At 56.8% G+C, this 57,671-nt stretch carries 28 protein-coding genes (1 of these 28 running past the window's edge); 12 read left to right on the top strand and 16 right to left on the bottom strand.

From position 1 onward, the window contains the following. Positions 1 to 649 precede the first annotated feature (649 nt). From AAF358_12100 to AAF358_12110, 3 genes are all read right to left on the bottom strand, one after another. Complete coding sequence (locus tag AAF358_12100) at positions 650 to 1,216, bottom strand: ECF-type sigma factor (protein ID MEM7706291.1); 567 nt, start codon at positions 1,214 to 1,216, stop codon at positions 650 to 652. A 113-nt stretch (positions 1,217 to 1,329) separates the two neighbouring features. Continuing rightward, positions 1,330 to 3,411, bottom strand: a complete 2,082-nt coding sequence (locus AAF358_12105; protein MEM7706292.1) for a serine/threonine-protein kinase — start codon at positions 3,409 to 3,411, stop codon at positions 1,330 to 1,332. Positions 3,412 to 4,506: 1,095 nt separating this feature from the next. Next, positions 4,507 to 11,274 (bottom strand): hypothetical protein, encoded by a 6,768-nt coding sequence (locus AAF358_12110; GenBank protein MEM7706293.1) that lies wholly within the window; start codon positions 11,272 to 11,274, stop codon positions 4,507 to 4,509. Positions 11,275 to 12,668: 1,394 nt separating this feature from the next. Here AAF358_12110 and AAF358_12115 point away from each other — a divergent pair. The 4 genes from AAF358_12115 to AAF358_12130 all read left to right on the top strand — a co-directional run bounded on the left by AAF358_12115 (position 12,669) and on the right by AAF358_12130 (position 20,624). Then, the gene (locus AAF358_12115) at positions 12,669 to 15,365 is read left to right on the top strand and encodes an Ig-like domain-containing protein (protein ID MEM7706294.1); all 2,697 of its coding nucleotides are present in this window, start codon (positions 12,669 to 12,671) and stop codon (positions 15,363 to 15,365) included. A 262-nt stretch (positions 15,366 to 15,627) separates the two neighbouring features. Continuing rightward, the gene (locus tag AAF358_12120; protein ID MEM7706295.1) at positions 15,628 to 17,688 is read left to right on the top strand and encodes a choice-of-anchor tandem repeat NxxGxxAF-containing protein; all 2,061 of its coding nucleotides are present in this window, start codon (positions 15,628 to 15,630) and stop codon (positions 17,686 to 17,688) included. A 106-nt stretch (positions 17,689 to 17,794) separates the two neighbouring features. Beyond that, positions 17,795 to 19,858 (top strand): right-handed parallel beta-helix repeat-containing protein, encoded by a 2,064-nt coding sequence (locus tag AAF358_12125; GenBank protein MEM7706296.1) that lies wholly within the window; start codon positions 17,795 to 17,797, stop codon positions 19,856 to 19,858. A 391-nt stretch (positions 19,859 to 20,249) separates the two neighbouring features. Beyond that, the gene (locus AAF358_12130; GenBank protein MEM7706297.1) at positions 20,250 to 20,624 is read left to right on the top strand and encodes a hypothetical protein; all 375 of its coding nucleotides are present in this window, start codon (positions 20,250 to 20,252) and stop codon (positions 20,622 to 20,624) included. Between the two features lie 9 nt (positions 20,625 to 20,633). On the opposite strand, the gene AAF358_12135 is transcribed toward AAF358_12130, so the two are convergent. From AAF358_12135 to AAF358_12160, 6 genes are all read right to left on the bottom strand, one after another. Continuing rightward, positions 20,634 to 21,230, bottom strand: a complete 597-nt coding sequence (locus AAF358_12135; GenBank protein MEM7706298.1) for a choice-of-anchor Q domain-containing protein — start codon at positions 21,228 to 21,230, stop codon at positions 20,634 to 20,636. A gap of 104 nt (positions 21,231 to 21,334) precedes the next feature. Beyond that, positions 21,335 to 22,165, bottom strand: a complete 831-nt coding sequence (locus tag AAF358_12140; protein MEM7706299.1) for a right-handed parallel beta-helix repeat-containing protein — start codon at positions 22,163 to 22,165, stop codon at positions 21,335 to 21,337. Beyond that, on the bottom strand, positions 22,117 to 22,659 hold the full coding sequence (locus tag AAF358_12145) for a hypothetical protein (GenBank protein ID MEM7706300.1): 543 nt from the start codon (positions 22,657 to 22,659) through the stop codon (positions 22,117 to 22,119). Before AAF358_12145 ends, AAF358_12140 begins: the two co-directional genes overlap by 49 nt. A gap of 542 nt (positions 22,660 to 23,201) precedes the next feature. After that, complete coding sequence (locus AAF358_12150) at positions 23,202 to 25,229, bottom strand: choice-of-anchor Q domain-containing protein (GenBank protein MEM7706301.1); 2,028 nt, start codon at positions 25,227 to 25,229, stop codon at positions 23,202 to 23,204. A gap of 1,034 nt (positions 25,230 to 26,263) precedes the next feature. Further along, positions 26,264 to 29,164: a TonB-dependent receptor gene (locus tag AAF358_12155; GenBank protein ID MEM7706302.1), complete on the bottom strand. Its 2,901-nt coding sequence runs from the start codon at positions 29,162 to 29,164 to the stop codon at positions 26,264 to 26,266. A 4-nt stretch (positions 29,165 to 29,168) separates the two neighbouring features. Next, positions 29,169 to 31,028, bottom strand: coding sequence for a FlgO family outer membrane protein (locus AAF358_12160; GenBank protein MEM7706303.1), 1,860 nt, complete (start codon positions 31,026 to 31,028; stop codon positions 29,169 to 29,171). Positions 31,029 to 31,751: 723 nt separating this feature from the next. On the opposite strand from AAF358_12160, the gene AAF358_12165 reads away from it, so the two are divergent. Further along, complete coding sequence (locus tag AAF358_12165) at positions 31,752 to 33,158, top strand: right-handed parallel beta-helix repeat-containing protein (protein ID MEM7706304.1); 1,407 nt, start codon at positions 31,752 to 31,754, stop codon at positions 33,156 to 33,158. A gap of 138 nt (positions 33,159 to 33,296) precedes the next feature. Next, complete coding sequence (locus AAF358_12170) at positions 33,297 to 34,604, top strand: PQQ-binding-like beta-propeller repeat protein (GenBank protein ID MEM7706305.1); 1,308 nt, start codon at positions 33,297 to 33,299, stop codon at positions 34,602 to 34,604. 138 nt (positions 34,605 to 34,742) lie between these two features. On the opposite strand, the gene AAF358_12175 is transcribed toward AAF358_12170, so the two are convergent. From AAF358_12175 to AAF358_12200, 6 genes are all read right to left on the bottom strand, one after another. Continuing rightward, entirely contained in the window at positions 34,743 to 36,515 is a 1,773-nt protein-coding gene (locus tag AAF358_12175) for a hypothetical protein (protein MEM7706306.1), read from the bottom strand. A gap of 1,271 nt (positions 36,516 to 37,786) precedes the next feature. Beyond that, the gene (locus AAF358_12180; protein MEM7706307.1) at positions 37,787 to 39,421 is read right to left on the bottom strand and encodes an LpqB family beta-propeller domain-containing protein; all 1,635 of its coding nucleotides are present in this window, start codon (positions 39,419 to 39,421) and stop codon (positions 37,787 to 37,789) included. Between the two features lie 779 nt (positions 39,422 to 40,200). Continuing rightward, a complete protein-coding gene (locus tag AAF358_12185) occupies positions 40,201 to 42,888 on the bottom strand; it encodes an Ig-like domain-containing protein (GenBank protein ID MEM7706308.1) in 2,688 nt (895 codons plus the stop codon). 1,001 nt (positions 42,889 to 43,889) lie between these two features. After that, positions 43,890 to 45,374: a choice-of-anchor tandem repeat NxxGxxAF-containing protein gene (locus AAF358_12190; protein MEM7706309.1), complete on the bottom strand. Its 1,485-nt coding sequence runs from the start codon at positions 45,372 to 45,374 to the stop codon at positions 43,890 to 43,892. 419 nt (positions 45,375 to 45,793) lie between these two features. Further along, the gene (locus AAF358_12195) at positions 45,794 to 46,951 is read right to left on the bottom strand and encodes a serine hydrolase domain-containing protein (protein MEM7706310.1); all 1,158 of its coding nucleotides are present in this window, start codon (positions 46,949 to 46,951) and stop codon (positions 45,794 to 45,796) included. Then, positions 46,939 to 47,919, bottom strand: coding sequence for a GlxA family transcriptional regulator (locus tag AAF358_12200; GenBank protein ID MEM7706311.1), 981 nt, complete (start codon positions 47,917 to 47,919; stop codon positions 46,939 to 46,941). The genes AAF358_12195 and AAF358_12200 overlap by 13 nt, the downstream gene beginning before the upstream one ends. 177 nt (positions 47,920 to 48,096) lie before the next feature. Between AAF358_12200 and AAF358_12205 the strand changes: the two genes are divergently transcribed. The 5 genes from AAF358_12205 to AAF358_12225 all read left to right on the top strand — a co-directional run bounded on the left by AAF358_12205 (position 48,097) and on the right by AAF358_12225 (position 56,044). Continuing rightward, on the top strand, positions 48,097 to 49,200 hold the full coding sequence (locus AAF358_12205) for a LuxR C-terminal-related transcriptional regulator (GenBank protein MEM7706312.1): 1,104 nt from the start codon (positions 48,097 to 48,099) through the stop codon (positions 49,198 to 49,200). Positions 49,201 to 49,295: 95 nt separating this feature from the next. Continuing rightward, positions 49,296 to 51,647 carry a TonB-dependent receptor gene (locus AAF358_12210; GenBank protein MEM7706313.1) on the top strand — a complete coding sequence of 784 codons (2,352 nt, stop codon included), beginning with the start codon at positions 49,296 to 49,298 and terminating at the stop codon, positions 51,645 to 51,647. Continuing rightward, positions 51,634 to 52,464 carry an alpha/beta hydrolase gene (locus AAF358_12215; protein MEM7706314.1) on the top strand — a complete coding sequence of 277 codons (831 nt, stop codon included), beginning with the start codon at positions 51,634 to 51,636 and terminating at the stop codon, positions 52,462 to 52,464. Before AAF358_12210 ends, AAF358_12215 begins: the two co-directional genes overlap by 14 nt. 110 nt (positions 52,465 to 52,574) lie before the next feature. After that, complete coding sequence (locus AAF358_12220) at positions 52,575 to 53,996, top strand: amidase family protein (GenBank protein MEM7706315.1); 1,422 nt, start codon at positions 52,575 to 52,577, stop codon at positions 53,994 to 53,996. A 293-nt stretch (positions 53,997 to 54,289) separates the two neighbouring features. Then, positions 54,290 to 56,044, top strand: a complete 1,755-nt coding sequence (locus AAF358_12225) for a hypothetical protein (GenBank protein ID MEM7706316.1) — start codon at positions 54,290 to 54,292, stop codon at positions 56,042 to 56,044. A gap of 216 nt (positions 56,045 to 56,260) precedes the next feature. On the opposite strand, the gene AAF358_12230 is transcribed toward AAF358_12225, so the two are convergent. Continuing rightward, complete coding sequence (locus AAF358_12230; GenBank protein ID MEM7706317.1) at positions 56,261 to 57,412, bottom strand: haloalkane dehalogenase; 1,152 nt, start codon at positions 57,410 to 57,412, stop codon at positions 56,261 to 56,263. Positions 57,413 to 57,493: 81 nt separating this feature from the next. Between AAF358_12230 and AAF358_12235 the strand changes: the two genes are divergently transcribed. Then, positions 57,494 to 57,671, top strand: partial view of a c-type cytochrome gene (locus AAF358_12235; GenBank protein MEM7706318.1) — the beginning only. It continues 902 nt past the right edge of the window; only the first 178 of its 1,080 coding nucleotides appear in the window; the start codon lies at positions 57,494 to 57,496; its stop codon lies beyond the right edge, outside the window.

The following is a 57,671-nucleotide window of genomic DNA, read 5'->3' on the forward strand; positions in this document are numbered from 1 at the left end:
CTGGCACGCCGGCTTCGTGTTGCTTGAGAATGGCCAGAATCTGGCGGTCGGAAAATCGAGACTTCTTCATGCTTCGCTCCTTCTGCGATCATCATAAAAGTCTCTACTCAAAACCTCGACTAAAATCTGGGGGGATTGCAAGAGGACCTGGCCGACGGCCGGCGCGATTGCAAGCGTTGACAGGGTGACGACCAACACGACGAGTCTGTTCATGGTGAGCATTTGTCCACGTTTAAAGGGGTTTCTACGTCAATCAGAACCGGAAATCCGCGTAAAACTCTACGCCCGAAACGGGCTCCACGCTCATCGCGTTCAGATCCGGTACGTCTTTGATGCCCGGAACACCGTTTAAAGCAGGTCGATCAACCGAATTCTTGTTCGTTGATATTAACGGCGCAAAAAGACGGCAAATCGGATCAGACTCGCCCGAAGAATCTGTAAGCCTCCACCAAAACGACGCCTTCAAGCCTCATTCGCTCAGGGTAAGGCACAGCAGTGGCGGGACAACGAGTGTGCGAATTGCTGTGCCCAACGATCGGCTCAGCTATGATCTAGCGCTAAAACCTGGGCTTCTACATAAAACCTCTTGTTGCCAGATGAGGGTAGGGGTTCTATCTACAACGCGCGGGCCGGATACACGACAATCCAGTCATTGATCGTTGGAGATCCAATCTAGCAGCCAAGCCCTTGCACTTCGCCAGCGGCGTTTGACTGTGGGCGTTGAAGTCCCCATGGCAACCGCAGTTTCCTCGATAGTCAGCCCGCCGAAAACGCGAAGCTCAACGACCTGCGCCAGATCTCCGTGTTCTGACGCCAGCTCAGTGAGCGCTTGGTCGAGTATCAATACCTCAGCGCTATCCATCACTTCAGCCAGCGACCCGGTAAACGTGACGCGTCGGCCCCAGCTACGTTTTGCTGCTCCGCGATGCCTCGCCTGGTCAACCAAAATTTGCCGCATTACCTGGCCAGCCAAAGCCAAGAAATGGCTGCGGCCACGCCAATCGACGCGATTTAGGTCCACAAGTTTCAGGTAAGCCTCGTTGACGAGCGCGGTGGGCTGCAGCGATAGACCGGCGGGTTCGGCCGCCAGCGCACGTGCGGCAATGGCCTTAAGCGCCGGATACACACGTGCCAGCAGAGCCTCATGCGCTTGTCGATCGCCGAGATTCCACCGTTCAAGAAGCTGATTGACTGTTGAGCCGGAGTCCTCAACCAAGTGCTATTCCTGAAGTAATCGAATTAAATGATGTTTCAGTTCGAGGCAGCGTTCCCGTTTGCCCGCACAGCAAAGCAATTCTCTGGGCCGCCGCTAAAGCTACCGTGCCAGAGCTAAAGGCTCGCCAGCGCTTCAAGTTTCCGCCGCCATGGGTTTTCTGGCTCCGCTGTCCGTCGCAGGCCCCTCAGGCCCTCCTCAATGTGTCGTTGTGCTGCCCCGTTGCCGCCGTTGGTTTCACGCAGCGCAATGCCGAGCGCCACGCGCGCCGAATGAGTTCGCCAGTCATCGGGCAGTTCCGCCGTATATTTGTTCAGGGCGGACCTCAACCACTTGACGGCCACGTCGGCCCGGCCAGCCAAAAGGTGGTTGAAGCCGAGACTGCCTTCCGCGTTCGCCACGTTGATGCTGTCTTCCGCTTCGTACTCAGCCAACCGGCCTAGCAGAGCAGTCAGACTCTCGTGCGCAACCTCATGTCGGCCCAATAGACTCTCCACGACGGAAAGGTTGTAGGTGATTACGTCCCGTTGAAGTCGGCCTGGATCACCGGTATCGACAAAAGCCAACGTGTCCCGAAGTATCATTTCGGCCTCCTCGAGATTGCCAACACCCATCTCTAAGACGGCAATCATGTTGTAGAGTTGGAGCCGGCTGAAAAACTCTTCAACCTCCACAATGTGACGGCGAAGCGTTGCAATCGCTCCTTCATAGTCGCCCAGCTCCGCCTTAGCGGACGCTATGGCGCCAACAACGTTGAAATGAACTTGGCTGTGACCCTCCAGGAACCAGCCACTCTCTACGACCGGAGTCCCCACCGCCACCACTTCCGAAAACTTGCCTGTCAGGTAGTAGTTCCAGGTCAAAAGCCAGTCGATGTCATAGCTCAAGGCCTCGACTTCAGGCGTATCGGGAGTCAGGAGTCCCTTGGCGATCTCCAATTGCTGGACGGCGCTTCCAGGTTTTCCAAGCCCATCATAGATTCGACCAATCGCCACTCGGGTTGCCATCTCAGTAAAGGGATCTGCGATTTTTTCCTCAACCTGTCCGGCCACGCGATCGATGGCTTCCAGCACCGTCGTTGCCTCGCCGGTACCCGATTTAACTTGCCCAAGCGTGTCGCTGATGAATCTGAAAGCGGCCTGGGAACGCTGGTAAGCAATCCGCGCCTGCTCTTTTTCCCGCTTGGCCAGGTTTCCCTGTGAGACGCTGACGCCCAACGAACCAAGCAGACCAACAAAAAGCAAAGAGACGAGCGCAGACGCAATGCGATGCCTCCAAATAAATTTGCCCGCAACGTAGCGAAACCCATCTGGTCTAGCTTCAACTGGCATTCCCGAGAGGAGACGCTGTAGATCATCTCCGAGCGCCTGGGCTGATGCGTAACGTCGGGCCGGCTCCTGATGCAGCGCCTTCATAACAATCCGATCGATATCACCGCGCAACATCCCAGGTGTCCAGTTACTGACACGATCTTTTTCCAGGGCGCTGCTGGGGAATTCAGCGGAATCTTCGAGGACCACCTGGGCCGCTGCTGCGGGCGTGAGCCCGTCAACACCGTGGGGCAACCGGCCGGTCACAAGTCGATAAAGCAGGCAACCTAGCGAGTACACATCCGTAGCCGTGGTCAACGGTTTGCCCAGCAGCTGCTCAGGGCTGGCGTACCCCGGCGTCATTGCATGCATGCCGGTCCTTGTTTGAACCATCGCCTCGTCCAGAGAAAGGTTTTTGGCGATGCCAAAGTCCAGGAGCTTGACCACCCCCTTATGTGTCACAAACACGTTGCTCGGCTTAATGTCCCGGTGCACGATCAGCGACCGATGTGCAGCCTCCACCGCCGCGCAGACAGTCTGCATCAATGACAATAGCTCCTTGAGACTCAGCTGGTTTTTTCGGACAAACTCATCAATCGGTAGTCCGTCCACGTGCTCCAAAACAACATAGGGAATTCCATCTGGCGTCTCTCCGCCGTCGATCAGCATCGCGATGTTAGGATGATCCAACGCAGCCAGAATTCGGCGCTCGGACTCAAACCGGGCCACCAGATCCGTTTCCTGGAGGTGCGGACTAAGCAGTTTGATCGCAACCAACTGGCGAAAAGGCGCGCCTTTTCGTTCGCCGAGAAATACCCGACCCATACCACCCTGCCCTAACTCACGCAGCACCTTGAAGGCACCAACAGACTCAGGCGGAGCAAACAATGATGTCTTCGGCCCGCTCCGGCCTAGCAGGTGATCGCTTATATCATCTGCGCTGAGGAGTTGGCGAACCCGCTCCTCTAGCGCCCAATCTTCCTCACAGGCGCTACTGACCGCTGCGTCCCGCTTCGCGTCAGGCAGATTGACTACCTGCTCAAAAATGGTGATTGCTTCCCTTTTTTTGCTGTCCAGAGCTGTACACCGACCTTCCGGGTGGGTTAAGTAAAACGTATTGACGAGAGTTTAGCAGCTAGCACCTGAGACATGGTGTTGAAAGTTGCAGCGGCTCCGCAGGCCAGAGCTAGATTCGTAGCAACGGCGAAACGAACACTTCCAACCAGCACCGGGGGGCGCCTCACTAAGACTCTTGGGCTGAGATAGAACACCCGTTCGCGCTGAATCAAACAGCAATGGACGCCGCCTATGGCGGCTGCCTCTCTTAGCTGCGCAGCCAGACTTTACTCGACGGCGATCCAGCGAATGGTTGTGCTCGACCAGATATCTAAGTCGAAATACGACCTCGTCACCTGCCTCTCCAGCCTTTCCGTTTGCCGACGTTTGCAGAGTTCGGCCAATACCACGTTAACCAGGTACGCGGCCCCGTCCGAAAAGGAACGCAGCCTCGCCTAAGGGTGACTAGCCTAACCGATTCCCGGACTCTGGTTGGTTTGGCCTCGACTTCACGGCGCAGGGAACGCCGCTCCAATTCGCTTTGACCGTAGTTATTTCTCAGGTGCTATTTACATCTTGACTAGGACTGCCTCAGTCGCTTTTAGCCTGAGTCATAGATTCCCACCGATCGTCAAGGGCGCGCAAGCATCAAGTTGCACCGCCACCGTTGTGATTGAGAAAACTCTACTCTCGCGTGTGACCATCAGGGAATCACCGAACCTGGAACCTGTTCAATTGCATCGACAAGGTATGGGCCGCCATTCGCTTGGCCCGTTTTTCCGCGGATGAGTCATGGTAAGTCTTGACAGATTCTCGGACCTTGCGCATGAAGCATGACTACCGTTCGACAATCCCTCCGGTTCACCCGCCCGCCGACATTCACCAACAACGTTAGTTCCGGACGGCTTCGGATTCTAATAAGGCTCTTTACTCAAATCCGTCGGCAAAAACCCTCGCTGATAGCAGCTCCGTTAGCGCCTGAGCCTGGGGCGGGCGCTGCTGCCGGTGACCCACCCGGTCTGTCGCCACCGAGTAGAGGCCGATCAGGGTGCCGTCAAACTGCGGCAACGCGGCCTCGGTCCGCGTTGTGCTCAGCAACCACGGTACAAAAGGCTCGCCGTCGATGGATACATAGACATCGTAGTGGGCGACTCCTGAGCCGGCGCCGTCCGAGCCGGCCCAAGAGATCTGCATGCCGACCAGGCTCCGGGCCGGTAGCGGCGCCACGGTGCTGGTCGGTGGATCTACGTCTAGCCGGTGCTGCGTCTCGTTGGTAATGATCGGCGGATTGTCGTCGAACACGATGTTTGCGCTGTTTACAATCTCAACTCCCGTCGCAAGACCGGCGAGCGAAAGTACCTGATAGCTGACAAACCCCTCACCCCGCCGCAGCACATCGTTCACCGGCAAAAAACCTGCCAGATCGTCTTCGGTAGGCTGTCCGGTGGCGGGATCGATGCTGCTGAATGACCAGGTGACAGTCCGAGACTGAAAATCCAGCTCCACTGCGACGCGCGCATCAACTTCGTTGTCCTGGGCTCTCAAGGAAATCGTCGTCTCATAGGCATACAGTCCGGGCGGAACCGGCACCACCTCACTGCCCACCGCAATCTCGGTAAGCTCAAATGTGGCCAGGTCCAGATCCTCATCCAACACGTCGGTAATAGTCACAAACTGCGCGGGAAGCGTAGCGAGGTTTGGGTCGTTCTCGAAAAAAATAGTGTACGGCAGTACAACATCGCCGTGGACAAATCCGTCGGCACCCAAAATACCCACCTTTTCGTTGGGGTCGTACGAAGCTCGCACATCCACACCACGCTCCGTGTCAGGCTCTTCGCTATCGGTTTGCTGCTTTTCCCCAACCTGCGAGGATGCCCCGGCCTTCGCCTCGTTGACCTCGATGGGAATACTGTCTCTACCACGGGAGTCAATCATGCCCAGTTGCAAATGCTGACGCTGCTTCAAACGGGATGCGCGTGCAAAATCTGAATCACCCGAAAGCGTAGTAAATTTTGATGAGGGAACACGTTCCAGGGGGGGCGCAGTGGTTGACCCGGGATCACCGGGGTTTTCTTTTCGATAGTAGTCGAGGTAGTAGCGCAGTTCCTGTCGGCCCGATTGAAATTCGCCTTCGCTGAAGGGAATGTCGGCGGCCCTCTCGAGCCATTTTTTTGTTAAAGCGCCTCGGGCGGCCATTATTAAGTCGGGCTCGCTGCCCATAGCCTGTAGTTCGCTCAAAAAGATCTGGGAAGTTGAATTTGCGTCTACCGCGGATTCAAAGTAGTCAGTGCTCGTAATGTTAACCACGTTAGACGCGGTGATCTGCTCGGTATAGCTCGCCGAGCGGCACGTATCTGCCAGGAACACAACCGTTGCGTCGGTGCCTCCAAATCGTCGATTGAGTTCGTCCCCATGAACTTTCTCCCCGCTACTGAGCACGATAGCGCCTTTGGGGTCGTCGCGATCGCAGATGCCGTGAGACGCAAGATGAACAAATACCGTATCGTTTCCGTCCGCTTCAGCAATGGCCGCGTCGATCGCATCGAAAAACCGTTTGCGGGAAACCTGGGTACCATCGGTGTCACCGACGAGCTGCGTCGTCCAGCCTTCGGGTTTGTTCAGGCCCGTATCGAAGTAGTTGAACAGGTCCGCTGCGTCCTTCTGCGCGCCTGGCAAACTCCCAAAACCGCCGCTTCCCGAATAGTCCCCGGAACCGACAAAAACGCCATGTAGATCCTGGGGATTGCCGGAATTGCCAGCAGGCTGGTGAAGCTGCGGACCCTTTTTGGTCTCTTCCTCGGTTTCTGATTTGCCTACAGGGCCTGAGTCCTCTCCAAGCACTCCTCGAAACTCTGGCCCCCCGGGCGCCAGCGGCGGCGGCTGAAACAGCACCTGTCCCTCAGCAAAAACAAGATTGTCATAACCTTCACCGTCGAGCGTTATGTATTCAGCCGCAACAAGGTCAAACAGCTCGGCAAAGGTCTCGCCCACGCGAGCCCGCTCGCCCGCAATGCGCGCTGCCCAAAGGCCAGCGTCCACACCCGCCGGCAGCGTTTCCTGCTCGATTACATCCCAGTCGAATGAAGAACCGCCGAAGACAGGGCTACTCGGACTGTCGGCCCAGGCAGACAGGGTAACGCCCATTGTTTCCAGCGGCGCATTGAAATACAGAGGCATTTCGCCGCGAGACCCTGGCGGCATCACGGCAGACCCGGCCAGCACCGGAGGCGGCACCAGGTCCCAGTCGCGGCGGGTATCCGTCGATTCGCGCCGCAGCTGCAGGCTGCCCGCGCTTGTCCCTACCGCAACGTAGGGTAACCGGGCGTCCACGTTGCTGAGGTTTTGGTAGCTCAGAGTAAGCCGGGCCTGTCGGCCGGATCGCATCACCGATGGCGCCAGTAATGACACGGCAATATCCGGCGACCGCGCGGCCTCCATTGTCACCGCGTCAGGCAGTGACGCCGCTTCGGTGCTGTTTTCAACAACCACGAGATCGTAGGCACCCAAGGGCGTACCATTCAGTTCAAAGGTCGCGTAGACATCTCCGGAATTCGTGCGACGCAGGGCCTGCGCGCTGATTTGCGTGCCACCGCGCCGGAGACGAAAAGCCAAGGCCTCGCTGAGTTGATCTCCTCTGATCAGCAGCGTGGCGCTGCCCACGTTGCCGACGACCTCAGGGAATACGGTATCGATGCGAATGGGTGCAAGCGCTGCGCTGATGGTGAAGTCGCCGGGCTCAGCAGCCAGCACAGCCGGAAAGGCGTAAACGTAATAGATGTCCGGATCGGTCCGTTGGGAGGACGCTACGGAAACGTCGGCGGCGCCCAGGGGTTCATGACGATGATCAAAGTCGAAGCGGCCGGGCATACGATCCGCTCCGAGGTACAGCTCCGTGACGCCGTCGTTTTCCAACTCCAGCGTTATCTGCACATCGCGCCCCACCGGGGAGCTGACGCGAAACCATCGCGGAGAGGACCGCGCAGGAAATTGGTCCGATTGGGGCGCTGCACCCACAAGAAGTTCGGGCACGTCCAGTGTAAAAACCTCTGCCGCTTCGAACTCGTTGTTGGCACGACCTTCGGTTTCAAACACATCGGCTCGGCGGTTTGAAAATACGGCCCAGCGATAGTCACCAAGCTCCGCCCCGGGTACCGTGAGGTCTGCGCTCAACTGAGTGGATTGGCCGGGTGCCAGCATCAGGTCACTAGGCACGCTCACTTCGGCCACGGGCATTGGCTCGCCGGAACTGATCCACTCGATCGGGTCGGTTCCATCAATAGGAATCATCCGTTGGACGCTAAGCGCCTCAAACCAAGGTCCGCGAGCGACGTCAGATCCCTGGTTGGTTACGGTCCACTGCACCTGCACTTCGCTCCCCGCCAGGGCCACTGGTGGCGCGGTGATACCTGAGGGAACAAGATCGACCAGGGGTACATCACCGGCAAACAGGAACAGGTTGGCGTCGTCATAAGCGCTGGAAAACACGGGCTCTGCGCCAAGAACCTCGTCAAATCGAGAGCCGTTGAGCATGCTGGCGCCAACCACCTGATAGCTGTCGTCAAGCACCGGCGTAAAGCCATCCTCCAGGGATACAAATAGAGATCCATCGAGCTGTGCGTCGCCGGTCACGACCAGCCTTCCAAACTGGCCTGTTTGCGGCCGTCCACCAACGGTAACGGCAATGGAGCCGCCTTCCGAGGCGTATGCGCCCGCTACGCCAAACTGGCTGCCCGCACCGAGCACGATAGCCCCGCTGTTGGCGAAGTCGGAGGCGGTCGTAAACGAGGCGCCATCGCGGAGCAGGAGGAGTCCGCTGCTGGAACGAAGGTTGGAAATCCCCGTGAGCATAGCGCTGCTGCCCGCCAGGGTAATAGTCGCTTCGCTGCCGGTAATGTTGACGTCCGCCGGGAGGTTTAAGGTAGCTTCCGTGGCGGACCAGGCGCCGTCCGAAAGCACCTCGGCGTCCAGCGGGCCAATCGATTCCATGAGCGTGAGGCTGCCGCTCCTGACGTCCAACAGACCACGGTTTGTGAAGACAAAGTTCGCTAGATCTTGAGGGTCATGTAAGAGCGTTTCGCCGCCCCCCGCGGTTTTGGAGAATGTGCCTAAATTGAGAAATTCCAGCGGTCCGAATGCGCGCGCCCCAACAACAGTGAGATCCGCATCCGACTGAAACTCGAAAGAACCGGCGTTCTCAACCTCAGCGATGGTCTGAACTTCGACGTCGCCCTCTCCAGCGACGATCAGTGACCCGGTATTGGTAAAACGGGCGGCGATTCGCTTGGGTTCGGCGCCCGTCAGGGTAAGAGTGCCGCGATTGGCTACCGTGCCGCGAATTTCGCCGCTATCCCATTCCAGCAGGCCATCGGGAAAGTCCATAGAAACAGGATCTGTATCGCTACCGCGGAAGGGCCCGGCGATGCGAATAAGGCCCTCTCCCTCGCCGGAAAAAACGCCTGAGAAAATCAAGCTCGTACTTGAGCTACCGCTAAGATCCAGCCTTGCGCCGCTGTTTACCAGGAGGAATCCACCATCGCTGCTCCCCCGCTCCCAGAGAAACTGTCCGGACAAGATCTCCACGCGGCCGTCGATGTTGTTTAGCCTGACGAAACCCAGGGAAAACGGCCCGCTGCCCGACGACTTGCGCCAGATGCCCTCGTTGTTGACGTCGCCACTGCCGCTGAAGCCTGCTTCGCTGCCGAAGTCGTAGAGGGCGTCAGCGCGATTATCGATGCCGCGAAATCCGCCGCCGGCGAGCACTAAATCCCCTTCGGCATGATGAACCGTCCCTCGGTTTTCGATCACCGTATTGATCAGCGTTTTGGCATCCGGACCATCGAGCGTGATAAAGGACTGGTTTGTGAGAACCGAGTTTGCGAACGTTCCGCCCTGCCAGAAGAATTGCCCGTCAGGGAAGTCAAAGATCAGCCCTGGATCGTCAATGTTGATTCGTCCGCCCGACAGGCGAATCTGTCCTTGACCCGAGCCCGTAAAGGTCCCGCTCAACACCATCGGCGGCCCGGTGTCCCCGGTTAGGAAAAGCGTTGCGCCATCGCCAACGTCAAAGTGGCCGCCCGTTCCCTCTCCGCCCCGAAGCTGGAGCCGTCCGGAATCTACCTCGATACGGCCACCCAGGTTATTGAAATCGACCGTGTCCAGGTCCGCGGTTCCGCTACCCACCGACTTTTCCAACCGACCCTCGTTATTGAAAGCGCCCCCTCCGCCGAAGCTCAAGTCGCCTTGCAGCTCATACAGGGCGCCGGCGCGATTGTTTACGCCCCGAAACCCACCACCGGCCAGGGTCAGCTCGCCTCCGGTGTGGCGTACCGTGCCCTGATTTTCGATGACTGTGTTGCTTAGCGTCTTCGAGTCCGGCCCAGACAGGGTTAAAAAGGCCCGATTGATCAACTGCGAACCCGCCATCGTGCCGCCCTGCCAATGGAACAACCCATCGGGGAAGTTGAACGTCAGACCAGCGCTGGCAATCTGCAGTCGCCCTCCTGGCATACGGACTTGTCCAAGCCCGGAGCCGGTGTAGATTCCACTCATTGTCATCGGCGCGCCTGTGGCGCCAGTCAGGTCAAGGGTTGCGCCGCTGGACACTTCAAAATGACCGCCGCTTCCCACCCCGCCCCGGAGCTGCAGACGCCCGGAAACGACCTCGATACGACCGCCGGCGTTATTCAGGGCAATCGACTCCATGTCGACCGTGCCGCTGCCACCGGACTTCAATAGCACCCCTTCATTGTTGAAATCACCGCCGCCACCGAAGCTCACGTCGCCGCCCAGTTCGTAAAGCGCCGCATCTCGATTATTCACGCCACGAATCCCGCCGCCGCTGATGACTAGTTCGCCTTCCAGATGCCTCACGGTTCCGGTGTTTTCGATTAACGTGTTGGACAATATCTTGGCGTCCGGCCCGGATAGGGTAATCAACGATGGGTTGTTTAACCGAGATCCGGCCAGCGTTCCGCCTTGCCACAGGAACATCCCATCGGGAAGGTCCAAAGTCAGGCCTGGATCGTTGATCTGCATCCGCCCAGCTGGCATCAGAACCTGCCCCTGACCCGAACCTGTGAAGTTCCCACTCAATGTCATTGGCGACCCGGTGGCCCCGGTTAGACTCAGCGTCGTTCCAGCCTGGACCTCTAAGTGACCGTCCTCACCTTCGCCACCACGCAGCTGCAGATGGCCGGCGCGAACCTCAATGCGACCATCCTGGTTGTTCAGATTGATGGGTCCCAGGTCGACCGTGCCGGTTCCAGCCGATTTGAGTAAAGTCCCCTCATTCGTGAAATCTAGACTGCTGCCTCCGAAGCTCACATCCCCAGCGAGCTCGTACAAAGCACCCGCCCGATTGTTAATGCCGCGGACCCCGCCGCCACCAATAACGACTTCGCCCGCCAGGTGTTGAATCGTGCCTTGGTTGTTGACCACCGTATTGATGAGCGTCTTCGTCTCGGTGCCAGCCAACACCAGTGTGTCAAGCACCGTCATTTCCACAGCCGAAACGGAGCCGGAACTGAACGTGCTGGTGCCACCAATCGTCGCCTGGGCCGTTCGAAGCACACCGTTGGCTAGGTTTAACCCGGCATCAAACGTGGCTATACCGCTGGACCGCAGATCACCATCGTCTTCGATACTGACGCGCTCGTGCGCGTGGATCTCCAACACCTCTGCCGTCGAGGAGCTCACCCGAACGATGAACGTTCCCCCCGGCCGGTCAATGCAAACCACTTGACCAGCCGCAGGCTCCAAGCCTGTGTCCCAGTTTGAGTCCGTACTCCAGAAACCGTCAGAGTCGACGTTCCAAGATACGTCGCAGTTCTGAGTCCAGGCGGGAGAGGCAGTTAGCAACAACGGCCACAGCCACCTTGAGTTGCGCCGAATTAGGTTTGTCATAAAGCTGATACCGATTGGATAAAGACCGCAAAACCCGAATGCACCCTTCACTACTGGCTCCGAGGAGCACGGCGGCGTTTACCGAAAAATCAAACCGCGATTAAACGTAGGCTCGCAAGCCCCGCAGTTGCCAGCGAGTTGATCGTTGCGGCCAGTAACAGGGCAATCCGGCCAAGCCATACCGACCATTGTTCGTCCGACATATCTATAAACGGCGAATTTTCTACTCACATTGGATCATACGATGCTTTTGACCGTCCCGGGTTTTCCCGAAACCATTCAGCGTGAGGTCGCTGCGACCCTGCCCGCCCCACGTTATTCGAGCTATGCAACTCTGGACCGCGCTTGTGAAATGACATCGGTTACTTGCGGAAGTCAAGATTACGCCTGCGTATGTCTACGTTCCAGCTAACGGACGTGGTCGGGCGAAATACATCAGAGGCCGCCAAATCACTGACGGGATTTTGCCGAAACCTGTGGTGCTTGGTTATGAACTGTGATGCAAAACGCAACGGGACGTCTCGCCAGAATTGATTTAAAAACAAGTACGTAAGAGCCGAAAAACTGGCTGTTAACCAGCGGGTCGGCGGTTCGAGCCCGTCCCGGGGAGCCAATCCTTACTTGGCTTAATTTCAACCACTTGTGGCATTACGGCACCGCGGTCTTCTGCTTCAGTAAAACCACTGCCGGACTTTGCCCTACACAGGCGATTGGCCGCCTCAATCAACGCTTCGATTTCGGGTCCGGAACAGTGAATTGCAATGACACGATTGGGATGTCCCCATAGCACTTTGCTCGTTTCAAGAGGTCTTCCCGCAGCTCTCTAACGGCGGCTGAGCTTGTGTTAAAGGTCGTGTACGCCAGCCTTACTTGAGATTGACCTCTCGACGGATTTGCTTCCAGGAACTGTTCTTGCTTCGCGCCAACGGACTGCCTTGGTACGTAAACTCAAACTCGACGTGCTGGCCTCGGGGCACTGTTTCGAGAGCGTTTTACGGAAAATTCAGGATATTTCAGCCTTAGTTCAGGCGTTTCTTTTCACCGGATCACAAACTTGAAACCGTGAATTATGACGGGCCGGAAAGTCGACTCCGAGGCCGATCGTCAAAGTTGCTGACGGGCAGGAGCTTCACCGGCGATTTATCTGACAACCGTTAACCGATTGTCGCTTAGCTCTGAGGAGTTTCATGAGTTTACGAAGAATTCCGCTAGCTCTAGCCGTTTCCTCAGCGCTCACCGGATCTGCGACCTGGGCTCAAGAGTCGATTGAACTGCGAGATCTCGATGGCAGCAACGGGTTCATGGCGAAAGGCGGCGACTCATTCATCCTCTCGGGCCTTTCAGTGAGCGGCGCCGGCGACGTGAATGGTGATGGTATTGACGACATCATCATCGGCGCGTCTTTCGCCAACCCCGACAACAAATTCTATGCCGGCCAAAGCTACGTGCTCTTTGGTCGAAACGCGCCTTTGAGCGGGAGTGTCGAACTCAGCAATCTGGATGGGACCAACGGATTTGTCTTAAACGGAATTGATCCATATGACTATTCCGGAAGGTCAGTCAGCGGCGCCGGCGACGTTAACGGCGATGGCTTGGATGACGTGATTGTCGGGGCTTACCGCGCTGATCTGGGCGGCAAGTCCTTTGCGGGCGAAAGCTATGTCGTGTTTGGCTCCGACACGGGCTTTCCCGCCGGCATCGACCTTGACAGCCTGGATGGCAGCAACGGTTTTGTCTTGAACGGCATCGAAGCCTTCGATACCTCGGGACGGTCAGTCAGCGATAGCGGCGATGTGAACGGCGACGGTATTGATGACTTGATCATCGGAGCTGAAAATGCTGACCCGGGTGAAAACAGCTCCGCCGGCGAAAGTTATGTGGTTTTTGGCCGCAGCATTGGCTTTTCCTCTACCATCGATCTCGAAAATCTGGACGGGCTTAACGGGTTTGTCCTAAACGGAATCGGAATCGGCGATCGATCGGGTCGCGCCGTGAGCGACGCCGGCGATGTGAACGGTGACGGGATCGCGGACCTCCTTATCGGCGCGTATGCAGCCGACCCCGGCGACAATTCGTCCGCCGGTGAAAGCTACGTAGTATTCGGTCGGGACACCGGCTTTTCCGCAAGTGTTGACCTTGCTGATCTCAACGGCACCAACGGTTTCGTCATGACCGGCATCGACGCAGGCGACCGCTCCGGACTCGCCGTGAGTAGCGCTGGTGATTTGAATGACGATGGCTTCGATGACCTGATCATCGGTGCAGATTTAGCCGGCCCCGATAGCCGGCCCTTAGCCGGTGAAGGCTATGTCGTGTTTGGTCGCGCCACTGGCTTTTCTGCGAGCATTGACCTTGGCAGTCTGAATGGCAGCAACGGTTTCACGCTCATCGGCGCGGACAGTAACGACCGTGCCGGCCACAGCGTGAGTGGCGCTGGCGATGTGAACGGCGACGGCATAGCAGACCTCATCATCGGCGCAAGCCGCGGCGCCCCCGACGGCAACGGTTTCGCTGGCGAAAGCTACGTTGTATTTGGTCGGCGTACAGCTTTTCCCCCGAGCATAAGCCTAGGCGATTTGAATGGAGCCGATGGTTTTGTCATCAACGGCGTCGACCCGGGTGATGCATCGGGAGTTTCGGTAGGCGGTGCCGGCGATGTCAACGGCGACGGTATCGACGACCTCATCATTGGCGCCAGCGGCGCCGACCCGAATGGAATCTCGGGGGCCGGCGAGACCTATGTTGTTTTTGGCAACGCAGCGCCGGCAAGTCTTGGTGATACGGCCTTCCTGTTCGACGAGCTTGAGGACGACACCAGCGCCAGCGGCAGTCGCCTCGACTTTAGCGTGGCGGCCAGCTACCTGGACGTTGATCCATTTGGCGGTCTAGCGATCGTGGATGTTCATTCCGTGGCCAGCGAAGGGCAGTGGCAATATTCCCTGGACGGAGTCAGTTGGCTCAACCTATCCAGCAACACCAGCGATACATCTGCCCAGGTCCTGTCGAGCGAGTCGTTTCTTCGCTTTGTGCCCGCCGCGAACTTCACAGGCCAACCTGGCCCACTCAGCGTGCGGCTCTGGGATGGCCGCTGGCGGCAGCCGGGCAGCAACGTGAACATCATCAACGCGGTCGGCGCCCTCGGGGGCTTTTCTACCGACGACCACCTGCTGGACGTTACCGTCAACATCACGCCGGTGAATGACGCCCCCAGCTTTGCCGCGAGCAATCCACCAACGGTAAACGAAGATCCAGACGGCGTCACCGTAGGGAGTTGGTCGGCCTTCAATCCAGGCCCTGGCGAGGGTCAACAGTTTGCGCTGGCCTACCAGGTGGCCAGTGTTTCCAACCCGGGCCTGTTCTCGATACTCCCTACCATCGACACCCTCGGCAACCTGGTCTATGACACGCGTCAGGATGTAAGCGGCACCAGCACCTTTGACGTTCGGGTGGTGGATTCCGGCGGCATGGCCAACGGCGGTGTTAACTTCTCCGGGTTTCAGACCTTTACGATCACGGTAAATCCCGTGAACGATCCGCCGAATCTGATTGCCGAAAACCCGCCGGCGAGCAGCGAGAACGACGGGCCACAAACGGTCTCGAACTGGGCCCGCGTCGACGTCGGCGCACTGGACGAGGCCGGCCAGGAGGTCAGCGTGAGCGTGAGCGAAGTTTCCAACCCGGCGCTGTTTACGGTGCCACCGGCGGTGGATGCCAACGGCACCCTTACGTACACCGCGGCTCCTCAGAATACTGGCACATCCCGCTTTACCGTCATCGCCAGCGACAACGGCGGTACGGCAAACGGCGGCGAGAATGCTTCACAACCGCAGCAATTCGAAATCACGGTGCTGGGTGAAGTCGTGTTTACGGACGGCTTTGAGTAGCACCCAAGACCGAGAACGAAGGCGGGCCGCTACTCCTGGGAGCTACTCTCGCTAGGGCCAAACCATGAATAGACTGACCCAAGAAGTAAGCCACCAAAGCTTGTTTACTCTGTCCCTTTCACTTGTTGATTGCTCAGATTGAGGAGCGTAGAAGAGGTGCAACGTCTGTGGTGCGACTTTTCCGAAACTTTTCAGGATATTTCAGACGGGTTTACGCAGCGGCGCGTGGTAGCGTCGAGCTGTCTCATCTTTGGGAACCGACATGATTGGGATGGTCTGCGTTTTAGCGATTGGGATTGCGGTTGTACCTGACCCGCTTAGATCGGTGTCAGCCCCGCCAGCGCCATCTGGGCCGATAATCAACCTGGACGATCTGACGGACCCAGTCGAAATCGTCCGGGTCGGAGATGTTGTCTCGTCTAACTTCCAGCCCGTGGGTGGCCGCTACGACAGGTTTTATCAAATCCAGCTCAACAACAACGGCCAGTTGGCGTTCCATGCCCGACTGACTGATACGGACGAGGGCGAGCTTGATGACACCGGTCTCTACGAGGTTTCGGTCAATATTGGGACGGGTTTTGTCCCCCTGCTCGCCCCGGTCGTCCAGATCTTTCGCGAAGGGGATTCAATCTCCATCGGCGATGAAGATTACACCGTCGCCAATCTCCCCATTACCTGGCAATGGCGGCTGCAGGATCGTCCGCTACTACCACCGGACCTGATTGGTCCAGCCGCCCTGCCCCGCCTGGGAATCGCCGCGCTATTAAATATCAGCGACCCCCCCGGACCTAATCTGGTCTTGCGGGATGATCAGGACCGCTGGCAGCTTGTGGCCCGAAATTTCGAACCTGCGCCAACCGAGGACGGAGATCTCATTCTCAGCACAGGGAAAATCAGCGCGCCTTACGATCGGTTTCAGCAAAGGGGTTTTACTTTCCAGACGGACCTTTTCAATACCCCCGGTGGCAACACCGACGACCGCGCAATTTACCGATTTGAGCCTCCCACGGGTGGTCAGGTAGATAGTCTCAGGCAAGTGGCAAGAACTGGCTCGCTGTCAGGGGGTAATTCCGGTGAGCTCATTGCCGGCATTAGCGGACTCCAGGGCAACGCGAGTGGGTCGCTTGTTTTTTACGGTGAGAACGATTCCGACGATCCGGACACCAGCTGGAGCATCTACTTCCAAGACAGCGCCTCAGAGACGTTTCGACGCGTGTTCGGCGCCGAGGACTTTGCGCCTTCGGAAGGACTTGAGGCGTTCCGGTTTCAGCGCGCCTTTGAGCTTACGCTAAACAACAACGATCACATGGGCTTTCGCGGCCTGCTCATTCGAGATGACCCGGCCACAGGCTTTCCGGAACTCTCGAGTGGCCTCTATGTGGCCACACCCTTTGGCGCGATTACAGAGGTGGTTGCCGAGGGTCAGCCCAGGCCGAACGACGGCGGCCCATTCCCCTCCTTTCGGGGCGGAGGGGCCGGCCCGGCAGCGTTTAACCAACTCAATCAGTTTGCTTTTCGAGCCAGCGACGGCGTGTTTCTGGCATCAGCTGACGGGACCGTCGAGCTTGCCCGCGAAGGCAACCTGTACGAAGGCAACGTCATCGACCGCTTTTTCAATCCGATGATTAACGATCAGGGGTTGGTCTTGATTCGAGCGATACTAAACGTAGGGACCATCCCGGACCCGGATCCGGACGGCGGCATCATTACGCTGCAGGAGGAAGTATTAATCCTGACCGACGGCGTGGACTACGCGACGGTCGCTCGTCAGGGCCAGGAAATCGGGTCGCAGGTTGTGGACGACATTCTCGGCTACGAGATGAACGATCACGGTGCTGTGGTCCTCGTCGTCCGGTTTGAAAACGTTGTCGACGCAATTTTACGGTGGCGCCCACGATGGGGCTGGCGGTCGGCCGCCGGGGATGGCGTCTGGGACAATCCCGCAAACTGGACCTTCAGCTTGCCCCCCAATCTTGATAGCAACGTTGTGATTGAGGCACCCACCGACATCCGCGTCGCGGGCCCCGAGGCCAACACCCAAGTGAACTCTCTGTGGCTTGGTCAGAGCCTAAGCGCAGTCACCGCGGTCGTCGGCGAAGGTGCCATCACAACCACCGAGGGATTGATGATTGGGCCCAACGGGGTTTTGGAGGTCGCCGAGAACAAGAGGGCGACACTTGGCGGCCCGGTATTTAATGATGGCGTCATTCAGGTTGACGACGGCGGACAGTTGGTCATTGCCGGCCTGCTCGCCGGCAACGGCAGGGTTTCCGGGGTAAACGGCACCGTGGTCATTGAGGGAGGCATCGCTCCCGGGCGATGAACCCATCGCTGCCAACCATTTCGGGGGTTCCACTACACCGGTTTCGACTTAGCTCCGAAGTGGCTAGGGTGCCGGTTCTCTGTCTCATCAACGGACGGAAAAAGCTATGGAGATAGCGATTCGTAAAGCCGTGCTGGCAACCATCGGAGCCATTTTACTAGCGCCTTTACTGGACAAGTCTGCTGTCGCCGTAACGTTTACCGTCGACCGGACCGATCACGCCCCCGGTGCTGCCGGTTGCACTGCTGCCCCCGTTGACTGTTCCCTGGCCGGCGCCATCGCAGCTGCTGGAGCGATGCCGGGTGATGATCTGATCGTCTTGCCGGCTGATGTTCTCGAACTCACACAGAATGGTTCTGGCCCGGTCATCGACAGCGCAGTCACCATCCGCGGCACGGGAATGGCGGACACCACAATTGTGGGTGGCAGCATCTATCGGGAGCCCGCGTTCAAGGTTGCAGCCGGTGGCACTCTGGTTCTAGAAGACCTGACCGTAAGAGGATTTTTCAGCACGTCAGACGGCGGTGCCATTACCGTGACCGCAGAGGCCCTGGCAAGCGCGGAGCTGCGGCGGGTAACGGTGACGGAGTCTCAAAGCGACATCGCTGGCGGCGGCATCAGCGTACTGCCGCCGATTGGAGCAGCGGAGCCAGCGTTCAGGCTTCGCCTTTTCGATTCGGTTGTTAGCCTCAATAGAACCGGAGGCAAAAATTCTGAATTGCCTTGCGCAGGCGCTGGCCTTGGTATCCACAACGGTCACGTCTTGATCGACAACACACTCATCGTTGGCAATGAGACTATCGGCGTGGCTGATGGTGGCGGCCTTTGCATCGGGGCCGCCGCAGAGGTCTCGCTGATCGATACAACCGTTCGCAGCAATGAAACCCAGCTGCTGGGTGCCGGCATCTATCAACGAGGGGGCCATTTGCAAATCGAAGCGGGCGAAATCGAAGACAACGGCCAGAGAATCTCATTCGTGGATGCCGGCGCCGGTGTTCACAGCGCCGCGGGCTCCCTTTCGATCCGGGGCACCGCTTTTCGTTTCAACGACTCTTCGGTTGCCGACGGTCCCTCGGCCCTGGCGGCTCGAGATCTCGACTCGCTTATCTTGTCTGACGTTAGCGTAACTAACGGCGTCAATGCCGGCGTCGCGATCACGGTGAGAGACGTGATGGTCGCCGAGTTGAAGAACCTTCAACTGCTGGGACCCCGCTCCCGCCTCCGGCTGTTCAACGTAGGCGAGGTGCAAATCGAACAGCTGCTGATTGAGCGCAGGGCTAGCGAACGCCGAGGGATGGAGATACGTGAGTGCCCATCCGTGGATATCAGCGGCCTTGAGGTTGACGGCAGGGACTCCGGCCCCGTGGACGGAGGCGTCATCATTACGCAGTCTTCCGTTCGAATCACTGACTGCCTCTTGCACCATAACCGCTCTGTTCGAGGCGCCGGCATTGGCATTGGTGAAGGCGGAGCAATCAAAGTCAACGGAAGTGAACTGTTTCTGACGGGCTGCGCACTCTATGAAAACCAGGCAGAGGGCGGCGATGGCGGGGCAATCTGGAGCGCCGATTCCGATCTCATCGTCAATCAAAGCAGCCTCTACCGCAATCGGTCGGACTTGGCGGGCGGGGGTATCAGCATCCGCGATGGCAGCACGCTCTCCCTGCTCAACACAACCTTGAGCAGAAACCACTCGCCCGGAGCTACCGCAATGAGAGTTGCCAACTTCAGTGAGGCGGAGCTGGAACACGTGACGATCACTGGCCCCGTGACAGACACCAGCGCGGAGTCGGAGCCGCTGATAAGCCTGACCGTCTCATCCATGGCCTTCAAAAACTCGGCACTGGACGGGACCTGTGAGCTGCTCATGTCCGGCGGAGACCCGAGTTCCCAGGGTGGCAACGTGCTCACGGACGAAACCTGTCGCCTGTTTAACTCCGGGGATCAGCTGGTAGACGAGCTGGGGATCGCCCCCCTGGCCGACAACGGCCCGACCCCCGCCCTCTTGAGCCACCTTCCGAGACTGGACAGCCCGCTCACTGATACCGCCATGAACTGTCCGCCGGTGGATCAAAGAGACCGACCACGCGGCGAACCCTGCGCTTCGGGGGCTGTTGAGCGACTGCCAGAAGATGACTCGCTGTTTGCGAACGGCTTCGAGCCTCAATGAGGTTTCAGGACCTAGTGCCAGGGCCTGTTCACCCCAGCTAACAGTTTCTAGTCATGATCACGACGAGTGAAAAAACTTCGACGTACGCCTCGGTCCCTAGCCGGCAAGATCTACAGCGCGGTCAGGCGAGCCGGGCTATAGACGACCGGCGGCCCGCACAGCGAGCTAAGGTTATCGAGACTCCTTACGGCTCTCTAACCGTGGACCCTAAATCAGGAAATCTCAGCTTCAGGGACTTTTCAGGATATTTCAGGATGGGTCGAACCGTGCATCGTGCTAGCTTGCCCGCATGAAGCGATCTCGAAACGCCATCCCGTTTTTTTTGAGAGGAAACTACTGCACTGGAGCTTTGGGCTTATTTGCTGCCGGAACGCTATCGGCTGTCGGAGCAGTGTTCGCGCAGCAGGGCCAGGCGGAAACGCTGACGATCGAATCGGACGTCACCCTGAGCCAGTCAGCGTTTCTTGAGATCAAACTGAACGGAAGCGCACCTGCGCAGTTTGACCAGCTAGTCGTTCAGGGACCGCTCTCCCTCGGTGGTGAACTTCGGGTTCAGCTTTTGGCGGATTTTGTTCCCAATCCGAGCGACACTTTTGAAATCGTAGAGGCCGAATCTCTGTCGGGCACCTTCAGCAATGACGTTAATGGCAGGATCGTGCTCGCGGACGGAGGCCGAAGCATGCAAATCAGCTACTCCGCCACGGGCGTTACGCTGAGCGACTTTCTCGATCCCAATTTCCTATTCGGCAACGGCTTCGAAGATTAGCGCGTCGGGCTAACTTTCGAAACCATTCAGAAACACGAAGTTGTCGTCTTCAACCCGTTCGGCGGATCCAGCATCGCAAGGCTCGCCGCGCGGCACATCCCGTTGATCGACAGCCAGGCAACCGGTTGCAGCGTCAACCAGAGGACTGCTTATCCTTGGGAGATGGATCACGCGGTCTGAACCAATACTGGCAAGCGGGAGTATTTCAAGATCCTCCGCCACGCGGTCGTCAGAGTTCGAGACCAGGCAAGAGGTGTCCTCAACCACGTTCCCTCCCAACGATTCCGGTACGCTGCCGGAAAAGAACAGCGAACACGGGCCGGCGACGGCGCTGTTAGTAAAGGTTGCCGTAGTCCCGATCAGCTCGATCGTGGGGCCCGGGGTAGTGCCGAGAAATACCTCCGGTCCTGCAATTGTCACGTGTTCAAGCTGAGCATTCCCGAAACCTCCCACAAACAGCGCCGTTGCGCCGTCGGACCGGTTTCCGCTCATGGTGCTGTTGACCGCCGTGAGGGACCCACCAAACTGGGTAACGCCACCGCCGTTGTTCCCCGCGCCGTTACGGTAAATGCTGCTTTGAGAAATGAACAGGCTTGAATCTCTCAAGTAGATTGCGCCGCCCGAGTTCTCAGCCTCCTTGCCGACAAGGGTACAGCCGGTGAGTTGCAGGTTACTATCCCGGGCCCATATTGCTCCACCCTGTCCCGCGTTTAGGGTGCCGTCGTCCTCGACCCAATTGTCGGCAAAAAAAAGTTTTCGAGCTGAATTTCAGCAAGTTCAGCGACGAGAGCAGCTCCCCGGGCGACAGAGCCGCCACCAGTGCCCAAAACGGTCAGCGATCGAATAACCATATCCTGACTGTCGATGACAGCGAGCCCCGAGTGGTCGCTCTGAGTGCGATCGATGGTGAGGTTCTCAATAGTACTTTCGCTGATGTCGCTAAGGGTCACGCCTGTACGCAGTCCTGAGATCTCAAGGTTGGAAATCTCGACAACGGAAGCGTCAAAAACCTCGATCCCTACGCCTGTGGAAAGGCTGCGAACCGAGGAGTCGCTGAGGCTAAAGCGTCGCAGATCCTCGGCGTGGATGGTGGACGCAGTCAGGGGATTGACGTGTCCATTGAACCGGAATGTGGCGCCGACCACATTCACTTCGCCTCCCATGGCGTAAATTCCGCCCCCCTGGCGCGGAGCGCTATTGAGGGTATTGAGACTAACCGTAGAATCTTCCAGCCACAAAATCCCGCCCTCGCTGAACAAACCGCCCCCCGACTCCAGGGATCGGTTCCGGCTTACCAGTGAATCGACCAACCTGACCTCAACATCAGCGCCGATACACAATCCACCACCGCGGCCGAGTACGCTCGCCGTGTTATCGGTTATCTCAGAGTCTTCAATGTGAACAGGGCCGTTGTGGAGCGCCATGCCGGCACCAGCACACGGGAGGCCCGAGCCCTGGCCTTCTGCTAGATTGTCGCGAACCACCGAGTCGATCACCCGGAGTCGGAAGGCTGGCTCGGTGGCGCTGGTCGCCGGTTGCACCGTGATTCCCGCTCCCATGACATTACCCGTGAGCTGGTCACCATCACGCGCTGGAGTTCAGCTCGCGCGTTAGCCTCCCCGGACACCACAACTGCGCCGCCGGTGATATTGGTGAAACCAGTGACCGTCATATCCTGGAGCTTAAGACTGCCTCCTGCCCGAATATCAAATGCTGCGCTCCGGTAGGTTATCGCTGCAGCCACGAGGGTTTGATCCCTGCCGACCCCATTCACGGTAATGTCGCTTCGAATGACGGGCACGGCGCCGGTGTTCTCCAAACGAAACGTATCCGCCGTCAACACCACGATGTCGGGGCCGGTGCTGGTGTTCGCCAGGTCGATAGCGCCGGTCAGCGAGCAGTCCAACGGAGCGTCGGTACAGGCCGAGGCCTGCGGTGCGTGATCTGTCCGGTCCACGATCAGGGTCGCTGCCCCTGCCGGCGCCACGGTTATCAGGCCGACAACCGTCAGCAGGCTACGTGCTGATGTGCCCATCTAGTCGATTACCTCTTGGCGACTGTTGGGTTTTTGGCAGCGACCGCCTCCGACGTCCTGAACAACTTGTGAATTAGTCTGAGTTTTTCCGGAACTCGGCAAAGAAGCCGTAAGGAAACGCTCCCCGGTCTTCTGGTGACTTAATGTCCCCAAAGTGATAGCCGGGCAAGCGAATGCCCAAAACGACAGACAAAACAAAATTCGCCACCGATGACTGCAGTTTTTGTTAGCCGATGATGTGGGCATCGAATCTCACCTCCGAAACGAGCGGTTTCACGAAAACGTAGCAGCGGCCGGATCAGATCTCTTATGAAATATCAGGAAACATTGTGAATTGGCAGAGTTCGTATCACTGGCGACCGAGTCAGGCCACGGTTTTGCAGAATCGAATCGGAAGGTTGGCTACCGGGAGCGTACTTATCAATCTGACCCTTAAAGCACTTGGATCTACATGCAGAGGCGCGGCCGCCAACGGTTGAATTTAGCCAAAGTCGGTAGAGTCACTCTCTATAACCAGCGGTACCCGGAACTCAAATTTTGAGTCACCATTCGAATCCGTCGAGAAACAGATTGTTGTCACTTTGCACTCGCTCCACGGCACCAGCGTCGCAGGGTTCACCTCGCGGCTGCCCCCGTTGATCTTCGGCTGGGCAGGAAAACCCGGTTTCCAACAGTGGACTGGCAATACGAGGAAGATGGGTCGGCGTAGCTCCACCGTTTAGCGCTAGCGGATGAAGAAGCAGATCGCTCGTCAGCGAATCCCCGGCACCGAATACTCGGCAGCTCTCGGTGGTCACAACGTTCCCACCGAGAGAGTCCGTGTCGCCGCCAGAGGCAAAAAGGGAGCAGGTACCTTCAACTGCACTGCCCGCGAGTGTCAGCGTGGAAATGGTCACCTCAACCTGCGTTGAGCCGTTTGGGTCAGCAATGGTTACGTTCCGCAGTGCAGCGTCACTAAACTGAGTGATGTTAAGGGCCTCGGCACGCCCAGCGACGTTATTGCTGAAGGTACTATTGATAACCGAAAGCGATGATTGATCACGGAGCGAGATTGCGCCGCCGCTGACGTCAGCGGTATTGGCGTCAAAGGTGCACCCGGAAAGTTCCACGTCGCTTCCCTCGGCGTACAACGCGCCACCCGTTCCACTGGTGCTGTCACCCGCCACGGAAACTGCCCGATGACCATCGAAGTGGCAACCGAAAACTCTCAGAACGCTATCTGCCGCATCGATAGCGCTGCCTTGTCGCGTTTCTCCCCCGAGTTTGCTGATGAATAGGTCAATAGCAACGAGAGAGGCTCCCCGCAATAAAATCGCAGGCAAATCGGCTTCCCACGGCATCATCGATACTCGCTCCATCGAAAGCGGCGTGTCGCGAACGACCACTATTGCACCACGGCCGCTAAACTCGGTGTCTGAAATTCGGGTGCTCTTCGCGTCCCGAAAAGAAACCGCGTACTGGTTGCCAAGATCGCTTACAACTGCAGCCCCCTGCAGGACCAACGTGCCGTTTCCAACGTGAGACAGAGTGGACGCGGTAAAGCTGGTTCTGTTGACGTTTGATTCGAATCGGCTGTTCGTGATCAATACATCAGATTCCATAGAGGTCAATCCACCACCGTCACCCGCAAGCGAGTTTAGGACCTCGTTTTCCTGGATGGTCGTGTTGTGAATTTCAAGTGAAGTGGATTCCACATAAATCCCACCGCCTGAGGATTCGGCGGCATTGGCAGCAATTAAGCTGTCGACCACAGTTAGAGCCGCGGCACCTTGGGCGCAAATGCCGCCGCCGCGACGCGCATCGGAGACGGTGCGGTTTCCCCGGATCACCGTATTCTGGATCAGAGCGTGACCACCAAATATTGCGATTCCTCCCCCGCTACAGTCCTGGATGTTCGAAGTTGCTCGATTGTTCGAAACAATAGAATCGATAAGCTGCAGCCGAAATTCTGGCTCAAAGCCGCCCTCCGATCGGCTGACGATAATGGCACCGCCACCCCGACCCTCAGAGTCTTCAATTCTGACGCGGTTTAACTGCGACCGAGCACCCAGTTCACCGGTAATCCAAAGTGCGCCGCCGGGGCCAGTGGATCCACTCGTTCCGCCATCGCCTGAACTCATTGGCGCGAAACCCGAGAGCGTGACATCTTCCAATGTCAAATCCCCGCCAGCCTCTACGGCAATGGCCATGCTGGCAAAACCGCTGCTAGGCGAGATGAACGTCTCATCCATGCCGGCGCCTCGTACCGTCACTTCGCTCGTTATCCGCAAGAAGTCGAAGTCGGGCGAAACCTGAGATAGCAAATAGGTACCGGCTGGTATGACAACTTGGTCAGGCCCAGCGCTGAGGTTCGCGGCCTGCAGAGCCCCCCGTAACGAGCAGTCAAGGGGAGAGTCTGTGCAGGCCGACAAAGCACCGTCGTCGTCAGTGCGGTCTACGACAAAGGTGTCGCCGACTGCTGGTACGGACACCATCAAGAAACATAGAACGCCAACGCGCGACACACTTTTGAATTCCAAATTGCTCTCCCAATCACTGGCGCTACCGCCAGTGATCAGGCTGGAACACAATCCGGCAGGAATCCTGATCTAACTCGGAAATTCCCTGAAGTCTTCCGGTAAACTGGTTCTGCCGGTAGCCAAGATCGGGTTGTGACGCAATGGTGCTAGTGAATAACTATGCAGCCGTAAAACCACTGAGGGGTCTTTGCCGAACTTCGTGCTGATTGGTTATGAACTGTGATGCAAAACGCAACGGACGGCTCGCCAAAACCATTTTAAAAACAATCGGTTAAAGTCAAATAGATTGGCTGTTAACCAGCGGGTCGGCGGTTCGAGCCCGTCCCGGGGAGCCAATCCTCATTTTTCAAGCACCTACCGCAACTTTCGCGACGAAGCCAATGTACGTTTCCTCCGAAACATTTCGCGTCACCCTACACCTAACTTGTAGCCCTGGGTCGGCTTTAACACCATGATTAATTGGGCAAGTAGCGCCCAAAACGCAGCCTCGCATCTTCGCCAGCCGAGCAGCTGGCCATGAACAAGCGGGTCGGGGACCTTCATTGCTGCAAGGACTATCGTTTTCTTATTTTCTTCAATAGCTTGCTGTGCGACCTAATCCTGCGTGTGAAATGCTGGCAGAGTTTTGCCGACCTTCTGCTTTTGCATGCGTCATTCCCTATGCTCGTGGCCAGCGTAGGTCTCTCAGCCTGTTGGCTAACGTTCGCGACACAAAGGTCTGGCAATGAGCCACCCTTGCTCTGGAGCATCGAACGCAGACGGCATCATTGCAGGTTTCTCCAGGCGGCGGGCTCGGAACAAGTCAACGAACTCTCATGAAACTCCTCTGATCCACGTTCGCACAACCAAAGCGATTGCCCCTCTCCCCACGTCATTGAGCATTCGACTATGTGACTGATTCTCATCATTGAGCTCCCGGCCATTTGCGGCAATGGACTATCCTGATTACTGTCCGGACCAATGCGCTATATCCTTTAGCAATCCTGATGGGATATGGCTGGATCTCCAGAACCAGATGGAGGAACAGCACCGAATCCGTGTCGACTGACTCTCGCTAACCGACAGATTGACGCACAGCCCTAGTGTCAGCCGCCTAGCTTCATTTCGAAGCCAATGAAAAATCTTCGGCCGTAGATATCGTAGCGACCGGGGTCTGTATTGATCTGAGTGGACTCGGCGCCGAGCAGCGGGGGTGCGTTTTCCAATACGTTCGCTACGCCCACGGATAGCCTTGATCGCTTCGAGGTTTCGAATTGGATCGAAACATCAACGTAGTGCTGATCGTCCACCGCAGGTATCGCAAGTACGGGTTCAGGAGCGCCGGCCGCCTCGGCGAATACGGGAGCGAGGTTAGTCACGCTCGACAACCAACGCCAGCGTATCGCGCCGGCAAACCGACCGTTGTCGTAACGCATCGTCGCGGTTGCTAGCTGTTCCGGAAATACGGCGCTCACCGAACCCGAGCATGCGGTCTCGAACCCGCCGGCGCAATCGATGAGCGGGCTCAGCGCACTGGCAGCATTACTGAACTCGATGTAGTGGGTGCCGCGTAGGTCGATCGACAATTCTGTCCCAGGAGGCCCCATCCAAGCGGGCGCTGCCCTCGCATAACCCAGATAGGCGTCAATCCCGCGAACTCTGGCAACCGAATTGTTGAGCGGCTGGATTGTGACCTCAGAGAGAAAACCATCCGGCCGGCGGCTTATCAAACCGCAAACGCTGCTTTGTGGGTTCTGTTCTAAAGCACACAGCGTAAACGGATCACCAGCAACATCGATGGCGTTGTCTATGTCGACCGAAAAATAGTCCACACCCAGTCGCAGCCCATTGGACACATTGAGAGCGACGTCCGCGCCAAGCGTTATGGTCCGAGCGCGTTCCGGATCGAGACTGGGATTACCCCGAGCCACGCTTGTGAAGGGTAGCAGCGCGCTGTCGGTCCCGCTGCCGGGGGCGCCGTAGACGCCTAACTGGGACGGGTCCATTCCCTGAGCAATGCAGACATCGGCTAATCCCCGACCGACCGGGTCGTTCGCGGCCAAGCAGAAATCGATGCCTCCCGATAGGACCATTTCGTTGACCGATGCAGGGGTCGAGAGGTCTTCGATCGCTGGCGCTCTGACGGCTCGTTGAACCATGCCTCGAAAACGAATCCGTTCATTCGGAAGCCATTGGATACCGCCTTTCCAACTCCACACTCCGCCGATAGACCCGTAGCGGGAGTAGCGCACCCCGAGTTCCAACTCGATGCGTTCCGCCAGCGGTTTGGCCGCCACAAGGGGTACTAGCAACTCCGCAAAGGTTTCATATACCTCTGCGTCAGCTGTGAGCGGTGCGCCTGAAACGGTGAAACCGCCAAGATCCCCGGCTTCTAGTATGGGGCTGGGGCGATAGGTGCTGGAGTTATGTCGAAACTCCAGACCCGCGGACAAGCCGATATCCCCAACCGGCCCGCGCTGCAGCAAACCGGTTGCGACAAAGGCGGCGGCGTGCTGACGGGTTTCCAATCGGTTCCTAATGCCATCAACGCGAATGAAGTCGGCAGCCGCCTGGGAGAGATTGCCTTCGCCAAATACGTTGACAGGCACGCAGCCCCCGGTCGGATCCAAGCAGCCGCCGGAGAGTGGGTCGATTAACAGACCCTGGCGAAACCGCGATAGGGAGATACCGTTGCTGAGTTCAAAGAACGCGTCGCTACGATCATAGGAATAGTATGCGTCGAGCGCCCAGTCTGAGGCTATGTCTTCTTGAAAACCCAAGACCGTCCGATAGTTTTGAGACTGTCGTGGGACGGTTCTGGGACCCAGCTCCGTGAGGCGTTTGGCGAAAAACACTTCGGCGATACCGTCGTTGTCCCCGTCGAAAGTGGTGCGCAGCTGTTGCCTCGTTGGGGCATCGAAGAACGGTGAATCTATGGAGAAGGAGATAGGTTCCCGGATATTGGTGATCGGGAACTGCAGTTGGGTCGACACGTCTGAATACATGAATTCAAAGTAGAGCTCGGTCCCCGAGTCCAGCTCGAAGTCGAGGATTGTGCCCGTAGAAAAGCGGGTCTGCTCCGTTTGTATCGTGACGTTCTGTGCCGTGTTGTAAAAATCATCCAGCGAGAACATCCGCACCGAACCGTTTTGGTTAAAGACAGCGTTGCCCAAGGTGCCATCAGTCTCTAGCAGCGGAAAAAAGACGATGCCTTCGGGAATGACGGGGGACCCCGCTACAAAAAGTTCCCCGGTCGTGCGGCTTTCCGCAAACAACTGGCTGGTGAAGTCTCGGTCGCTGCCTCGCAGAGGCGCCCGATTGAGATAGTCAAAGTAGGCCATTACTCTGCCGCGGCCCTTCGCAAAGCTTGTGCCGGCCGTCAGGTTTCCATTCACAGACTCACCGTCGCCTTCCCCAAAGATATCGAATCGGCTGCCAACCTCCACGCCGTCAAAGTCGTCCCGGAGTATAAAGTTCACCACGCCTGCGATGGCGTCGGACCCATATACCGTCGATGCACCCCCGGTTACCACTTCGATACGTTCCAGTAGCGCGCTGGGAATGACGCTGACATCAACAGCGCTGCGTGAGCCAACCCCGGTGCTGGAGCCTGCCGGCCCCAGCCGCCGACCGTTCAGCAGCGTCAGCGTTCGGGCGGGCCCCAGGCCCCGCAGATCTACGGTCGCGGTAGCGTCGCCCCCAAACGTGGTCGAGCGACCTTGACCCGGGACAAACTGGGGCAGCTGATTGAGAAAGTCCTCGACGCTGAGGTCAGCAAATTCCGCCAGCTCCGCCCGCGGGTAAACAACCACCGGACTCGCCGCGCGGGCATCCGGGCGCGCTATCCGCGTCCCGGTAACGACAACTTCCTCAATCGAGTCAACGGAGTTTTCCGAGGACGAGTCATCCGCCTGGATCGGAGATGCTGCCAGGAGGATGCACCCCGCGACCACCAGCAGTGCGGCTAACTGTTGGGACGGCGTCCTGTCCTGCTCGCTGCGTCTCAAACTGCTACCGGGGCAGGTTGGTCGGAAATTCAAGCGCAGCAAACTGTTCGTCGGTCAGGCTGAACTCGGAGCGGAGTTCGTGCCAGCGAGGATCAGCAAGGAGCGGCTTGAGCACCGGGTCACGTCCAATCAGGGCGTGGACCTTCGTCGTCTCATAGTAGACACGCAGCCATCGAAAAGCCGCATCAATGTTCCCCGTGGCGGCGTAAACGAACACGAGACTTAAGGGTTGCTCTTCCCTCCGTCTGTTGAGTAATTCGAGCGAGTGTTCGTATTCATCCGTCAGCCCCAGACGGTGATAGGCAACAGCAGCGGTGCTCAGCCAGGCCTCAGCATTGGGGCGATGGTCCTCGATAAGGCGAAGTGCTTCCTCTACCTCCCCCTGAAGCAACTTAATCTTTGTCAGCTCATGCTTCATGTCCCCGCGGCCCGGATAAAGCCGCAGCATTGTCTCGACATGCGCCTCTGCGGCTTCAAATCGCTCTGCGATGACGTAAGCGAGCACCATAAATCGCTGGCAAATGATGCAGAGCGGATCGTGGGCAACCAGGTATTCCCCTAGCTGTACCGCCTCATCAACCCGACCGACGGTGAGCCAAACTGGAATCGCGCTGCGAATGATATCGACATTGGTCGGATCTGCCGCGAACGCGACGCGGTAATGGGCCGCAGCGCTTTCGTAGTTCTTGTGGTGAAATAGCTCACGCCACCCCTTCCACGCGTTAGCGATAGGATCGTCCGGTACGAGCTCAAGGACTCTGTTGGTTACGGTATAGGCGTTCTCGACTGCCTCGTCCAAGGTAGCCTGGTCAGTCAGCCGTTGCTGATAGTACGCGCGACTCAGCTCCGTCATCGCGCGAATGAAAGTGGGATCTCTCTCCAGAGCTTCCTTCAACAACTCGATGGCGACCGGAAGCTGATCGAGCTCGCGGGAGTTGATTATTTGCCGCGCATGTCCGAAGAGATTAAAAGTCACAGGATCGGTCACGCTAGTCCCGGATAGAACTCGAACCAAGTCCGCTTGAAGCGAACCTGCTACGGCGAGCGCGATTTCGGATTGAATATCCGTTGCAGCCTCCAACCCGATATCGAAGGCTTCTGACCAGACATGTTTGTCGTTGCTGGCATCAATGAGCTGCGCTACAACGCGAACCTCGCCGCCAGATTCACGGACGCTGCCTTCGAGCAAATAACGCGCGTTGAGCCTTTCAGAAATGGTGCGGATATCTGCGTCGCTGTCCTGAAACGAAAACGATGAGGTCCTGCCGAGCACATGCAGACCCGGTGACTGGGCAAGTCGATGGATGACCTCCTCAGAAAGCGACGCACCGAAGTACTTCAGATTTTGCTCGTTGCTAAGGTCAAGAAAAGGCAGTACGGCAATTGAGCTTTTGGGGGGGTTGAAGGGCTCAATCGTTTCGCCGCCGGGCTGCAATAGCAGCCAACTCGCCAGGGCGGCAAACGCAACGCCGACCGCTAACACCCAGGTCCGGCGCGGTTGTTCTACAAAAGGCGCTGTAGCGTTGGCGGCGGCCGGGATAGACGCAACGCTCTGTTCAAAAATATATCCCTGCCGGGGAATTGTGCGGATGATACGTTTGTCTGTGTCACCGATTGCTTTTCGGATTTCAACCAAACATTGGGTAAGCGAGTCACGGGTGACCACGGCATCCTTCCAAACCTCGTCGTGAAGCCGATCAATCGTCACGAGGCTGCGGTGGTTACTCAGCAGAACCTTCAGGACTTCAAAGGACTGGCGCCGTAGCTTGATTTCGCGCTCCTCACTACGCAAAGAATTGCGGCGTAGATCTAATTTGAAGTTGCCGAAACTGTATGCCTCCGGATTGTCGCGCGCGTCTCCCATGTTTAAAGCAAAGCTCTATTGATGCTCCTGTAGACGGCTCACCTGTAGCGTCTTTTTCGGTGATTTTTCGCTACCGCAGAGTCCGGCCGGCCTAGATTGGACTCGGCCGCAATATGTCGCGAGGTCTACTGACATGAATAAACGCCCAAACGACTCGTCGCCTGCGACTGGGCGCTCAATAGGTTCGCGTCCACCGGGTTGGCTGCTTCCATGCGCAGGGCTCACCGATTCCGAGGACGCGTACATTCGCCGAGTAGGTATTTCACGCAGACTCCGTGAGCTTTGCCGCTCAAAGCGGCATCCACGGAGCCTTCAGTCAGTTCCTTGCTCCTCTTAAACAGCACTATTATCACCCGAAAGTTGAATCAGCCGTTTCGCCTTCAAGCTGAGCTTCGATGAAGATTGCTAGTGCCGCAGCGGCGACGCATAGTACTCGGTTCACAGACTTACCGAGCCAATCAGGACGAAGCTTGCGGAACTACGTTTAACTCCTAGACATTCGCCCGTTTTTCGTTCTCTTTTCGCGGATTTTTCGTTACTCGCGACGAAGTCCAATCCAATGATACTACTATCTCGACTGTCTTTGGCGCGAACCTGAATTCGATAGATTTGAGCATGAGCGATGGTGCTTTCTAAGAGTGACATCAGCCCAGTTCGAATGAGGCATTTGAAACGGGGCTTGCGATTCTGACGCACAAATAAGAAAGAACGAAAAGGAGTAGTATGTCCTACTGGCATAAGCAGTTGGCGAAGGCCGCGGTAGGGACCCTGCTGTGCCCGCCTTCTCTTGCTCAAAACCTAACGGTTGATCGTCTAGACGACGAGCCAGGTGCGGATATTTGCTCAGATTTCATCGCTGCCGATTGCTCCCTCAGAGGAGCGCTGGCATTCGCTGAGCAAGTGCCGGGTGATCAGTCCATAAGACTGCCCAGTGGAACATACCTTTTGAATTCGGAACTCGCATTAACTTTGCCAGACCGAGGTTCAACAACAATCGAAGGTGAAGGTGCCGAAACTACAACGGTAGTCGCAAACGTTGGTTTTCGTGTAATGCGCATCGAAACGGGGGACGTAACTCTGCGCGGTTTCACCATGACCGGTGGTGACGTAAGGAATACGGACATCGACGTTGGCGGGGGACTCTTCATCGGTTCATTACCTGGGGCCAATGTTCTCCTAGAAGACATGGTTGTTTCTGAAAACGCGAGTCTCGCCAGAACCGGGGCCGGTATTTTTGCAGGGTCTGGCCTGACTGTGCGTCGGTCTAACATTTCGAACAACAATGGTGGCGGTATTCAGTCGCTGGGCTTCGCCACAATCGAAGACTCTGTTATCACCGAGAATGATGGGTTTGGCGTTGCTTATGAGAACAACGGAGAGGTAGTTCGATCCATCATCTCAAGCAATCAAGGGCGAGGCGTGATTGCAGCTTTTCGGGTTACGGTCGAAGACTCTTTTATTGATTCAAACATATCGGCTAGTCGAGACGGTGGCGGTATCCGTGCAAGCGTGGCAACGATACGCCGAACCACAATCTCGCGGAACACGGCACCTAATGGGGCGGGTGTTTTCATCGAGTTGCCCTTGGGTTCATTCGACTCGTTGATTGAGAATTCTACGATCTCCAGCAACAGCGTGCCTTTGACGGGCAGAGGAGCCGCAGTAAGTGTGTCCTCCGGAGTCGTCTTGACGATGAACCATGTAACGATTGCCCGAAACACAGCTTTTGGGGGTGCGGCCATCGACAACGAAGGTCGTATCGTCGCGAGCAATTCGATTTTGAGTGCCACTAACAATGTTTGTCGCGGGTCTCCTCTCGTAACCGCAGGAGGAAACATCGACTCTTCGACGAGTTGCCGCCTGGACTTGGAAGTGGGAGACATTGAAAACATCTCGTTAGCTGAGTTAGCGCTGCTGCAGCTTGGCGACAACGGCGGCATTGCCCCAACTCATTTGCTTGGCGCGCAGAGCGTCGCCCTAGAGCATGGTCAAACGTTGAATTGCGCAGATAGAGACCAGCTTGGAAATCCTAGAGACGCATTGAGATGTGACGCAGGTGCTCTGCAACTGTCTATGATGCGCCCCGAATTCCTGTTCGGCGACGGCTTTGAGAGCCAAAACCATCAGTGAGAGTCATCGTTGAAGTCCAATGCACGATATGTTCAACGTTACATTGACAGTGAACAGATATGCCGCTGAAAGCCTTGACAGCAGAAACGCTGAAGCACTGCACCTGGCCCAGGAAGCCTACCCGGAGGGAGTGTAGTCATGCACTTGCCGCGCATCATTCCCTGCCTGTTGCTTTGCTCGTTTTCGTGTGCTGCCCAGGAATGCGTTACTACAAACGTAACAGCCGGGTCGAGTCGAATAAGTGATCTCACAGCGACTATTATCACCGACCCCATCCGAATCGTTGTCAGCTATTCCAACTCTACGAGAATCAGAGATGCCGCTCATTTTGATGCTGACGGAAGCGATATCGTCGTCACCGGTGAGATTGTCGATTTGGTCCCAAGCGATAGCGCCGAGACCGAGACATTCCATACGGTGACTCAGTCGGGGCGTGTATATCGTCATGATGCCAACAAGCCAAGTGCCTTGAGGGAAGTCTGGGTAAACGACCTTAGGCGAGCAAGTTGTTCGTCCGATTCGTTGGCGACAGCGGTTTTTGCCCAATACGAAAAAGCATCGCCGGAGTTTAGACAAAATTTTGACACATCTATGTTGGTCGTAGGAACACGATATGCCTGTGCCACTGGGCGATCTGACAACCGCGTTTATGCGTTAGATTATGAATCGGGCCGAATCCTCTGGACATTCAATGGCAACGCAACTGTTGATTTAGACATCATAACGGGCATGCTTCTTGATCTAGAAAATGACAGAGTGTTCGTAGCTACGGACAGAACGCTTACCTCGGATCAAAACAGCCTATGGGCTCTTGATTTGACAGGCAATAAGTTATGGTCTGTTAACTTGGGGCAGTTGGCGGGAGCGCCGCAGTTAAGACAAAACCGTCTCTTCATAAATACTCTTGCTGGCACCATTCACGCTGTCAACGCCGATTCTGGCGAAAGTCATTGGTCTTTCCCGTTGAATGATGAGGGTCCGAGGCCTGCCCCATTCGGACTGGTTGCTCCAAAAAGCGGAGAGTTCAACGATGACGTCATCATCGTATGGGATTTCCTTGGCGAGCTGCATGCCATAAGAGACGCCGGAGATTCGGCCATACCAGTCTGGACTCGTTTCTTTGAGCCCGCCGTTTCGCAGACTGACTTTCCGGCGCCTAGATTTCAGAATTTTCGAACACCCTTAAGAATCGTCAAAAACGGGATGACTGTTTTTGCCGCGGGTGATCAAGGAGCGGTCTACGAGGTTGATATTTCTTCTGGTTTAGTTACGCGTACGCACGTAGTAGACAACGCCGACGTCCCCCTAACTGCGATTGACGGATATGAGTCAGAAAATCTCGAGGGTGAGGCAGTAATCGTTGGAGCGGAAAACGGCAAACTGGCAAGAGTCTGCCCAACAGAAGAAACTGTGTTCGTAAGTGGGTTTGAACCTATGGACATTTGAGCGCTCGCGCCTACCGAACCGGGCTCGCCAAAGTCGATGGTGAAACTCCTGATTCGAAAACTACCGCCAGCGGAATCGGGAACCACTGAACTCACTGCAATAGCAAAGGCTAACAAAAGCACTCGCTTGTGGTTTAGCTTAGTTTTCACAGCGCGGGTCGCCACAGATGTACAACTTCAAATCGTCGTTGCCGAAATCTCGATAGCTGATGACCGGCAATCCGTCCGGCCGAATGGCGATGCTCGTATCAACACCCACATCTTGCGAATGATCTACGGTGCGGGCATTACCGCTGGTACAGTTCTCATCAGCGCAACTGTAGACTTTCAAGGCTGCGTTGGAGGTATCGAAATAGCTAACTATGGGATGACCGTTGCTTCCGATTGCAATGGCGTTTGTGACGCCGACTGTGCCAAGAGAGTCAACAGTTCGTGGATCGCCAGCGGCGCAGCCCTGATCGCGACAGCTATAGACCTTTAGGTCGCTGTTTGTCCGATCGAAGTAGCTGATAATCGGCATGCCGTCTTGTCGAATGGCAATGCTGGTATGTCGCCCAACGTCACCCTCGGAATCAAGCGATCTAACAATACCGCTGCTGCATTGGGAGTTAACGCAATCGAAAACGTTTAGGTTGTCGCCAAAATCAGCCCAATAGCTGATGATTGGAAGTCCGTTTTTTCGTATGGCAATACTTGAAAACCGTCCAACGGCGCCGGCGTTATCGACGACTCGAACGACTCCGGTAGCGCATTGAGAGTTCTCGCAGTCAAATACATTTAGATTGTTGTTGGTCAGATCCCAGTAACTGATTATGGGTCGGTCATTGTCTCGGATCGCAACACTTGGCCAGAATCCGACGCTTCCGGTTCCATCTAATAGGCGGTCAGTACCTGCTGAGCATGAGTCGTCCGCACAATCGAACAGTCGAAGATCTTCAGCGGTAGCGTCGACGTAGACAATTAGAGGTAACCCGTTACCGCGGAGCGCAAGCCTGGTGTACTGACCAATTCCCGCTCCTGGCACGAGCGTCCTCGCCTGGCCCTCGCTGCATACTGAATCGAAACAGTCGTAAATCTTTAGACCGCCCGCTCCGGAGTCCCCGTAACTAACCAACGGCCTACCGTCGCTGCGGACTACGATACTTGTGTAAACTCCTACCTGGCCGTCGGAATCCAGAACAAGTCGTCGTCCAACAGGCAACGGCACGCATTGCACTGAGCCATCCTGGCTTATCCCTGCCAGATAGAACCCGAGCCTGCAACTCCCGCTGATCCTCAACTGAATCCTGCTAGAGTCGACGTCCGCCTCGCCTACGCTGCCGTTAACAATTTCGCTGGTTCCAACTGATTCTGCGGCCAATTCGGAGGAAGTTACGCTGGCATCAGCGATTTCGACCGCTCCAACCGAATCTGCCGCTAGTTTTCCAGCCGTAATTGCGTTGTCCTGGACAGCTGCCGTATCGACAGAACTGTCGGCGAGTTCAGACGAACCTACGGCATCCAGTGCGATGTCAACTGCCTCGACGGAATTGTTGGCAATTTGAGCACCTCCGACCGCGCCCGTCGCGACCGTCTCTGCGTAAAGGGCGTATGGCACCGCAGTGATTCTTTGGCGAGGCAACAGCTCAACAAATGGATCGGTTGAGGCGGACTTACGAACACTGATTCCCAACCAAAGTTGACGACCGTCAAACACGTCGAAGCCAAAATCGAGCTCAACGCCAAAGGAGCCGTTTGCCACCCGAACGTCATAAAGGGGAAAAACACCCAAGAAATCGTCTGATGTATCGGAGGCGTAAAGCTCGAACTCGAATTCGAACTGGCCATTGGCAGGTCGTCCATTTTCCGCCAATCGGCCTTCATAGGTGAATAGCGAATCGACCTGTGCCTCACTTGTCGGACAGGCGATCATCCAAAAACAGACGACGATCCGGACGCATATTTTGAGACTCGCGGCTCTCACCTCGCGTTTGGGTCGCTTTCGTAGGACTGTAGACGCAGAACATACGATTGGCGACGCCGAAGGATCACGAAAAACTGACTAAATTTCTACGAAAGATGCGAGTCTGCGGCGGCGAATACCGGTTACACCGATGGTGGACGGACGAAGTTTACCTATTCACCACCACCAGAAACGCCAGCCATTCTGATGCGCAAGTCTAGATGCCCAGAGAAAGTGCTCTAAGAGATGCTCTTCAGAATAGTTAATCACACAGAGTTTCCTGGAGACCATTTGGTTTGCATCCGGCCATCACGGCGTGAGCAGTCTGTATCTCGCAAAAGGGCTGATTTAATTTCGTGGGGGCACGTCGCCGATCTTGGCCCTTACCCCGGGTTTCGAGCCATGCGGTCAGTGGACTTTGCTAAGAAAATGATCAACTGCACCTGGAAGAGCGTCCGCAAGAATGTTTGAAATCCTACGAACTCGGTATGAGAAATGAGTAATTGAGCTCAGCGCTGTAGTGATCCGAGGTGCAATGCCACGGGCGTCCCAACCTTTTCGTATCAATCGTTCCAATAACTTACGGACTGGATGTTTTCTTCAGGAGGCAGGGGCCAGAGGCTCGAATCCCTTCACCTCAACCAAATTATCTTATCAGAATCAATGCTTTACGAGATAGCTCAAATCCTCCAGGTGCTCTAACCGGTTCAATTGCGTGAATTTTGTGTGACGAGCCACTCGAAGTACCATATGAGCCTTTCGAATACAGGGTTTTCGACGCTTTCTTGCAACTTTGCCTGGTCCGGCGAGGGGTAGTTTGTGGTGATCCGGTCCGTCTTGTGACCCAGTAGATCTTGTCGATGATCAAAGCTCACCCCAGCAGCCCGCAGTCGGTGACCGAATGTGCACCGACATCATCGAATCGCACCGACAGGCCCACTCGTGACTGCGCCTTTTTCCAAGACGAGTTGTTGAGTCGTAGCATGGGCTTACTGTTGCACGTGAACACAAACTCTTCGCGGACACCTCGCTGGTGCTCCAAAGCGCTCCATTCTGCTAGTACCAGGCGGCACCCCCAGCGCCGCCTCGTTAGAGCGTGACCTTCACTGCAGGAACTGGGCAGGCCAAAACCTGAGGGTGGGGGCAGTGCCAGGGCGCCCCGGACAGGACGACTTACTGTTTGGCCGCATGAAAGGATTACGTCTTAGGAAACTCAACCTTTACCTTAAACACGGCGCCAATCAACCGCCGTCGGTTGCCTCAAAGCTGTCCGCAAAAAGGTCGTCACAGCGTATATCAGCGCTGAACAGCTCCTTGACTCCGGCGGTATTCTGATCGGCGATGTATACCACCCGCTGGCCGTCAAGGGATTGCTGAAAGTCGTCGCCGCCCGAGCTTCTCACCTCGGCTCCCTCGGGAAGCGGCCTGTTGATACGACGAACGGGGCCGCTAGTGGTGAGCGACACGGCGAATAACTCCTGCTGGCCGTCGGTCAGAAAGTCGCCGGTGAAGACTAGCTGCAGGCTGTCGGGGGTGATCTCAAAATCGCGAATTCCGCCGTTCACGACGCTGGTTCCGGTCAATGACCGGTCCATGGCGCCCGCAATGGTAGTGGTGCGCAGCGATGTAGTGCCGTCTGACCCCAGCGCTCGGTAAGCGACTCTTTGGCCATCTGGCGAGATGGCGAACTCCGAGGCAAACCCAATTTGCGCGGGGCTACCGCTGATTCGATTCACCGTTCCTCCGCTAATCGGGACCGTCATGATCTCTCGTGAGTTATCGAATTCAGCATCAAACACAACCAGGGACCCGTCTGGAGTGAATTCGAAGCCTCTGACAGAGTTAATGGAGATTGCCGAAGTTAGATGAAAGGGCGTGCCGCCAGCCAGCGGCGCCGCCCAGAGTTCGGCAACGAAGGTATTGCCCGAGGCCCGGGAGATTAGATAAACCACCAGCGATGAGTCCGGGCTGATGGCGTATTCCCTCACGTCCGACTCAACCTCGGGCCCATTGACCTTGATCGGCGTGCCGCCCGCCACCGGCACGCGAAACAACTCGAACCTGTTGTCCGTTTCCTGATTGGCCTGGTACACCACCGTCGTTCCGTCAGGAGACACCTGAAACTCCGAGACGGTGCCTCGGTTGTCGGCGTTTTCGTTGAGCTGAACCCGATTGCCACTTTCGAGCTCTGCGCTGAAGAGGTCTCGAACAAAGCTGATCTCTTCGGCCCGAAAAATGACATACTCGCTATTGCTGGTAATCTCAAAGTCTCGCTCCACGCTGCGTGAGGTCTGGAGCGGACCGTTCAGCTTAAGCACCTCACCCCCGTTTATAGGGACCCGATAGAGCTCCTCTCGACGGTCAACGTCCTGGTCGGCCAGGTATACGACCGTATTGTCATCCGGGCTAATGGAAAATGAGCGAATGTCGCCTTCGTTGACCAGCGTCGAATTGAGCTTGGTTAGCGGACCACCGCCGGTGGCCGTGGTCACGCTAAAAATCTCATCGACATCCAGCGTCTCAAAGTCACCGATGATAACCGCCCGTTCGGTAGCCGAGGCAATCTGGGGAAAGGCATTCAAAAAACGGCCAGGAATACGATTGATGTCAAACAACGTGGGCGGCGCACTGCCATCCTGAGGCACGGTCAGCGCATCGAACTCATCGTCAAGTACGACGTCGGCGAGAAAGACCACACGATCGGTTCCATCCAGCGCTACCTGAAAGCCCGCGATTTCCTCCTCAGGAGCCAGCGGAGCGTTCAGCCGTACGTTCTGGCACTGCAGAACGCCCGGTGACCCGCCGGCTGATGCTGAGGATATGGTGATAAGGCTGAGGGCCAAAGCCCGCATCGTCGTCGATCCAACTGAAGTCACAGCGCGATTCCTTTTTCATGTCTATAACCTGTAGCGCGGGCAGACCGAAAAAGGGATCAGCTATTACAGCGAATGGCGGCGCGTGTGTCCGGGGTAGCGTCTGCGAGGTCTTGCGCCGCTGCGAGAAGGCCCACTGATCCAAGAAGCCGCAATGCAAAACCTGACCCTCAAATTAGACGTCGAACAAACAATTGGAAGTGCTGCTTCCCAATATCGAGTGCGTCAATGCAAGGGCAGGATTTAACAGCATACGAATCGTGAGGAACCGGAACGCAGCATTGTCGTTTTAAGCAAGCAAGTAAGGCTGCTGCTCGATCGTCCTCGTTGCGTTCCTCGAACTGAATAATTTTCACATCACCCTCTGGAAATAGAACACAGGTTTCGAGCTGGCCGCCCCTTGCCTCGATGAAGCGACGGAGTGTAGAAATGAATATATCTGCCTTCTTCTGATGCTCGGCTACAGCTGGTTGACGTAATTTCAGTGTTTCGGCCAGCTGTACCGGCGGTCGGGTCCAGGACCAAGTACCAGCTGCGTTCAAAACGTTTCGGAAACAGACAGGTGCCACACAAACGAAACCTGTTCGGGGTGACCCGGCACCTGGTCCCGGCCCCTCCGTTGTTGCCCAACCAACAAAGCGTTGAAGGCGAAGTCTAGCTGCGGCTTGAGGGATATCCCTGCGGTGCACGATTCCTCTGAGGAAGCACTCAGGCTGCTACTCTGTCAGCGGCTAGAGGTCGGCATGTCGGAACACGACGGGGCCGCTCCATTGGGCACCGTCTCATTCGAACCCACTGGCGAATAGCAGATTGGGGCGGATTTCGATAACAAAATCCACTGGTGCGGATTGATCCTGTCCGCCGTTGGCACGGCCACCGTCGTCACTGACGACAACGGTAAAGGTAGAGGTGCCGGTGGCGTCACACGCGGGCGTGTAACGGAGATTTCCGGATTCATCGAGAGTTGGCAGCGCCTCGAACAGCGAATCGTCTCCTACGCCTGTTACAGCAAACGTCAAGGCCTGACCAGACTCATCAATGGGGCCAGTCGCAGCGAGAGCCCAATTGCGTACGATTTGCGGACCACCGTTTTCGGTGACGGGCGGTGGATCGACGGCTATGAGAAGTGGCGAATCATTCACCGGATTGACGGTAATTGTAAAGTTCTGAAACTCAGAGGCGTTGTCTCCTCCTCTGTCGCTCCCGCCAGAGTCAATCACCCGGACATCGAAGCTGCTTACGCCATTCGCATCAGGCGCGGGATCATAGATTAAGTTTCCCAATGTGCCGATAGTAGGCAGAACGGAAAACAATTCCGGGTTAGAGATGTTTTCGACCTGGTAAAGCAAAGCGAACTGATCAGCCTCATTTTCAGGACCAGCGCTGAAGCTGGCCCAGTTTTCGAGAATAATGCCTCGGTCATCCTCGCTAATTTCAGGTGGCTGGGTAGCTATAAAATTCGGAGCGTCGTTTACCGGTTGGATTTCTAGCCGTATATCAACTAAATGCGGGTCCGTAGAAAATCCACCGAACGCACCAATAGCGGAGGTTATGTCGATGTTTTCGCCGGGTTCCCGCCAGCGCCCATCCCAGAGTCTCGCGGTGAGTGAACCGGCCTGCCCAAAAAAATCGGGAGCTGGAACGAAGCGCACCAGGTCCGTTGATCGGACCACCAGCGCTGACTCATCGCTAAGCTCATCGGGTAGATCGACCCAACCATCCGCGATGCTCTTGTACTGCCAGCGACCCTGAACCGCAGAACTGGCGTCTGAGATTATTGCCGCACCGCCAAATTCATCAGAGTCCAGGAACGCCGCCGCCAGCGTAAAATCAAGGGCGTTTCCATAAGACTCCAGTTCATCCTCGGTTTGGCGTCGAAGGTCAACGGCGCTGGTACGGGAGAGCGGAGTGCCATTGCCGAAAACGACGAACGCGAGGCCGGACTGCAACGCGTCATTCCTATCTCCTACCAGGAAATCGTCAATACCATCGCCGTTAACGTCGCCCGCCTTCGCGACAGCAAATCCAAATTTCTGAGAACCTTGATTCCCTTCAATAACAAACCCATTGCTGCCGTTCAGGGCAGACAAATCTAAATCTGGAGCAAAGTCAACGGTTCTGCCAAAAAGCACATAGGTTCTGCCGGCCAGCGGGGATTCGCCAACTGGTGCATTGGGTGCGCCAATCAACAGGTCATCAACGCCGTCGTTGTTAACGTCACTAGAGAATCTCACCGCGGTGCCTGAGGACTCACCGCTGTCTATTCCTTCGACGATAAAACCATTGCTGCCATCCAGCTCAGCCGCATCGATGTTTGCGGGGAATGGCGATGAGTGTCCAAAAACAACAACGCTGCGACCTGCGCCAGGTCGGCCAGCAGGACTAGCCGTTGGAGATCCCAATACAACATCTGCTATGCCGTCGCCGTTGATATCGCCCGATGCACCAACGGACTGACCTAGATTTCCCGGTGAGGCATTGTCGGTTATCGAAAAGCCATTTATGCCATTGAGACCGCCGAGACTTAGCTGACTGATCGACGGATTGTCGAACCCAAATACGACTAAACCTCCGCTTTCAGTGCCGGGCGAGCCGATCAGTAAGTCATCAAAGTTGTCGCTGTTAACATCACCGGCAGTGCTTACAGATTGGCAGGCGCTTCCGCCCAACTCAAATCCTGATAGTGTGAAACCGTCGCTACCATCCAGCCGAGATAGTTCAAGTTCAGCGGGAAAGCCCTCCGAGCGGCCAAAGACCACATAACACTCCCCTGCAGCGAATAGCCCACCTGGTTCTGCGCTGGGAGCACCGACAACCAAATCGTCTATTCCATCGCCGTTGATGTCGCCCGCCCTGCCTACGGCGCGGCCGGATCGGTCGAGCTCGTCGGCCCCGTTCAGAGCAAATCCGTTGCTTCCATCAAGACTGGAGAGATCGAGAGAAGGGGGGAACGCCGAGTTCTTGCCAAACACTACAAACGCTTGTCCGGCGTAGGATTTGCCTCCGGGCGCGGCGTTGGGTGAACCGACAATAACATCATCCAGTCCATCGCCATTGATGTCGCCAGCCGCACTCACTGCAAAGCCGGCTCGATCGAACTCGTCGAAACCGTTCAAGGCGAAGCCGTTTCTGCCGGTCAAGTTTTCGACCGAAATTTCAGTGTTCGACTGGCTTGTCCGACCAAAAATGACGTAAGCGCTACCCGCCAGCCCAATTCCGTTGGGTGCTGCGTTGTAGGCACCCACGATGATATCGGCTAACCCATCACCATTGACGTCTCCGGCCGCTGCCACTGAGGTGCCTAATCGATCCCCAGTTTCAATGCTGGAAACGACAAAACCGGCGTTGTCATAAACAGAATTCAGGTCAAGTACATTCTGCGCAAGGCCAATTCCCGCCGCCGATAGCCCCACCGCGATCGCAATCGACAGAGAGCGCAGCCTTGGTGCCGTTTGATCTCGCCCGGTCACAATTTTTCACTCGATGGTGTATACCCTTGAGGATGTTTCGGACAAATTGAGCTGAGGCTGGGAGCGTATAGATTCGGCGATTTCGGCGCAGAAGCATTACGAGTTGCTCGGGTGCGGAAGCTGTGATTTCGGAAACCCATTGATCAGCCATTTGTTCAAACCAAAACGCCTCAACTTTCTCTATTGTCGTATGCCAAGTAACGAAGCAAGGACGAAAAAGTTGCGAAATCTCAAAGCCGATAGTCCGTGCTCGGTTATCGCATGCCATAGAGTGTTGAATGTATTGCGATTTAGTAGGCGCTAGGGATCCAAGGCAGTTAATAGTGCGGGGCTGAGCGACTTAATCACTTTAGTCACGTTTCGCAGGAGTTACGTATATTTGTCGGGACAATTTACGATAAAGCCCTTTACCCGGGTTCTGCCCCGTAATTTCGGACGCATCTGAAAAGGCCTGAAATTCCAATCTGGAATTCCCACATGGAAGTCCCACGGAGCACTAGACAGCTTCGGCCTACGATTGCTGCGACCCTGCCCGAACCCCTCGCAAATCGAGCCATGAACGCCTGGACCGCACTAAGGACCTGGCGTCGGTTATTTCCGGAATTATAAAATTCGCCGGTGAACGCCTCAGTTCCATCTAAATGGCGGTAAGACGAATGACATAAGTGGTCGCAAAATCACTGACGAGATTTTGCCGATACCTGTAGCGCATGGTTATGAACTGTGATGCAAAACGCAACGGAACGCCTCGCCATAATACATTTAAAAACAATCAGTTAAAGTCAATTAGACTGGCTGTTAACCAGCGGGTCGGCGGTTCGAGCCCGTCCCGGGGAGCCAATTTTCAGCATTACTTTCAAATACTAGCGGCGTCACACCACGGCGACCTTTTGACTCGGTAAGTTCAGTGCCGGACAGTTTCCGGACCTTGCCCTACACACACGATTTACAGCCTCAATCAACTCTTTATAAGAACAGCTTCGAGACCTAACCTTGGTAACTTATGGGAGCTCAAACCCGTTGGCGAACAGCACGAGGTTGAGGTCTGCGGTGAATATGCCCGAGGTGCCGTCTTCAAACCGCAGGTTAAAGGCCAGTCTTCCATCTGGCGCGAAGCCGTCGTAGCCCCCGCGCGTAGCGAAGCCGAGCGTATCGACCAGGCTCACAACCCGAGCCTCCCCGCGCACGTCAAGAACATCGCCATTTTCAAGCACCACAAACCACTGGTTATTGGGCAAACTCGCGCTTAGGCGGGAAATGGTTCCCGTACCTCCGCTGGAGGCGATCTGCCCAAGCGCGTTGGCAAGGCTGAAACGGCCCTCTCGGTAGCCGGCGGGCAACTGATCTCCCTCCCTGGCAAGCACAGTCAACTCACCGTCGAAGTACTGCCAGATCGAGTTATCGTTTTCGAGTTCGAAGCTGATACCCGGGCCCTCCAGCAGGGCATTGAACAGCACGTGTCCGTTGCCCGAGAACTCAGAGCCCCCAAGGGATCGGAAGGTAGCCCCGGCGATTCCGGGGGCGGGGTCACCTTCAAGCGCAAGGGCCGAGAGTACGCCATCCGCAGAACGACGAAAAATGCCTCTGCGCCTCGTAGCGGGGCTACCGTTATCAGTTACGGCGGCAAAGAATAGAAGCGAACCGTCGGCCTCTAAGGACAGTCGCCCAAAAAGCAGCTCAGTGAAAAACTGAGGTGGCTCCAGGCCTGGGATTTCCTGCCCGTCGGCGATGACGAGCTCGGCTTCGCCGCGGCCTTTGCCACCCAGCCAGATGCCTGGGAACTCGCTGTCGCCGTCAGCATACTGACCGTAGAAGGCTAGAATTGGCCCTCGAACCACGCCGTCAAAGACCTGTGAGATGGTTGCACCAGCGCCTATGGAGGGCACCGGATCGCCGGTTCGACTGACCAGCGTAGGCTGTTGATCCAGCGCGGAAGCCAGATACAGGGCGTCCGTATCGGACGTGGCGCCGTCGAATATGGAGCTTGAAAAGAGGATCTCACCATCGTCGGAGAGAAAGGGAAGGAACTGAGTGAGATCAAAAACCCCGCCGCTGATTCCAGGCGCCGGATCGCCAGACACACCAAAGGCGCTAATGGTCTCCGTCTCGATGTCGGCCACCACGATGGCGTTTTTGCTGTTGCCATTAACGCCCGTGCCTGAAACTTGAAACCGGATTCCTGTAAGTCCAGCTTCTGAGATCGGATGGGGCTGGCTGGCAATGGATTCAGCCACAGATCCACCGGTACCGGGCACCACGTCACCAACTTCGATGAGCGGCATAAACGGCCCATCGAGTGTTTGCTGCGCCCAAAGTCCGCGAATGCCGCCGGCGTTCACGATCACCGCCGCCTGGCCACGACCGTTAATGGCGTAACGTTCCGGCGATTCAAACTGAACCCCTGCCCGGTCTGGCACCGGATCGCCGTCCAACAGCAGCGGGCGGATCGTAAACGGTTGCGCGCCGATGGCCACGCTGCCGAGCAACAGGCAGCTCCCAATTGCACTTATTCCAAACTTCGTCACATCGACAATCCTGGTGGGTCCAGTTATTGAAGCGCGACGCCGGAAAAAAGCGGATCACGGCGGCGGGAGATCACTCAGCACTTGAGTGAAAAAGTACACATCGCGTACCCACGAAACTGACATCCTGAACGCTATAGCAAACACCGCATAATCGATGTTTCGGGCGTCCTGAAAGCGGATGGCGGTGCGGCCCATGAACGACAGCTCCCGTAGGTCTAGGACGCTGCTCGCTGCCGGAGCGCTAAGTACCTGGTTTGCTCTTCCAGCCCTAGCCGCTGTCGCCAAGACGTTCAAGCATCTCCGCCAGCTGAGCAGCTAGGCCCAGGCCATAGGCACCGGTAACCTGACTCACAAAATCGGAGCATGAATCTAGCGTTTCCCTAATCAGCCAACACATCATCAATCGCTGCGTTCACCTTCGCTTCGCAGCTGTCCATGGGATTGTTGGAGAAGCAAGCAATAACGATGCCCGATTTGGGGAACGCGACACTGAATGTGGATGTATCGATGTCGCCTCCCGAGTACCACAGCGACGGTTGGCCGCCATGAACTCCATGCACAAGACCCAAGGCATCGTTTGTCTTGTCATGATGAAAGGTTCGGCGCCTCTTCATTAAAGACCAGAAGTGTTGACCGAAGACGTCATGCGAGAGTAGTTCCGCCTGCCATTTCCTCCAGTCACTCATGGTGCTCATGACGCCGCTGCCACCATAATGCGGCGAGTTTCTGCGAATCGTCATCAGTGCGTCGCCTGGAGCTACCTGGATGCCCGCATGCTGCGTTAACTCCCGTATGGCCTCAGATGAGCGCGGCAGATAGGCGTTGGCACGCTGTGGAATCACCGAAGTAACGTCGTCGTTGACGATCGAGTGATCCATTCCCAGAGGCTCGAACACCTTCAGCCGAACCACCTCGCGAAACGGTTGGTCATAGGCTTCCGCAACGATTCGTGCGATGAGCATGTAGTTGATGTTGGCGTACTGCCAAGCCGTTCCTGGCGCGAAAAGGAGATCTGGTACCGATAGGCTCGCTTCGATGGCATCGTCCGTAGTGAAGTAGTGGAAAGTCGTCCACGGTTGTCCGGATTTCCTCGGCACTGCGGTGTATTCGGTGAGTCCACTCGTCATATAGGCAAGATGGGCGATGGTAAGGTCTTGGCCATAGTGCGCGGCCGCTGGAACCCACCGGGCCACGGCATCGTCAAAACTGACTCTTCCATCCTTTACAGCGTGGACCAGCGCTGCGGCGGTGATCTGTTTGGAGAGCGATGCAAGATGGAAAATCGTGCGATCTGTGATCGGTGTCGCCTGTTCGATATTTGCCGCGCCAACGCTTTCCTCACGAATGATCTCCTCTCCGCGCGAGACGCTGAGTATGTAACCCGGAGCATCCATTCGCTCGTCAGCATCAACCTGCCCGGCAAGGGCGGTGCCAAGGATGTCGTTTCCCCGCTGTTGCAGAACAAGGGCCGAGATTCCGCATATCATTAGCGCAGTCGCGAGCAACACTCGCCACGTCATTGTTCTTACGTCACGCATTTGCCAAATCTTTCGCGATAGACCGAGGGCGCGGTGCCGAGGAGGCGCTCAAAAGCACGCCGGAACGTGTCGGCGTTGCTATACCCCACATCGCGAGCGATGCGATCGATTGGGGCCGTTCCTCCTAACAGAGCTTGAGATGCCGCCTCGACGCGCATGCGTTCGATGTGTTGCGTTGGTGTCTCTCCGACTAGCTGCGAGAAACGTCGGCGGAATTGTCGCTCACTCAAACCGACGCGTTCGGCGAGCATGAAAGAGGAAAGCCCCTGCGCGAGGTTGTCCGCCATCCACGCGATGAGTTCCGAAAACTCTCGGCTCCCGGCAGATTGGCTTTGAAGCACCGTCGAGAACTGGCGCTGATCACCGGGTCTTTTCAAAAACACCACCAGGTGCCTCGCGACGTCGGACGCAACTTCCGGACCCAGGTCGTCCTCTATCAAGGCCAGCGCAAGGTCAATGCCCGAACTCACTCCTGCTGCCGTAAACAGCTGACCCGTTCTGACGAACAACGCGCCGCGGTCGACCCTTAGAGCGGGAAATTTCTGCTGAATGTCGTCGGCATGATGCCAGTGAGTCGCGACGCGTTCTCCATCGGCCAGCCCGGTCCTTGCCAGGATGTACAAACCGGTACAGATGCTGCCGTAGCGTCTGAGGTAACGCGCCTGTTCCCTGATCCAATCGACATTTTCTTCGGGGAAGGAAGCCGCTCTTGAACCCTCGCCGCCCGGAATAACCAGCGTGTGCAGTGGTGGACAATTTGAAGTAGAGGTATGAGGCTCAATGCGCGTACCGTTCGACATACCCACCGGCTTTCCATCATGGGTGATGACGACGATCTCATAGGGTTGTAAGCCTATCTTGTTGAGGTCATTCGCCTCGTTGAACGCATCGATAGGTCCAAATAGGTCGAGTGCCTGCACGTTGTCAAAGGCAAGAAAGCCGATTCGCTTTGGTTGTCTTGAACTCATGCAAAAATGCTAGCACCAGCATGCCGTGTCCGTCAGGTCATATAGCAGGAAAAATTGGACAACGTGGCCATAGGTTGTTCTCTCGACTCCAAGGCGCGTCTCTGATTTTGGTGAAAGCCACTTTTGACACTACGGAACGCGTTGCCTCCATAAACGCAGAGCTCTTACAATCGGAGCATGTCCCTTCTAACTGGACAACAGCTCAAATCGGTAATTCGGGTGGGTCACCTCTCCCAGGAATGCGTCTGCGAGGACGACTTCTCTGAGATTATGACCAAAGAAATATTGCGCGCTTTCGACTCAAAGTCCGGCGTATTTCTGGAGTTCGAGTCCACCGGCGGCGAGGTCCGGCTGGGAGACTCCATTTCCTTTGGTTTAGACAACGTACACTCGACTCGCTACAGCGATCACTACCATCATTTGGACCCCTGCTACCAAGCGTTCGCCCTGAAACAATCGGGGGGAGAGCAGGCTTCGATCTCGACTGCTCAGATAGTCAGCAGCCAGCGCGAATTCATGAATTCTGAGTATTACCAGGACTTTCTCAGGCCGGCTAAGGTCCATGAGAGCATGATTTTTGGTCTCGGAAGCTCTAAAGCTCCGGTCGGGCTTATGGGCCTCCATCGGCGGCACGGCCACACATTCTATTCTGACGCCGAGCACACGATGGTGCGGCTTATCCGTCCGTACCTGACCGCGGCGGTGAGGTATCGGCAGCGCGAACGTGAGCTTGCACGCCAGCAACGGCTGAAGAACCTTCTTCTCCAGTCTTCCAGCATTCAGGGCTATTTGCTGTTGGACCAGCGTTTGGTTTGTCTCGAATCCCAGGGCAACCTGGGCGTGCTGGACAGCACCGCACTGCGAGACCTGACCCGCCAGGCCGGAGCCTGCGTCGAAGAGGCCCTGCCTGGCCGTCTGGTTTCTCATCTTCGCAATTGCCTGCAGGACCATGAGATCAGCCATCTCGAGATGTTCGACAACCTGTCACCCAAAGATCAGGTTCGGGTCGCCGTGATTGACGCGGAACAGGGCGACCGCAACATCCTGATTACCGTTCTGAATCCGAATACTCATATATCCAGCGATGACCGGATACGGTATTTCGGCCTGACTGCACGCCAGGAAGAAATTGTGCATCTTGTTGAGCAGGGCCTTACCAACGCTCAGATTGCCGCTTTGCTCAGCATCAGCAGCAAGACCGTCATCAACCACCTCACCGAGATTTATCAGAAGACTCGGACTCACAACCGCACTAGCCTCCTGCGTCAGCTGTTCGTCTGAGTCGACTGCAAAAACAGCTCTAGGAGTACATTCCTATGGCTGATGCGACTTGCCCGAGCTACCCTGTAGCGTCGCGTATTTTTCTGGAGGGCCCCATGTTGAAGCTTAAACGACACAACGCACGAAGCGTGCGAATGCTGGTGCTGCTTGGCGGTGTGCTGGCGGTTCAGACGAGCCTTGCGCAGAACGCGCTGGAAGAAATCGTCGTGACAGCCACCAAGCGAACTGAGTCTTTGCAGACCATCCCCTTGAGTATTTCCGCCATTTCTGGCGAGGAGCTTCAGGCTCGCGGCATGACGGAGTTCTTCGACTACGCGGTAACCATTCCCAACCTGTCTTTTGGTGCGGCTACCGACGGCGTCTTGTCGGGTCGTTCTATCTCATTGCGGGGCATACAAGGCAGCAATACAACCGGCTTTTACATCGACGATACGCCGATCACTGAGACCATCGACCCCAGAATTCTGGAGGTAGAGCGAATCGAAGTACTCCGAGGCCCTCAGGGAACGCTGTATGGCGGACGATCGCTGGGCGGAACGATCCGTCAGATAACGCGCCAGCCGCAATTCGATGTCTCCGAGAGCCGGCTGCGCACAGGCTTATCCAGCACCGACGAGTCTTCCGATCTGAACTTCGTTGTCTCGGGTTCGACCAATGTGCCTCTGTCTTCCTCCGCAGCTGCCATCTTTTCGATTCTCTACGAGGAAAATGCGGGAGCCTTTGATCGTGCCGTCGGCACCATACCCGATCACTTGGGTGCTCCGGCGACGCTGGATGGATCCCCGCGCTCGGTCCGCCGCGACGTCGATGACCGAACCACATTGGCAGCCCAGGCCAGTTTTCTCATCGAGACGACCAGCGGGTGGTCGATTGCGCCCAGGCTGATGTACCAGAAAACCGAACTGGACGGCTTTCCGCTGGCCGACATAGATCCGGACAACTTCACCCAGAATCGCGATTTCGACACTCCCGAGGGGGGCGAAGACGAGTGGTATCTGGCGACGCTCAATTTGAAAAAGGACTTCTCGGCGGGGAGTTTTGTGTCGGCAACGTCCTACTTTGATCGCCAAACCTTCGAATTCGAGGGGTCGGGCTCATTTATCAACTTCCTGCAGGCGCTTCCCGGCGAGTTTGGGGGCTTTGGTCTGTTCGACGTAATCCCGGTCACACCCGTTGCCTCGCCGATCTTCCAAACGCTGAATTTTGAGTCTTTGACTCAGGAATTTCGTTTCGCTTCCGATCTCTCGGGCCCAATGAATTTTGTTGTCGGTGGGTTTTATCAGGACACCGACGACGACGAGGCGTTTCAACCGAGAAACATCGCTTCCGGTCTTGAAGACAACTTCCGGTTGCTGCAAACGACACTCGGGATCCCAGGCCCTATCGAAGACATCTGGCCTTTCGGCGACCTGGTTTTTACGTCGAATCGGCCGAGCTCGGTAGAGGAGCTCGGAGTCTTCGGGGAAGTAACCTACGACTTCAACGACCGGTTGACTGGGACGTTTGGTGCGCGCTGGTTTGACACCCAGGTAGAGTTTTCCGAGCGTCAGGCGGGGCTGGCGGCGGGCGTACCCCTGGCCAACGACGCGAGCCTGGACACAATCGCCGCAACAACTGGCGGTCAGACTGACAGTGGGTTTATCTTTAAAGCGGCGTTGGAATATGAGCTGGGCGACAGTACCTACCTCTATGGTTCTGTGGCCGAGGGATTTCGCATCGGCGGCGCCAATGGCCTGATTCCCGATTCCCTGGGCTGCCCGCAGAACCTCATCGACCTAGGGCTTGAAGGCGTCGACACATCACAGTTTGAGTCCGATGATCTGGTGAGTACCGAAATTGGTCTCAAAATGGAGCCGACAACCTGGTCGAGGCTCAACGTTTCGCTGTTCCATATTGACTTTGAGGATATCCAACAGCCTGTTCAGCTGACCTGCGGCTTCCAGTTTGTCGGAAACTTCGGCGCGGCTCGAAGCCAAGGCGTGGAAATCGAATACACCGCCCGCCCAACCGACCGATTGGGCCTCTCGCTGAACTTTGGCTATACCGATGCCGAATTTACCGAGACAACCTTTGGGGGTGCACTCAACTCAGACGGTGACGCACTGCAGTTTGTGCCGGAAATCACGGCCTCCGCCGCCTTTGACTATCTGGTGCCCAACGCCTGGGGCGCGTTCGATCTGATCGTCAACGGAGACTTTAGCTACGTCGACGACAGCATCAGTCGAGTCAATTCCATCGAGCGCCCCCGCGACTCGTATGAGTTTGCCAACCTACGCTTCCGGCTGGCCAATGATCGGTATGGGTTTACGTTTTTCATTCGTAACCTGACCAACGACATTGCCAACCTGGCCGACAATCGATCGTTGGCAGCCGAAACGCCCGGGCGCCCGCGGTTTGTGGTTTCCCGACCGCGTACGGTTGGCCTGGAGTTCAATGTCGATTTCTGAAGACAGTACGGCGGGCGAACATGTTTCGCTAAGCGACGGTACGCGGCTCTACGTCGAGCAACATGGGAGTGAAGGTGTGTGCCTGGTGATGATCCCGGGCTGGGCCTACAGCTGTGAGGTGTTCAGACCAGCCCTTCCCTACCTGGCAAAAAATCATCGTGTTGTGATGTACGACCCTCGAGGTCACGGCCGCAGCTCAGCAGCCAGTGATGGTCACAACTACCGCCAGCACGGTGACGACCTCGCGGAGTTAATAGGTTTGCTCCGCCTGCATCAGGTTGTGCTGGTGGGCTGGTCGCTGGGCGTCTACGATGCTCTGAGCTACGTGCAAGCCTATGGAAACGAGGGCGTCCTGGGACTCGTCCTGGTCGACGAATCTCCTCAAATCATCCGAAGCGACGAGAATGCATGGGGCGAAGGTTCCGAGGAAGAAGTCGCCGGACTGATTAGCCTCGTCCGCAGCAGTTTTCTTGGGTTTTTCCGGGACTATATGGTGAGCGGTTTCGTGGAGCCGCCGCCTGGCGATGTGGTCGACAGGTTTGTCGATGCGGCGGAAACGCTTACGGCGACCCAGGCCGCTGACTTGCTGCAGGATGCAACCCGATATGACTTCACAGATCTACTCAGAAGCTTGGACGATGTGCTTCCGATACTCCATGTTCTTCGGGAGGACTGGTCGGTGCAGGCGACTCGCTGGATCGAGCAGAATCAGCCGTCGGCCAATCACTTTACGCTGGGCAATCACCTGATGCTGATGGAATTTCCCGATCAGTTCTCCAACCGGGTGATGCAGTTTGTCGATTCCGTGGGCGCGTGACCGAGTATTCACCGCAGAGATTGCCGTGGTCCAAATTGCTGGTCATTGCTGCCGCTGCCCTGCACCTAGCGTCCTGCGGCTCAGCTCAGAATCAGACGCTTGAACCCGCGTTGAATCCGACGGAGTTGACCGCCAGCGAGGCTTTGCCTCTGCTGCGCTCTGGGCAACTGAGTGTCGAGGCCTACGCTACGAATCTACTGGATCAGACCCAACAGCACAGCCAGTCTTTCAATGCGTTTCTAGCCGTCGACCGAGCGGCGGTGCTGGAAGCATCCCGGCAGGCCGATACGCAGCGGGCCAACGGCCAGGCCCAGGGCGCGCTCTTTGGTATTCCCATCGCTCTGAAGGATCTCATCGTTACTAGAGACCTCCCGACGACCTTTGGCACTGCTCATTTTTCGGGTTATCAGGCTGAGCGCAACGCCCCGCTTGTCGATCGACTGCTGGCTGCCGGGGCGATCATCATTGGGAAAAACAACAACCAGGAGTTGGCATACGGATCCAATGGCTACAACGCCCACTACGGTCAACAGCTGAATCCCTATGACTCCGCGCGCATCGCCGGCGGCTCCTCTGGCGGAGGCGCGGCCGCCGTCGCGGCACGGATGGTTCCGATTGCGCTCGGGAGCGATACGGCCGCATCGATTCGAGTGCCGGCCGCATTCACCGGACTCTACGGATTTAGACCCAGCACCGGACGCTACGACCTGTCCGGCGTTTGGCCCATCGCACCGACGCTGGATACCGTTGGGCCGTTAGCGCGTTCTCCCCAGGATCTGACGCTCATCGACTCCGTACTGGCTGACGATTTCTCCGAGCTGCCGAAGCTAAACCTTAGGAACCTGCGGCTAGGAGTGCCGCAAACGTATTTTCAGGTCAGCAGCAGCCAGGAGATGCGGAAAACCTTTGAGCAGTTTCTTGGGCGCTTAGAGCAGGCAGGAGTGACGCTCGTACGCGCCGACCTTCCGCGGGCAAGAGAACTGACTGACGCGGGCCTTTACCCCATTTTGTTTCATGAAACCTACCCTGCGGTGACCGCGTTTCTGTCTCGCTGGGCCCCTGAAACAAGCATCGAAACGTTGCATCAGTCGCTCGGCTGGGACGTCAAGGTGTTGTGGGATGAATTTGTGATGCCGAACGCACCAGGTGCTATTCCGGAAGCCGTCTACCGAACCGCTATTGAGGAAGTTCGGCCGGCCATGCAGAAGAGCTACGACGATTATTTTCGGCAGCATCGGGTGGCAGCACTGATTTTTCCGGCAACGGCCGATTCGGCGCCGCCGGCCAATCCACCAAACCCTCAGGAAACCACGATCGACGGCAAGACCGTTTCTATTTTCGTCAACGACGAAAATTCTAGCCCAGGGGCGCTTGCGGGACAGCCAGGCGTGGTGCTCCCGATAGCGTTAAGCAGTCAGGGATTGCCGCTAGCGGTTTCGCTCGATGGAAAGCGTGATCGAGACAGGGAGTTATTGGCGGTTACGGAACTCCTTGCGACGTTGCTTACCCCGTTGTCGCCGCCTCAACTTTGACTCAAAGCCCGACTTGCGGGGTCAGATGAATGAAGCCTATCGGCTAACCATTTGTGCCTCACTAGTCTGACTCTGACGGCTTCGACGCCAAAATTTTATCGGCTGTTTCGCGGGCTTGACCAGCGCAGCGATCAGGGCATGAGCTCCACTCGAGGATCAGGACTCAAGGATTTTGTCGTTTTCTACCGACTTCTGCGTAGAATCTTCTCGAACAGACCACGTTAGAAATGACCTTGTTATTCGTTGATCGGCCGTGACCTGTCAGTCGACGCCTGGTATCCCAAGGAAGCCTCATGCCAAAACCACTACTGACCATCCTTCTGCTCGCGGGACTGAGCTTCGACGCGATCGCCCAGCTTTCCAGCACCTTTACCTACCAGGGGCAGCTGGAGTCGGGCGGCCAGCTCGCCAACGGCAACTTTGATTTCCGTTTTGTTTTATTTGACGCGCCCTCGGACGGCGCCGAGGTTGGAATTCCGTTCGAGATTGACTCTGTTAACGTCTTGAACGGTACCTTCATCGTGGAGCTGGATTTTGGCGACACGCCTTACGACGGCACCCAGCTATGGCTGGACATCGCCGTCCGCCCCGCTTCGGGACCCGGCGAACCTTACACCGGGCTCACGCCGCGGCAAAAGGTTACCGCCGTCCCCTATGCGCTCCATGCCGACATGGTGGCAACCAACGCGATTTCCGCCGCTGAGATTGCCGACGGCGCCGTGGGGCCCGCCGAAATCGCGGGCGGCGCTGTCGGCGCGCCGGCTTTGGCCGGGGCAGCGGTAGGTACACAAGCGATCCAGGACGGAGCAATTACCCAGGCAAAGCTTGCGGCCAACTCGGTTTCGTCGGCGCAGGTGGTTGACGGTAGTCTCGGCGCCGCTGACGTCGCGTCGGACCAGATCCAGCTGCGCGTTCGCGGCTCCTGCGCTGCGGACACTTATCTCGCAGGCGTTAACGCCGATAGTTCGGTGCAATGCGTCGGATTGCCCTATGGGCTTGCCCGGTCCGTCACCTCAAATGTTGGAACTTTTGGCGGTGAGGTTGCTGTGGTGGTGGGCGATGGAAACCGTCCGCTGGTTTCCTTTTACGACGGGCTGACCACCGCCCTGCGTCTCCTGGACTGTCTCAACGACGTCTGCAGCGCAAGCGAAACTCGCACGCTGGACAACAACGGGGTGGTCGGCCGCTTTTCCGATATGGCCCTGCGGGCCAACGGTCTGCCGGCGATCAGCTATATCGATAGCGGCGGTGATCAGCTTAAGTTTTATGACTGTGCCGACGCGCGTTGCACGACAGGCGTGGCACGAGAACTGGCCGGCGTGGGAACCGCCATCCAGGCAACCAGTATCGCTGTTAGAAACAACGGCCGCCCCATCATCAGCTACCACAACGGAGTCACCGACTCCCTAAACGTCTATGACTGCACGAACTCCACATGCACCATCGGCACGGCCCGGACGCTCGACGCCACCGCGTCCGTGGGCTTTCAGTCGAGCGTCGCGATCGGCGTGGACGGGTTTCCCGTCATCAGCTACTACGACGGTGACAACGACCGACTGAAACTCTACGCCTGTAACGGCAGCACCTGCAGCGCCGGTGCGGCTCGGACCCTCGATAGCGACGGCAACGTCGGTTTGTTCACGGCAATCGCCATCAAGTTAGACAATTTCCCCATCGTCACCTACTACGACTCTACCCTTGACCAGCTGAAGGCCTACCGCTGCAGTAACTTCGTTTGCTCTTTTGGCACAGACGTTGTCCTGGATACGCTGAGCAACGTCGGCGGATTCAGCAGCATTGTGGTTCGGCCCGGCGGCTTGCCGATTGTGAGCTACATCGACAACACCAACGGCGATCTCAAGCTTTACGACTGCCTGGACAGCAACTGCAGCAGCGGCATCGCCCGGCGCCTCGACCAGCGTACCGTACTGGCCGGCCCCACCAGCATCGCGCTATCTGAGGAAGGTTTTCCGATCATCGCCTACGAGGACAACACGTCGTCCACGGTTCGTCTGTATCGCTGCGGCGATGCAGCCTGCGAACGGTAATCGCAGTTTCTAATCATAAGGGTTCCGCACACGGTGCCAGGTCCGAACGGCAGTGTTAAAGGGTAGCTAAGGCCTAAGACGGTCTGGGATCAGAGAGCCCCGATGTCACGTACGAGATTTTGGCAAATTGAGCGATGTTCGGTCGTCTCCTGTTGCGGAACGTATGGTCGGGCGCCGGTACGAGCCCTTCCCAACGAACAGACTTCCCAAGCTCTCTTAGCGCGATCGTCGGTACCAATCTGCTAGCGCTCGTCCAATAGCGTACGGCTGGTCCTCCTGCACAAAATGACGGCCAGCACCGATGTACGTCACCTCGATGTTTTTGGCCTTTCCGACCCAGTAATCGGCGGTGCTCGGCGGATTCAACGTGCCGGGGCGCGCATAGAGAAAAAGCCAGGGTATATCGGTCTGCTCCAGCCACTGGTTGTAGGCCGAGACCACGGCTTTCGTATCCGTCGGAACGCCGCCGATCGGCATCATCGCCGGCCAGCTCGCGAGAAATTTGCGAGACTCCGACGTGCGGAACGGCATTCGGTAGTGATTGTGGATCTGCTCGGTCAGCGGCCTCACGACCGCTTGCGGTAGCGCGGACTCGATAAAATAGTTTTCCTCGATGATTTCCCGCGGGCCACTGACCGGCGCCCGCACTCGCCGGAAAAAGGCCGCAGAACCGGGCTGCAGCGCATCGTAGCTATCCGCCGGCATCGTGGGCGCTACAATCGCTTCCATCGTGGCGATGGCGCGAACCTTGTTTGGATGCAGACGAGCATAGTGCAGGCCGAGCGCTGAGCCCCAGTCGTGCATGACCAGCGTAAGGCGTTCCAGGCCCAGTGCGGCGATGAACCCAGCCACCAGCTCATAGTGCTCCTCGAACGTCATCGCTGACTCCTGCGCCGCGGATTGGCCAAAACCCAGCAGATCCATAGCAATAACTCTGCCCTGCCCCTCCAGATGCGGCATGACGTTCCGCCAAAGATAGGACGACGTCGGAACACCGTGCAGAAACAGGATCGGGTCACCCTGGCCCGCCTCGACGTAGGCCAGCTCAAACCCATGCACGGTGACGCCTTTTCTCGGAAGAGTCGGCTCGGACTCAATGGGCAGGGGTGGCGCCTTAAAGCCCGCATAGGCCTCGTTGGCGCCCGACCCCGAGGCGAAGGCCAGTAGGCAAACAAGAAGCCATGTCGTTGTTAGCCGATTGAAGGATCGAGTTATTTCTCCTCTATACGCGCGCAAGTCGGGCATGACGGTTATGCACTCCGTTGTTTGACGGCAAATCGCTATAGCAAAACGCATTAGCCAAACGGGCTGTGGAAATGTCGACGGACCCCCCGGACAGATCGACCAATCCTCAAAGAGCGGAGTCATCGAATGCAGCCCCAACCACCTAACCGAAGCGGGATCTGATAACGTGGTCGACGGTACACGTTGAGAACCGGAGCAAGCTGAATGAAACAGGTGTGGAGTCGAGTTTTTCTTGTCGTTGCTCTAGTGGCTGGAAGTGCTGCCCAGGCGGCCTGGGAGCCACCGGCACTCAGCGAAGAGGACACTCAGCGTGCCGAAAACATGTACCAAACCTACTGCGCGCTCTGTCACGGCAAGGATCGCGAGGGCTATGCTGCCGATC

The sequence above is a fragment of the Pseudomonadota bacterium genome, assembly GCA_039033415.1.
GTDB lineage: Bacteria > Pseudomonadota > Gammaproteobacteria > Xanthomonadales > SZUA-38 > JANQOZ01.

Excerpts from the sequence above, each read along its gene's own strand:
- AAF358_12230 (MEM7706317.1), bottom strand. The coding sequence starts at position 57,412 with ATGACTCCGCTCTTTGAGGATTGGTCGATCTGTCCGGGGGGTCCGTCG.
- AAF358_12145 (MEM7706300.1), bottom strand. The coding sequence starts at position 22,659 with ATGGGCACATCAGCACGTAGCCTGCTGACGGTTGTCGGCCTGATAACC.
- AAF358_12115 (MEM7706294.1), top strand. The coding sequence starts at position 12,669 with ATGAGTTTACGAAGAATTCCGCTAGCTCTAGCCGTTTCCTCAGCGCTC.
- AAF358_12125 (MEM7706296.1), top strand. The coding sequence starts at position 17,795 with ATGGAGATAGCGATTCGTAAAGCCGTGCTGGCAACCATCGGAGCCATT.
- AAF358_12210 (MEM7706313.1), top strand. The coding sequence starts at position 49,296 with ATGTTGAAGCTTAAACGACACAACGCACGAAGCGTGCGAATGCTGGTG.
- AAF358_12120 (MEM7706295.1), top strand. The coding sequence starts at position 15,628 with ATGATTGGGATGGTCTGCGTTTTAGCGATTGGGATTGCGGTTGTACCT.
- AAF358_12170 (MEM7706305.1), top strand. The coding sequence starts at position 33,297 with ATGCACTTGCCGCGCATCATTCCCTGCCTGTTGCTTTGCTCGTTTTCG.
- AAF358_12215 (MEM7706314.1), top strand. The coding sequence starts at position 51,634 with ATGTCGATTTCTGAAGACAGTACGGCGGGCGAACATGTTTCGCTAAGC.
- AAF358_12175 (MEM7706306.1), bottom strand. The coding sequence starts at position 36,515 with ATGATCGCCTGTCCGACAAGTGAGGCACAGGTCGATTCGCTATTCACC.
- AAF358_12200 (MEM7706311.1), bottom strand. The coding sequence starts at position 47,919 with ATGAGTTCAAGACAACCAAAGCGAATCGGCTTTCTTGCCTTTGACAAC.
- AAF358_12195 (MEM7706310.1), bottom strand. The coding sequence starts at position 46,951 with ATGCGTGACGTAAGAACAATGACGTGGCGAGTGTTGCTCGCGACTGCG.
- AAF358_12160 (MEM7706303.1), bottom strand. The coding sequence starts at position 31,028 with ATGGGAGACGCGCGCGACAATCCGGAGGCATACAGTTTCGGCAACTTC.
- AAF358_12225 (MEM7706316.1), top strand. The coding sequence starts at position 54,290 with ATGCCAAAACCACTACTGACCATCCTTCTGCTCGCGGGACTGAGCTTC.
- AAF358_12205 (MEM7706312.1), top strand. The coding sequence starts at position 48,097 with ATGTCCCTTCTAACTGGACAACAGCTCAAATCGGTAATTCGGGTGGGT.
- AAF358_12165 (MEM7706304.1), top strand. The coding sequence starts at position 31,752 with ATGTCCTACTGGCATAAGCAGTTGGCGAAGGCCGCGGTAGGGACCCTG.